At 43.2% G+C, this 57,671-nt stretch carries 32 protein-coding genes and 2 tRNA genes (1 of these 34 running past the window's edge); 17 read left to right on the top strand and 17 right to left on the bottom strand.

Annotated elements, in window-relative coordinates; translation table 11 throughout:
• From QVD32_RS04195 to QVD32_RS04170, 6 genes are all read left to right on the top strand, one after another.
• Window positions 1-852, top strand: partial view of a fimbrial protein gene (locus QVD32_RS04195; protein WP_021892123.1) — the 3' portion only. The gene continues 594 nt to the left of window position 1, outside the view; 852 of the gene's 1,446 nt are visible here — the last part of the coding sequence; its start codon lies off the left edge, out of view; the stop codon is at window positions 850-852.
• A gap of 29 nt (window positions 853-881) precedes the next feature.
• The gene (locus QVD32_RS04190) at window positions 882-4,034 is read left to right on the top strand and encodes a hypothetical protein (RefSeq protein WP_021892124.1); all 3,153 of its coding nucleotides are present in this window, start codon (window positions 882-884) and stop codon (window positions 4,032-4,034) included.
• Between the two features lie 269 nt (window positions 4,035-4,303).
• Complete coding sequence (serB, locus tag QVD32_RS04185; RefSeq protein ID WP_008860881.1) at window positions 4,304-5,530, top strand: phosphoserine phosphatase SerB; 1,227 nt, start codon at window positions 4,304-4,306, stop codon at window positions 5,528-5,530.
• Window positions 5,531-5,572: 42 nt separating this feature from the next.
• Complete coding sequence (locus QVD32_RS04180) at window positions 5,573-7,861, top strand: patatin-like phospholipase family protein (RefSeq protein ID WP_021892125.1); 2,289 nt, start codon at window positions 5,573-5,575, stop codon at window positions 7,859-7,861.
• 118 nt (window positions 7,862-7,979) lie between these two features.
• Window positions 7,980-8,053, top strand: a tRNA-Arg gene (locus QVD32_RS04175).
• Between the two features lie 56 nt (window positions 8,054-8,109).
• A tRNA-Arg gene (locus tag QVD32_RS04170) sits at window positions 8,110-8,183 on the top strand.
• Window positions 8,184-8,284: 101 nt separating this feature from the next.
• Here the strand turns inward: QVD32_RS04170 and tatC are convergent.
• Window positions 8,285-9,130, bottom strand: coding sequence for a twin-arginine translocase subunit TatC (gene tatC / locus QVD32_RS04165; protein WP_021892126.1), 846 nt, complete (start codon window positions 9,128-9,130; stop codon window positions 8,285-8,287).
• Window positions 9,131-9,233: 103 nt separating this feature from the next.
• Entirely contained in the window at window positions 9,234-9,464 is a 231-nt protein-coding gene (gene tatA / locus QVD32_RS04160) for a twin-arginine translocase TatA/TatE family subunit (RefSeq protein ID WP_008860878.1), read from the bottom strand.
• A gap of 146 nt (window positions 9,465-9,610) precedes the next feature.
• Between tatA and fabD the strand changes: the two genes are divergently transcribed.
• From fabD to guaA, 4 genes are all read left to right on the top strand, one after another.
• Complete coding sequence (fabD, locus tag QVD32_RS04155) at window positions 9,611-10,492, top strand: ACP S-malonyltransferase (RefSeq protein ID WP_021892127.1); 882 nt, start codon at window positions 9,611-9,613, stop codon at window positions 10,490-10,492.
• A gap of 273 nt (window positions 10,493-10,765) precedes the next feature.
• A complete protein-coding gene (locus QVD32_RS04150; protein ID WP_021892128.1) occupies window positions 10,766-11,482 on the top strand; it encodes an MgtC/SapB family protein in 717 nt (238 codons plus the stop codon).
• 2 nt (window positions 11,483-11,484) lie between these two features.
• On the top strand, window positions 11,485-13,725 hold the full coding sequence (locus QVD32_RS04145) for a monovalent cation:proton antiporter family protein (protein WP_021892129.1): 2,241 nt from the start codon (window positions 11,485-11,487) through the stop codon (window positions 13,723-13,725).
• A gap of 12 nt (window positions 13,726-13,737) precedes the next feature.
• Window positions 13,738-15,261 (top strand): glutamine-hydrolyzing GMP synthase, encoded by a 1,524-nt coding sequence (guaA, locus tag QVD32_RS04140; protein WP_021892130.1) that lies wholly within the window; start codon window positions 13,738-13,740, stop codon window positions 15,259-15,261.
• A 90-nt stretch (window positions 15,262-15,351) separates the two neighbouring features.
• Here guaA and QVD32_RS04135 read toward each other — a convergent pair whose 3' ends face one another.
• The 14 genes from QVD32_RS04135 to QVD32_RS04070 form a co-directional block, all read right to left on the bottom strand.
• Complete coding sequence (locus tag QVD32_RS04135; protein WP_229033600.1) at window positions 15,352-17,571, bottom strand: GH92 family glycosyl hydrolase; 2,220 nt, start codon at window positions 17,569-17,571, stop codon at window positions 15,352-15,354.
• A 43-nt stretch (window positions 17,572-17,614) separates the two neighbouring features.
• Window positions 17,615-18,586 carry a glycoside hydrolase family 130 protein gene (locus QVD32_RS04130; protein WP_021892132.1) on the bottom strand — a complete coding sequence of 324 codons (972 nt, stop codon included), beginning with the start codon at window positions 18,584-18,586 and terminating at the stop codon, window positions 17,615-17,617.
• 69 nt (window positions 18,587-18,655) lie between these two features.
• Window positions 18,656-19,984, bottom strand: a complete 1,329-nt coding sequence (locus QVD32_RS04125) for an MFS transporter (RefSeq protein ID WP_021892133.1) — start codon at window positions 19,982-19,984, stop codon at window positions 18,656-18,658.
• A 44-nt stretch (window positions 19,985-20,028) separates the two neighbouring features.
• Window positions 20,029-22,095: a glycoside hydrolase family 20 protein gene (locus QVD32_RS04120; protein WP_021892134.1), complete on the bottom strand. Its 2,067-nt coding sequence runs from the start codon at window positions 22,093-22,095 to the stop codon at window positions 20,029-20,031.
• Between the two features lie 18 nt (window positions 22,096-22,113).
• Window positions 22,114-24,462, bottom strand: a complete 2,349-nt coding sequence (locus QVD32_RS04115) for a beta-N-acetylhexosaminidase (protein WP_021892135.1) — start codon at window positions 24,460-24,462, stop codon at window positions 22,114-22,116.
• 38 nt (window positions 24,463-24,500) lie between these two features.
• Window positions 24,501-26,771: a GH92 family glycosyl hydrolase gene (locus QVD32_RS04110; RefSeq protein ID WP_021892136.1), complete on the bottom strand. Its 2,271-nt coding sequence runs from the start codon at window positions 26,769-26,771 to the stop codon at window positions 24,501-24,503.
• 46 nt (window positions 26,772-26,817) lie between these two features.
• Entirely contained in the window at window positions 26,818-30,165 is a 3,348-nt protein-coding gene (locus QVD32_RS04105) for a glycoside hydrolase family 84 protein (RefSeq protein WP_021892137.1), read from the bottom strand.
• Between the two features lie 218 nt (window positions 30,166-30,383).
• A complete protein-coding gene (locus tag QVD32_RS04100; RefSeq protein ID WP_021892138.1) occupies window positions 30,384-32,435 on the bottom strand; it encodes a LamG-like jellyroll fold domain-containing protein in 2,052 nt (683 codons plus the stop codon).
• A gap of 81 nt (window positions 32,436-32,516) precedes the next feature.
• Window positions 32,517-36,359 (bottom strand): endo-beta-N-acetylglucosaminidase, encoded by a 3,843-nt coding sequence (locus QVD32_RS04095; protein ID WP_118687450.1) that lies wholly within the window; start codon window positions 36,357-36,359, stop codon window positions 32,517-32,519.
• 98 nt (window positions 36,360-36,457) lie between these two features.
• On the bottom strand, window positions 36,458-38,155 hold the full coding sequence (locus QVD32_RS04090; RefSeq protein WP_118687451.1) for a SusD/RagB family nutrient-binding outer membrane lipoprotein: 1,698 nt from the start codon (window positions 38,153-38,155) through the stop codon (window positions 36,458-36,460).
• Between the two features lie 14 nt (window positions 38,156-38,169).
• Complete coding sequence (locus QVD32_RS04085; protein ID WP_118687452.1) at window positions 38,170-41,748, bottom strand: SusC/RagA family TonB-linked outer membrane protein; 3,579 nt, start codon at window positions 41,746-41,748, stop codon at window positions 38,170-38,172.
• 111 nt (window positions 41,749-41,859) lie between these two features.
• The gene (locus QVD32_RS04080) at window positions 41,860-42,792 is read right to left on the bottom strand and encodes a FecR family protein (protein ID WP_046410246.1); all 933 of its coding nucleotides are present in this window, start codon (window positions 42,790-42,792) and stop codon (window positions 41,860-41,862) included.
• Between the two features lie 150 nt (window positions 42,793-42,942).
• Window positions 42,943-43,485 (bottom strand): RNA polymerase sigma-70 factor, encoded by a 543-nt coding sequence (locus QVD32_RS04075; protein WP_021892142.1) that lies wholly within the window; start codon window positions 43,483-43,485, stop codon window positions 42,943-42,945.
• Between the two features lie 557 nt (window positions 43,486-44,042).
• Window positions 44,043-44,633: an RNA polymerase sigma factor gene (locus tag QVD32_RS04070; protein WP_008860859.1), complete on the bottom strand. Its 591-nt coding sequence runs from the start codon at window positions 44,631-44,633 to the stop codon at window positions 44,043-44,045.
• A gap of 328 nt (window positions 44,634-44,961) precedes the next feature.
• Between QVD32_RS04070 and QVD32_RS04065 the strand changes: the two genes are divergently transcribed.
• From QVD32_RS04065 to QVD32_RS04040, 6 genes are all read left to right on the top strand, one after another.
• Window positions 44,962-45,861 (top strand): glycosyltransferase family protein, encoded by a 900-nt coding sequence (locus tag QVD32_RS04065; protein WP_046410248.1) that lies wholly within the window; start codon window positions 44,962-44,964, stop codon window positions 45,859-45,861.
• Window positions 45,862-46,156: 295 nt separating this feature from the next.
• The gene (locus QVD32_RS04060) at window positions 46,157-47,533 is read left to right on the top strand and encodes a tetratricopeptide repeat protein (protein ID WP_118687453.1); all 1,377 of its coding nucleotides are present in this window, start codon (window positions 46,157-46,159) and stop codon (window positions 47,531-47,533) included.
• 226 nt (window positions 47,534-47,759) lie between these two features.
• On the top strand, window positions 47,760-49,649 hold the full coding sequence (locus tag QVD32_RS04055; RefSeq protein ID WP_008860856.1) for a fibronectin type III domain-containing protein: 1,890 nt from the start codon (window positions 47,760-47,762) through the stop codon (window positions 49,647-49,649).
• Between the two features lie 280 nt (window positions 49,650-49,929).
• Window positions 49,930-51,282: an MATE family efflux transporter gene (locus QVD32_RS04050; protein ID WP_021892145.1), complete on the top strand. Its 1,353-nt coding sequence runs from the start codon at window positions 49,930-49,932 to the stop codon at window positions 51,280-51,282.
• Window positions 51,283-51,290: 8 nt separating this feature from the next.
• Window positions 51,291-51,941, top strand: coding sequence for an AlbA family DNA-binding domain-containing protein (locus QVD32_RS04045; protein ID WP_021892146.1), 651 nt, complete (start codon window positions 51,291-51,293; stop codon window positions 51,939-51,941).
• Between the two features lie 97 nt (window positions 51,942-52,038).
• Window positions 52,039-53,442 carry a sulfatase family protein gene (locus QVD32_RS04040; RefSeq protein WP_021892147.1) on the top strand — a complete coding sequence of 468 codons (1,404 nt, stop codon included), beginning with the start codon at window positions 52,039-52,041 and terminating at the stop codon, window positions 53,440-53,442.
• A 167-nt stretch (window positions 53,443-53,609) separates the two neighbouring features.
• On the opposite strand, the gene QVD32_RS04035 is transcribed toward QVD32_RS04040, so the two are convergent.
• On the bottom strand, window positions 53,610-56,069 hold the full coding sequence (locus tag QVD32_RS04035; RefSeq protein WP_021892148.1) for a phosphodiester glycosidase family protein: 2,460 nt from the start codon (window positions 56,067-56,069) through the stop codon (window positions 53,610-53,612).
• Between the two features lie 487 nt (window positions 56,070-56,556).
• Here QVD32_RS04035 and QVD32_RS04030 point away from each other — a divergent pair.
• Window positions 56,557-57,671 (top strand): hypothetical protein (locus QVD32_RS04030; protein WP_287710151.1); only part of this gene is annotated, 1,115 nt, incomplete at its 3' end.

Genomic DNA, 57,671 nt, shown 5'->3' with positions numbered 1-57,671 from the left:
CTGAAAGATGCTACTTTGTACAATGTTCCGGATAAAGGTTTTTTGGGTAACAGTTCGAATAATATCGTCGATGATAAAGTGCAAGTGGCGTATTCCCCAGTAGATATGGGAACTGCTCTTATTTTGGAATCAAGCGATTATAATATCTCCGACCAATCTATTGCCAATAAGCTGTATTTATATGATAATGATACCCAGACCGAAACAGAAAATCGGAGACACACTCGTCTTGTAGTTGGAGCTGAGTATAAGGGGTCGAAATATTATTATCCGATTGATTTCGAGGACTCTGAGGCTGATAAGCTTATTGAGATTGTACGAAATAAAAAGTATGTCTTTAATATTAATTCAGTTAGTGGTCCCGGATATACCGATAAAGAAACGGCTGCGGGACAACCATCTGTTCATCTGAATGTCAATATTGTTGAATGGGACATGACTGCCGGACAAATGGGGACAAGTGGTAATTACTATTTGTGGACAGAGAAGCGAGAGGCTGTGTTATATCGAGATACGAATTCGATGACTTCTATCGGAGTGGAAAGTAACATTTTATCGCAGGCTATTCTTTTGGCATTTAAAACCGATATCAATGGTTCTGTTACTACACTGCCTAACGGAATTCAGAACAATCGTTTTAAAGTTGAGCTTATCGATGATACCGATGGTTATCCTATAAGTCTCAGAGTAACTGCTTTAAGAGATTTTGATAAGACAACGTCTACCGCCAATACAGATACGATCGTATTGCTTTCTGGAAGAATTAGGTTAGAAATACAAATATTTCGCTATGACAAAGGAATGAACGATTGGGAACTAGATGACGATATTGACATTGATTTGGAGAAATAATTACATATATAATCATAAAAATAGATAGTATGAAAAAAGTAATATGGTCGTTTTCTCTTTTGGTAATGGCCCTTTTTCTGTCTTGTAGAGAAGATGATGCCGATCGATTTTTCTCTGGGCAAAATGATAAATTAATCATAAATTTTAGTGTTCAGGATCCTACTAGCGGATTAGCTACACGTTCGGCAATAGCTCCCGAAGCTGGGGAAGAAAATGTGAAGACGCTTGATTTGTTTTTTTTCGAATCGAATAGTACTGGAACAGGAACTTTTAAGGGGCTGAAAGAATTAATTGCAACCCCGGAGAATCCGCTGGTAATGAATACCGATATGGTATTTGATTTTTCGGATATTGGATTGAGCATGACAGAACCGTATGATATTCTGATCGTTGCTAATATGGGAGATAATTATTTACCGACAGATGGCTCTCAAACATTAGCCGACTGGAAATCTGTAATTCAAAGAAAAAATTATAAAGAGGCAAAAGCGGAAATTCAAGTGTTTATGTCGGGTACAGATACAAATGTACCGGAATATACTACGAAACCACTGGAAAGCGACGCTTTGTTGATGAGTGCCTCATTAAAAAAAGGTAAGCAAGATACTAAACTTAAAGCTGTATTACAACGTGCTGTTTCTCGTTTTGATATATACAATTTGGCGGCGGGATATACTATTGAGACTGTATCGGTTTGGAATGCATACCCGTCTCTTTTTGTATGGAACGGAGAACCGAATGCTTTTGATAAAGATGCAGAGCGTATTGCGAGACTTTATGGATTTGAGAACAAGACCGGAGGCAATGAGCTGGTTGGAAAATTATACGCTTTTGAAAATTATGTAGCATCACCCAAACAGAATGATGAGTTTACGACTTGTTTAATTATCGGTGTGAGAAACAGTAGTTCCGGTACTGTATCCTATCATCGGGCAAATATTCACCCACTTGGCTCTGGGCAATCTCTTAAACGTAATAATGTATATAAATTGACTATTAACTCAGTTAAAAAAGAAGGGTATACGACAGAATTGGAGGCATATAAGGGTGAAATAGCTTCGCTGGGTTATTCCATTAACTATTGGGATATGGATAGTCATGGTACTGTGCAGTTCGATGGAGATAATATATTAGCGATACCCACAAAAAAAGTGATGTTTACACCTAATGGTGGAAGTTACAGTTTGGGTATATTTACTTTTGGCGAAGGGACTTTATCTCTCAGCAAAAAAGTATTGGACGATGGTATATCGGTCGGTTTGAGTGGTAAAACTTTGACCGTTTCTGCCACAATATTGAGTAATGTAAAAGACCAGCGTAGTGGTATTATAGAACTTTCTTTTGGTAATTTGAAAGCTACGATTGATATAGTCCAATTAGAGGGAGGAGATCTCTATTTGAAATTAAATCCCAAGAGCATACCTTACTTTGCTAATACTGCTGGGGTTGCGGCTCCACCCATTGCTGTGGAAGGATCGGGAGATTGGGAAGCGACTATTTATCCACCGGGCGCAGGGGCCTTCTTTTCTTTTGCACAAACTGGGACTTCGGCTGTGACCGACTACGATAGCGGTAAGGCAACCAATAATATTATTCCGATTTATACTCATACAGCCAATGCGACTACCAGCCCACGTTACGGTTTTTTGGTAGTTAGTCTAAAAGAGGATCCTTCGGTGCAGAGTACCATGTTATTGATTCAGAGTGGAGAACCTGGATTTGAATTGACACCTTCGGTTACTGCGATTGATTTTGAATATGATGGAGAGTTGACTATAACGGGAAATAATACAAATACGTTTCTTGTCAATCCGGGACTGTCTACCGATGGAACGACTGTAAATCAGTGGAAATATGTCCTTGAAGGAGATAACGCCGAGGCATTTGAAATAAAAGATATTCACGATGATAAAGATTTGAAGCTTAATCGATTGACCGTAACGGCAAAGCAAGAGAACGCAAGTAGCAATACTTTAAATGCCCGTCTTTATTTGGCATTGGTGGACGATCCCAATGTAAAATCTCATGTGATTACTATCAGTCAGAAACCTATGTCCTTTAATACAGGTATTGTAGGGAATACCCTTTATGTTTCTGAGAATGCAGATGAGACGCAGGTCGTTAGTTTGCAAGGTAGTAGTAGAATGAAATGGATTGCGGAGTTGGAACAGCCGGAACCGGCATTAGTACATACTTATGCCGTAAAATTAGTGGGTGAAAAAGGCGATGCCATGTCATGGGGATCGGAATATTCGATGGGTACGAAATTTAAAATACAATTGCCTAAGATTTTGTATAAAGATGCGAATCGAGATATAACGTATCATGTAAAATTGACTTTGGCGGGGACAGATGTTTCTTCTCGTATTGCAATCGTTAGGAAAGTGCTTAAACCCATTTCGATCAGTGTCGCAAACCTTTATGGAGGATATGGTGCTCTTGGAAATGGTATTCTTAGTACCTTTCGGGACTATGGGATTTATTCTACTTTCTTTGGTTCGCAAGGGATAGTTTATATGCCTGTAACGCCGACTTTGCCGAATAACGAAAGTAATAGTGCAGGGGTAGGAGCTAATATCCCGGATAATGTCAATGTTCTTTTCTCGGGAAGGTATGCGACGACGGTTTCCAATTATTACGATAATTTGATTACGTGGTTGGAAAATAGCCCTAATAAAAATAGGTTTGCTATTGTTTCTTTGGATAATAGTAACTCGGAAAATCAAGCACTATTTGCTAAATTTACCTCATGGGGATATAAATATAGAGGTAATACCGGTTCGTATGCCTCTTGGGTAACTTCTCATACGAATGACCCTGTGTGGGATTATATAGTTAAGAATGGGCCATTCAGTAATTTTCGGCCTTCTCAACAAATTAATTTTAACGCGATGTTTTATAGAGATGGAATAAGTGGAACTTTTGATGTTCCGACAGGCGTGACTAGCGTGTTGGAGGTTGCAGGCAATGGCTGTTCATTATCCATTGATTTGCAACGACGAATAATATTTTTGGGGGATTCCCAGCATACCAACACTTGGACCCCTGCTTGTAATGCATTGGCTACTGTCACCGATAATGAGTATTATGGTCGTGGTGTATTGTGGGCGACTTTGTGGGCTATTATTTATAATACGGCTCAGTATGGGGATCATTTTACAGATGTATTTAATACCCGTTAAAAATTATATCGGGTAACTTGTATTTGTAGGTGTGAAAGAACTGATTAATTTTATTTATTGGTCGGTTCTTTCTTTTGAGAACTCAGTGAGAATAGACGGCTTTGAGAATATCTGTATTTGGACGTCGTTATTGTATGGATTTATGCTGAAAATTCATCAGTTCTCTTTATCTTTGCAAGAAGTAATTGTAAGAGTGAAAACGGAATAAGATTTGTTCCTGCTTTCGTTTGTGCTATTTTTGTTGGAATAAATAGGAAGAGATTTTTTTAATGAAACCAAAAACCGAAATTATACTTATTAATATATCGGGTGACGATAAACCGGGAGTAACGACCGCTTTGGCAGAAGTGTTAGCCCGGTACGATGCTTTTATTTTGGACATCGGGCAGGCCGATATTCACCATACGCTTTCGTTGGGAATATTATTTAAAACTGACGAAACCAAATCGGGCGATATACTTAAAGATCTCCTGTTCAAAGCCTATGAGCTTGATGTGAACATTCGTTTCTCTCCTATTAGTGAAGAGGAATATACGCGTTGGGTGGGGTTACAGGGAAAGAACCGCTATATCATTACGATATTGGGGCGTTGTATTACAGCCCGTCAGATAGGTGAGGTCACCCGTATTGTGGCAGAGCAAGGATTAAATATCGATGCCATTCAACGGCTTACGGGACGTATTCCGCTCGATGAAACGGTTCGGCCTCCCAAATCATGTATTGAGTTATCTGTGAGGGGTACGCCGAGAGATAAAGTGGCTATGCAGTCCGAGTTCATGCAACTTTCTGCACATTTGGGCATGGATATATCTTTGCAGGAAGATAGTATATATCGCCGTTGCCGTCGGTTGATCTGTTTCGATATGGATTCTACACTAATAGAAACCGAGGTTATCGACGAGTTGGCAGTGAGAGCCGGGGTAGGTGACGAAGTGAAAGCGATTACCGAGTCGGCTATGCGAGGGGAGATCGATTTTTGCGAGAGTTTCGCACGACGTGTCGGTCTGTTGAAAGGACTCGACGAATCGGTCTTGAAAGAAGTAGCTGAATCGCTTCCCGTCACCGAGGGCGTGGATCGTCTGATGCAAGTGTTGAAACGGGCCGGATTCAAAATTGCTATTCTTTCGGGTGGATTTACCTACTTCGGAAACTATTTGAAACAACGTTATGGAATCGATTATGTGTATGCCAATGAGTTGGAGATAATCGATGGGAAATTGACGGGACGTTATGTCGGCGATATTGTCGATGGGCGTCGAAAGGCTGAGTTGTTGAAATTGATAGCACAGGTAGAAAACGTGGATATAGCTCAGACGATAGCTGTCGGAGATGGAGCGAATGACTTGCCTATGTTGAGTACGGCAGGTTTAGGTATCGCTTATCATGCTAAACCGAAAGTGAAGGAAAACGCTAGCCAGTCTATATCGACGATAGGCCTCGATGGTGTTCTCTATTTTATCGGATTTAAAGATTCGTTTATTTCCGAAGCCAATTGATGAGTATATTTTGCCGGGTTGTTGCAAATGATAATATGAATTATGAAACGAATTTTGTCGATTCTCTTTACAGTGGTTTGTGGATTGGCTTGTTTACAGGCCCAGACCGTGGGCTTGGTTTTGAGCGGAGGCGGAGCTAAGGGAATAGCGCATATAGGTATTATCAAAGCCCTCGAAGAAAATAATGTGCCCATCGATTATGTAGCCGGTACGTCGATGGGGGCTATTGTGGGGGCATGGTATGCTATGGGATATACCCCCGACGAAATGCTGGATTTGATTCTTTCCGAAGATTTCAACTTGTGGTCTCGTGGAATTTTTGACAAAAGATACGTCTATTATTTTAAGAAACCCGATCCTACTCCCGAGATCGTTACATTTAATGTCGCTTTACAAGACTCGACTAAATTCGAACCGCATTTCTTGCCTAATAGCCTCATCAATCCGTTCCCTATGAATTATGCGTTCATGAGTATATTTGCACCTTATTCGGCACAGTGCGAAGGGAATTTCGATAATTTATTCGTTCCGTTTCGAGCGGTTGCCTCCGATGTATATCACAAGCGAGAAGTCATATTGAGGAATGGTGATTTGGGTGATGCCGTGAGAGCTTCCATGAGTTTCCCTTTCGTATTCAAACCGATTGAAATCGACAGCGTATTGGTCTATGACGGCGGTATTTATAATAATTTCCCTGTCGATGTGATGAAGTCCGATTTTAATCCCGATATCATCATCGGGAGTATTGTTGCCGCTAAACTGGATAAACCCAAAGAAGATGATTTGATGAATCAAATCGAGAATATGGTCATGCAAAAAAGCGATTATACTCTCGATCCCGAAGATGGGATTTTGATGCGTTTCAATTTGAGTGATGTAGGACTTCTCGACTTTCCCAAAGCACGGCAAATTGCCAAGATAGGATATGACCGTACGATAGCTATGATGGATTCTATCAAAAGTCGTATTCCCAGAGAACTATCTCAGGACACCCGCCAATTGCAGCGAATGGTTTTCAAAAGTAAAACCCCCGACCTTGTATTTGATAAAGTTTCGGTAGAGGGAGGGAATCATCAACAACGGGAGTATATTCGTCGGCAATTCGATTCAGATGAACCTTTTTCCGATGAGCAGGCTAAGGCTGCTTACTATAAAACCATATCCGATGGAAAAATATCCGATTTGATACCTCATGCCCGATACGACAAGGAAAGTGGCATGTTCAATCTCGATATTAAAGCAAAAGTGCACGATCAACTGGCGATAGGAATGGGAGGATTTATTTCGTCGACTAGTTCCAATCAAATATATATAGGTGCACACTATCGCACGGTAAGCCTCAATTCTCTCGATCTCGATTTAGGTGGGCAAATAGGACAGTCTTATACTTCTGGCATGTTATCGGCTCGTTTCGATTTGAAGACCGTTATACCTATGTATCTGAAACTGCAAGCTGTGGCTTCTAAACAAAAGTTTTATCAAAATGAAACGTTGTTTTATTCCGACCGTATGCCCTCTTTTATCACACAATCCGAGCAATATGTGAAGTTACGGTTGGGGTTGCCGTTTTTGACCGGTTCAAAAGCTGTCGTTTCTGTTGGATATGGTTCGATGAACGATAAGTATTACCAATCCAATACGGTAGATTTTTCCAAGAATGAACAGGATCGCAGTCGTTATAACTTGCTTGTAGCATCGATGAAATTCGATCAAAATAATTTGAATAATTACATGTACCCCACCTCTGGTACAGATTGTTCCGTATTAGGGCTATTGGCGTATGGAAAAGAACGATTCAAACCATATAACTCGAATTTGCAACCACATAGCAAACAGACACTTTCGTGGTTACAGATAGAAGGAAATATTCATACCTATTTCCCTTTGGGAAATAAATTCGTGTTGGGTGTTCGGGGAAAAGCCGTGGTATCGAGTAAAGGACTGTTGAGTAATTATACTTCCACACTAATCCAAGCACCGGCATTTACTCCTACTCCGCATAGTAAAACTATCTTCAATCCAGCTTTTCGTTCCACACAATATTTGGCTGCGGGAGTGATACCCATTTGGAAAATCCTGAATAATTTGCAATTTCGCAATGAGTTCTATGTTTTTGCTCCATTTCGGCAGATTTACGAAGGTGAAAATATGGTTCCCTATTATGGAAAAGCCTTTACGAAGTATCATTTTATGGGCGAGAGTTCCTTAGTGCTCGATCTCTCTTTCGCTTCGATTAGTCTTTATGCCAATTACTATGATTATCCAGCACGTAACTGGAACTTCGGTATAAATATCGGTCTGTTGGTATTCAGTCCTAAATTCTTGGAATAAGAAAAAATCTATTTATCTGAAAATGGGTACGATAGAAAAAAATCATATATTAGAGGTAAAAAAATAAGATAAAAAGATACGTCGGAATAAAATTATTCCTATCTTTGCAACCGCAAACGGCTCCGTAGCTTAACTGAATAGAGCATCTGACTACGGATCAGAAGGTTACAGGTTTGAATCCTGTCGGAGTCACTCAATGCAAGGTTGTTCAAGCGAGAACAACTATATGAAAAAACAGATTTGGAAATGGCTCCGTAGCTTAACTGAATAGAGCATCTGACTACGGATCAGAAGGTTACAGGTTTGAATCCTGTCGGAGTCACAAAAAGGGTCCCATATAATCTATATGAGACCCTTTCTTTTTGGAATTCTGTCCTTATTTTTAGCTCTCTTATTTCCGATTTCGTCGGAATAAGAGGGGATTTAATGTTCGTCTAAAATCTCGTTACTATCTTCTTCGCTATTTCCGTCGTCTTTTTGAGAAGCCGGTTTAACCACCCATGCGCTCAATTCATATAATGCATATAAGGGAACGAATACGACAGACAAAGTAAATGGGTCGCTCGATGGTGTGATAAACGCAGCTAATATAAGTAGTATGACGATAGCATGTCGGCGATAAGTTTTGAAAAAACGTCTTGTGATAAGCCCCATGTTCGACAACAACCAGCACAGCAGGGGTAATTCGAATACGAGTCCCATAATAAAATTAAGTGTGAGGAAGTTGCTCATGTATGAGTCCAGTGAGATTTGGTTAGGAACCATTTCGCTCACTTGGTACTCTGCCAAAAAACGCAACGTTAACGGAAATACAAGAAAATATCCCACTCCGATACCGATAAAGAACATGATATTTCCTGCGAGAAATGCCCCTCTGGCATGTCGTTTTTCGCCGGCGTATAATCCCGGACTGACGAAAGTCCACAGTTGATAGATGACATATGGAAACGCAAACAACAAGGCAATCCACATGGACGTGCTCATGTGGATAAAAAACTGGGAAGCTAATTGTATATTGATAAGTTTTACCTCGAAATGGTCGTTGCAAAAATCCGGTAAGATGGACGTGTGTTGGCTCAGGTCACAAAGTAGCCGATATAATATGAAATCAGAATGACAGGGCGCAAGGATAATGCTGTCGAATATTCGAGGCATGAGAGTAAAAAACACGACCGATAAGAGGATAATTGCACCGACCGAGCGTAGTATGACTCTGCGCAGGTCATCGACATGATCCCAAAAACTCATCTCTTTCAGCTCGTTATCCATGAATGTGTCGTGGCTCTACAAGTGTGGTAAAACCGTAAAATATCATTTATACATGAGAATGCAGAAATGATAATGATTATAATTATAGTGAACGATCGAGTAATTATTTCCCTTCTTCCTTTTTCTGTTCCTCGTTTTTGGAGACCGGAGCATTTATTTCCTCTTCGATTTCGTTCATTCCCTTTTTGAAACTACGTACACCCTTCCCGATACCGTGCATCAATTCCGGTATTTTTCTACCTCCAAAAAGAAGTAAAACCACTACCAATATAACAATAAGCTCTGTCGTACCGAGGTTCCCGAAGAGTAAAAGTATCGCAGAAAATGTGTTCATTTATTTTATCGTTTAAGTATTATTTCGTTCAATGGGAACAAAATAAGAAAGAATATTTGTATAATACAACAAATCTATATCAAAATTGATTAACTTTGCAGCGATTTTTGAATAAGGAAAATTTTCCGTAATTAAAAAAGAAGAAAATGAAAGCATTTGTATTTCCCGGACAAGGGGCGCAATTTGTAGGTATGGGAAAAGACCTCTACGAAAATAACCCCGTAGCCAAAGAGATGTTCGATAAGGCCAACGAGATATTGGGCTTCAATATCACCGACCTGATGTTTAACGGAACAGACGAAGATTTGCGTCAAACCAAAGTTACCCAGCCTGCTATATTCTTGCACTCGGTAATTTTGGCAAAAACGATGGGTGACGATTTTAATCCCGATATGGTAGCCGGTCACTCGTTGGGTGAATTTTCGGCATTGGTAGCCGCCGGAGCACTTTCTTTCGAGGACGGTTTGCGTCTTGTCTCGGCACGTGCGCAGGCTATGCAGAAAGCTTGTGAAAAAACACCGTCGACAATGGCGGCTGTGTTGGCTTTACCCGATGCGAGAGTCGAGGAATTGTGCGCTTCGGTAACCGAAGGTGTCGTGGTTCCTGCCAATTATAATTGCCCGGGACAAATTGTTATATCGGGTTCTATCGAAGGTGTAGATGCTGCCTGTGCAAAGATGTTGGAGGCCGGTGCAAAACGGGCTTTGAAACTCAAAGTGGGTGGTGCTTTCCATTCTCCTCTGATGGAGCCGGCTCGTGCTGAATTGGCAGATGCCATCGCTCATACCGATTTCCATGCTCCGAAATGTCCTGTTTATCAGAATGTGAATGCAGAACCTCAAACCGATCCTGAAACGATCAAGAAGAACCTTATCGCTCAATTGACCGCTCCGGTACGTTGGACACAAACTATCCAAAACATGATCGCCGCCGGAGCCGATACGTTTGTCGAGGTAGGACCGGGAGCTGTGCTGCAAGGTTTGGTAAAGAAAATTTCGTCGGAAGTAGCGACTTCGGGAATCCAGTAAGTCGTACTACAATATTAGTAAAAGAGCGGTAACTTTCGTTATCGCTCTTTTTTTGTTTCCGGTTTATCGGGAAAATCGCTTTCTGATAAATTTGTTTTGTTCATTAAGCTGTGAGGGAGTTTGGCGAGAAAAGTAAACATGTTTGCTTTGTCTTTCTCTCACCTTGTACTATCTTTGCAAAGTTGCGAAGACGGGCTGTGGTTCGGCATAATCAAATAAATTTGCTTCTGCGCTCACCTTGCACTATCTTTGCATAATCAAAAGAATTGTGATATGAACCTCTTCAATGATTTTCTGAATACTATTTCGGATACAGAGGTTACGACGACCTCGGCTATATTCAAGTTGATGCTGAGTTTGTTGTTGGGGGGTATCGTGGGCTTTGAGCGAAAGCGGAAAGGCCAAGTAGCCGGTGCTCGTACATTTGCGCTCATCTCTATGGGTGCAACGTTGGCGATGATTATCTCTATCTATATTCCACAGGTTTATTTGGGATTGAAAAACGGAGACCCGGGACGAGTTGCCGCACAAGTGATTACAGGTGTCGGTTTCTTGGGTGCGGGAGCCATCATTCAAACAAAAGGTTCGATACGAGGTCTGACCACAGCTGCCGGTATTTGGATGGTGGCGGCTTTGGGTTTGGCGGTAGGTGTAGGTCTTTATGTTATTGCGATTATTTCGACCATATTGATATTGTTCACGTTGGTGAGTTTGGAACAATATGAACGTCGGACGAATTTAGACCGGGAAGGAAAAATTATACATTTGAAAGCGACCGAGATTGTCGAGGATTTGACCCGGTATGAAAAATTATTGGGTGAGTATAAGGTTTCGTTACACAATGTGTTGGTAGAATATAATTATTCGGAACAGAAGACCGATTTGAAATTTATCGTTTTGTCTCGGTCTACGACCGATTTTGTTTCTCTTTTTTCCCATATGCGTAATATTTACCGAACGGAATATATTTCACTTCAAAACGAGATTTGATTATGGAATTGGATGCCCTCATTACCGATTTGGCTCTTATTTTGATTGTGGCTGGGGTAGTGACATTGCTTTTCAAGAAATTGAAACAGCCCGTTGTATTGGGTTATATTGTCGCCGGTTTTTTAGTGGGTCCCAATTTCGTTTTTTTCCCTACCATAGTAGATGAGGGTGATATAAATTTATGGGCAGAACTAGGTATCATTGTACTTCTGTTTTCTTTGGGATTGGAATTCAGCTTTAAAAAACTTTTTCAAGTAGGGGCATCGGCCGTTCTTACAGCGCTAGTCATTGTATTGGGTATGATGCTGGCAGGTTACGGAGCCGGTCGGTTATTACATTTCACGTATCTCGACAGTATCTTTTTGGGAGCGATGTTATCTATGTCGTCGACGACGATTATCATCAAGGCCTTTACCGATTTGAATTTACGCAAGAAGGCTTTTACGAATTTAGTTTTTGGTGTGTTGATCGTGGAAGATTTGTTTGCCGTGGTGATGATGGTGATACTTTCTTCTATTGCCGTGAAGAACTCGTTCGAAGGGGCGGAACTGTTGGAGAGTATCGCTAAATTGGTCTTTTTCCTGATTATTTGGTTTGTTGTGGGAATCTCCATATTACCTCTGATTCTGAAAAAAACACGTAAGTTTTTAAATGACGAGACTTTGTTGGTCGTTTCTATGGGGCTCTGTCTGGGTATGGTCGTTTTGGCTACTTATGCCGGATTTTCTTCGGCTTTGGGCGCTTTTGTCATGGGATCTATATTAGCCGGTACGAACGAAGCCGAACGGATAGAGAAAGTCGTTCAACCGGTAAAGGACCTGTTTGGAGCCATATTTTTCGTATCGGTAGGTATGTTGGTCAGCCCGGCGTCTCTCAGTCAATATGCATTGCCTATCTGTTTGCTCTCTATTGTTGTTATTGTAGGACAGATATTCTTCGGTACGGTGGGTATGTTGGCTTCGGGACAGACTTTGAAAATATCGATACAATCGGGGTTTAGTTTATCTCAAATCGGTGAGTTCGCTTTTATTATAGCCTCGTTGGGAATGTCGTTGAATGTGATCGACAAATTTCTGTATCCGATAGTTGTGGCAGTATCGGTGATAACTACTTTTTTGACTCCTTATTGTATTCGGTTGGCCGACCCTGCTTATAGTTGGATTGAGCGACGTTTGCCGGAGAGGTGGCTTGCAGCTATCGACCGTTATAGTCAGAGCCGAACCGAAATAAAGCCTCATAAGGCAGTATGGAAAGAGGCTATTGCACAATATTTGTGGAGAGTACTGCTTTATTCGTCGCTGATCGTAGCGATAATTATGGTCTCTAAAATGTGGTTTATACCGTTGATGGTGGAAATTTTGCCTGAGTGGGGGCGTATGATCGCCGCTATCGTAACTTTGGTAGTGATGTCGCCGTTCTTGTGGGCTTTGATGGTTAAGGAGGTAAGCATGTCCTTGATAAGGAAATTGGGAGAGGGGAGTGTAAACCGGGTTCCATTGACTTTGATGATAGTTTTCCGCATATTGCTAGCTTTGTTTTTCGTTATATATTATCTTTCTATCGTCCACTCTCAACGTACCGGCGTGTTGTTGGGACTGGGTATATTCATTGTTGTTCTCATTTTATTGTCTAAGCGCATACAGAAGCAGTTCATGCGTATCGAAAATATATTTATGGATAACTTGAACGAAAGGGAATTGCGAAAGACAGGACGGAATACGAGCTTGGTGAGCGATATGCATTTGGCCTATATGGATGTAAATGCAGACTGTCCGTTTGCCGGACGTCGCTTAATGGATTCCGATTTACGCAAAGAATATGGAATCAATGTCGTAAGTATTCAGAGGGGAACTCGGCGAATCAATATCCCGAAGGGGGAAACCCGAATTTTTCCGGGAGATACGATCGGTGTTATTGGAACAGATGATCAGATTCAATCTTTGCTTACCGTAGTGGAAGGTAGTGAATCGCCCGAAGAGGAAACCGATAACAGGGAAGTCACATTTACGCATGTTGTTGTTCCCGGGAATTCGCCGTTGATCGGGCAAACGAGCTCGTCGTTGAGCATTCGTAATAAGAATAATTGCCTCGTTGTGGGAATAGAACGTGCAGACGGAACATTTCATCAGCCCGACGGACAAACTTGTTTTGAGGCGCACGATGTGATTTGGCTTGTCGGGGAGCCGGATAATATCAAACAGTTGATTCAGGATAAAATAGAAAATCATATACAACATACATAAAGACCTACGATTATGCAGGAAAAAATTATTATTCTCGATTTCGGTTCTCAATACACGCAGTTGATTGCCCGTCGGTTGCGGGAGCTGAACACGTATTGCGAAATCTTGCCGTACAATAAATTCCCTTACGGAGAAGAGGGAATTAAAGGAGTGATTCTCTCGGGGAGTCCCTATTCGGTGAACGATCCTAATGCCCTTTTTGTCGATTTGAGTCGTATCCGTGGTGTTTATCCGGTACTTGGCGTTTGTTACGGGGCGCAATTTTTGGCTCATACGTCGGGGGGAAAGGTCGAGTCTGCCGATACCCGGGAATATGGTCGTGCCAATTTGGCTTGGCATGATGAGAACGATCCCCTCATGCGCGGTGTGCGGGAGAATTCCACCGTATGGATGTCGCATGGCGATTCTATTACGGTAATTCCCTCTACCTTCACCCTTGTGGCCAGTACCCATGAAGTAAAGACAGCGGCTTTTCATATCGAGGGAGAACTGACATGGGGTGTACAGTTCCACCCAGAGGTATATCATAGCGAAGACGGCACGCTTCTGCTGACGAATTTCGTACGTGATATCTGCCACTGTGATATGGACTGGACACCGGCATCGTTTATCGAACATACAGTAGCGGAATTAAGTACGAAGTTGGGAGACGATAAAGTGGTATTGGCTTTGTCGGGAGGTGTCGATTCTACTGTGGCTGCCGTGTTGCTTAACAAGGCGATCGGTAATCACCTTACCTGTATCTTCGTCGATAACGGTTTGTTGCGGAAAAACGAGTTTGAGAGCGTCCTTGCCAACTACAAGGATATGGGGCTCAATGTCTTGGGCATAGATGCTAAGGATTATTTTTACGAACAGTTGAAGGGGGTGACCGAGCCGGAAAAGAAACGGAAAATTATCGGCAAAGGTTTTATCGATATTTTCGATCGTGAGGCTCGTAAGCTGACCGATATAAAATGGCTGGCGCAAGGGACTATTTATCCCGACGTGATCGAATCGCTTTCGATTACGGGTATGACTATCAAATCGCACCATAATGTAGGTGGATTGCCCGAGAAAATGAATTTGAAACTGGTGGAGCCGTTGCGTCTGCTGTTTAAAGACGAGGTGCGCCGGGTCGGTCGGGAACTGGGTATCAGCGAGAAACTCATCGGACGTCACCCTTTCCCCGGTCCCGGATTGGCTGTCCGTATACTTGGAGATATCACACCCGAGAAGGTACATATCTTGCAGGAGGCAGATCATATTTTCATACAGGGACTTATCGACAACGACCTGTATAATAAAGTGTGGCAGGCGGGAGTCGTTTTGTTGCCGGTACAGTCGGTAGGGGTGATGGGCGACGAACGGACATACGAGCGGGCTGTCGCCCTCCGAGCCGTTCTTTCGACCGACGGCATGACTGCCGATTGGGCTCATTTGCCTTATGAGTTCCTTGCCAAAGTATCTAACGACATTATTAACAAGGTGCGTGGCGTGAATCGGGTGGTTTACGACATCAGTTCTAAACCGCCTTCGACTATCGAGTGGGAATAGTCAATAGATTTCGGAATTTATAAAACGAGCGGAGTCAATTTCCTCAAATGGAAATTGGCTCCGCTTCTGCGTTATGGAGAAAGATCGGATTTATTTTTTCTCGGTAAGAGTGAACCGGATTGTACCGGCATTGACTAAATCTTCGTGGGAAATGAATCGTCCTTTATGTTTTTTCCCGTTTACCGTGATACGGTCGGTGTAGATAGCCTTCGGAGATGGCCGTTCGCACTCGATGACCAGGGTGTCTTGGGTATAATAACGAGGATCGAGATGGAGTATAATCTTGTCGAAGATAGGAGCTACGAGGGTATAACGGGGTATTCCCGGACAATCGGGATAAAGACCCATCATACTGAATACGGCCCATGCGGACATCGTTCCTGTGTCGTCATTGCCGGGTATGCCATCGGGTTGATTCTTGAAGTATTTTTTCAAGAGCGAGTTGACTAGCGAGTCAGTTCTCCATTCTTCACCTTTGACTTGGGCAAAAAGGTAGGGGTAAGTGATGTCTGGCTCATTTGCCGGATCGTAGAAGTTTTCATCGAATACATTTCGCAACTTGGCGGCGAATTTCTTTTCTCCTCCCATCAATCGTTTTAGCCCGTCGATGTCGTGGGGGACATAGAAGGTGTAATTCCATGCGTTGCCTTCATGGAATCCGGGAGCCGGTTCGAAGTTGAGTCCTTGCAGGGGATCGAACGGCGTGTAGAACGAGCCGTCTGGCAGTATGGGACGCAGTGTCCCGAATTCTTTGCAATAGTAGTGTTTGTAGCCCAACGAACGTTTGGCGAAGGTTTGGGCATCTTCTTTGTGCCCTAAATTTTCGGCGAAGCGGGAGAGTGCGAAATCTGCCAGATAGTATTCGAGGGCGTGGGATACGGAGTTATCGAATTGTTCACGTAAGGGTACATATCCCAGTTTCATGTAGTCGTCGTTATCGGTGCGTAAAATATTTTCGCTACTGGGAGCAGTCGCCGATTTTACCATCGCCTCATAGGCTGTTTCTGCATCGAAGTTTTTAAGTCCTCGCAACCATGTGTCCGCCAACATAATGATAGCCGGATCTCCCGACATGGTGAGCGTTTCGTTTCCATAAAGTTCCCAGCGAGGTAACCAACCCCATTCTTTGTACATGTCGATGAGGGTCTGTACCATGTCGAGTTGCTTTTGGGGATAAGCGAGGGTAAAGAATGGGTGTACGTTGCGGAATGTATCCCATAGCGAGAAGACGGTGTAGCGATCGTGCCGGGTGGTGAGTATCTTGTCGCTCTCCATAGCGGGATATTGCCCATTGACATCTTGGAGAATGTTGGGGTGAATAAACATGTGGTATAGTGCCGTATAGAAGATGGTTTTTTGTTCATCGGAACCTCCTTCTACTTCTATTCGGGAGAGTATATCGTTCCATTGATTCCGGGCATCGAGGCACACTTTGTCGAATTGGAATCCTTGCTGCTCACTGTCGAGGTTTTGGCGGGCATTCTCGATGCTGACGAACGATACGCCCATTTGTACTTGAATCTGTTCTCCGGGTTTGGTATCGTAGGAGAAGAATACTCCTATGTCATCGCCCGACATTTCTTTGGTGTACCGGGTGTAGATTTTGTACTTCCCGTTATCGGGATCCCATTCGGCCTCTACACCGGTCATAGGTCTTTGTTTTTTCCAGTATCCCGATTGTAGGGGCTTTTTGTTGACCCGTATCACGAAGTAGATAGGGAATACTCCCTGCCGGTTGTAGTAACAAAATCCACCGAGGAGCTTGCTACCTTCGTATTCGGTATCGCTTACTTTACGGATGGTCGCTCCACTCTCGTTGGTGAGTCCTTCTCCTAAATTGAGCAATATGTGGCTTTCACCGCCCGGGTAGGTGAATCGGGCGATGGAGGTGCGGGGTGTAGCACTCACTTCTGTATCGATACCGTAGCGAGTGAGCCGGTTGGCATAGTAGCCCGGGTGAGCTTCTTCCAAAGCGTATTCACTACCGTATTGCTTGTAATCGACATTGAGTTCTCCGCTTGTCGGCATTAATAGGAGGGAGCCTAATTCGGGGCAGCCCACGCCGCTAAGGTTTACATGAGAAAATCCGGTAAAAAATGTGTTGTGGTATTCGTAGGGGGTGGACCACCAGCGCGCATCTTTGTCATATACGTTTTTGTCGGAACCCATTACATTGAATGGTGTGACCGACATAAGGCCGTTAGGACAGATTGCACCCGGATTCGTCGTTCCGAAGTTCGTTGTTCCGATGAAAGGGTTTACATAAGCGACAGGCTCGTCTGCCGATAGTGTGGCGGACGAGACTGTCATTATGATTCCCGCAACGATGAGATTGCGAATGTTCATAAAAAAATCAGATTGTTGAGTTCTTTTTGGTAAATTCGATGATTTCCGAAATATATCCGAATGCCATTCCCACGACTGTGTCGGCCGCGCCGTAATAGACCGCTACTCGATCTTCGTTGTGAAGGGCTGCACAAGGGAATATAACGTTGGGTACGTCGCCTTGCATCTCATAGGGCATTGCCGGGGCAAGGAGATAGGGTTGTGTACGATAAAGCACTTTGGAGGGGTCTTCACGGTCGAGAATTGCCGCTCCCATAGAGTAACGGAATCCGTTACAAGTGGTAATGACACCGTGGTAGAACATGAGCCAGCCTTCGTCGGTGAGGATAGGGATAGGGCCAGCACCTACTTTGGTACATTGCCAAGCGCTCACGGGGAAAGGTGTGGGAGAGAGTACGTGCCGATGTTCGCCCCAAAACTTCATGTCGGGGCTGTAACTGATATAAATATCGCCGAACGGAGTGTGTCCGCTGTCACTCGGGCGGCTCAACAAGGCGTATTTCCCGTTGATCTTTTGCGGAAACAGTACTCCATTGCGATTAAAAGGCAGAAGGGCGTTTTCACATTGGAAAAACTCTTTGAAATCGAATGTGTAGCCTACACCGATGGTCGGACCGTAGTAGCCGTTACACCATGTGATCCAGTAACGGTCTTCGATCCAAGTGACACGGGGATCATACTTGTATTCAGATTCTATCATATCGGTATTTCCTGCTTTGAATTTAATGGGATCATGTTCGATGTCCCAATGAATACCGTCTTTGCTGAATCCTGCAAAGATATTCATTTGCACGGCTTTGTTATCGCAACGGAACACTCCGGCGAACCCGTCTTCAAAAGGTACTACGGCACTGTTGAAGATGCTGTTGGAAGAGGGGATATGGTAGCGGTCGATTACTGGATTTTTCGAATAACGCCACATGACGTCCGCACATCCTGCCGGACGGTCTTCCCAGGGCATAACCATTTTTTTTGTCATATCGTTTTTTCTTTTTTAATGTATATGTGTTTAATGTTTAATCGCGATTGAACGTAGATCTATTTTTTGTCATCGATTACTTTCTTTCTTCGAATCATCGTAGGTGAATGGAATGAAGTAGGTGATTAGTAACGATGGTATTGTAGCCAACAATACATAGATAAAGAATCTTTCATAGCCTAGCCAATCACTGAAAAATCCACTCATCATACCTGGAAGCATGACACCGAGGTTCATAATACCCGAAGCGAAAGCGTAGTGTGACATTTGGTGTTTGCCCGGCGCTATCTGTTGCATCATGAAGAGTGTGAGACCCACGAATCCGAATCCATAACCAAAATATTCGATAACGATACCGGTTCCTATCAGATAGAGATTTTCGGGCTGGAATATGGCTAATAATGTGTAGGCTACGAATGGAAAGTTGAATACGCAACAGAGGGTGAAAAGCGTTTTCTTCAATCCTCGACGCGAAACGTAAACTCCTGCTAACAATGATCCTAAAACAAACGCAGCTGAACCGAACACTCCATTCAATGTGCCGATTTCGGTAAGAGAAAGTCCCAATCCGCCGATATCGCGTGAAGAACGCAGAAATAGCGGAGCGATTTTCATGATAAATCCTTCGGCAAAGCGGTAGAGTATGATGAAACAGATATAGTAAAAGATGTGTTTCTTGGTAAAGAAGTTTTTAATGACCTCCCATAGCTCTTTCGCCACATCGGAACTTGAACGTTTTTCTTGGTTTGGTACTTGTGTGGAAGGAAGTACTTTTGAGTGGTATAGCCCCAATAGCAACAACAGTGCCGAAATGATGATAAAAATAATCATCCACGCTTCTTTATAGGCGGGCATATTCGCTTGAATAGAGGCTCCTTCGGATGCGCCGAAATGTTCAGCTAGCATTCCCGCTGCTGCTACCAATCCACCGTTGGCTACTAATTTCGCGATGTTGTAGAAAGCTCCTTGTACACCGATGTATTTTGCCTGATCTTCGGGCGATAGTTCGGCCATATAGACGCCGTCACAAGCTATGTCGTGCGTGGCTCCACTCAAAGCGATGACGGCCATCGTGGAGATACTGATAGCGAAAAAATAGTCGAAGTTCAATGAGAGAGCTACTATACCGAATAATAATCCACTCAGTAACTGGGTGACGATAACGAAAAATTTTTTCGTACGATACATTTCTAAAAAAGGACTCCAAAGGAACTTTAATGTCCACGGTAGCATGATGACAGATGTCCAAAAGGCAATTTGGGTATCGGATATTCCTAAGTCCTTGAACATGAATGTGGAAACGAGATTTACCGCTATAAAAGGAAGCCCCATGGCAAAATATGCCGAGGGGACCCATGCAATAGGATTTATCGATTTTTCTTTACTAACCTTCTTCATTTTCCCGAATTGTGTCTTTTTCTGTTCTATAAATGGGATATCGATTATTTGATTCTGATTTCATCGGTGAATAGCCACCCTCCGGCAATGCCGTTCGATAATGCCTTGTAGCGGATATAGCGGGCTTTTGCATTACCTTCCCAACCGAATTCTTTGAATTGAAGCGTTTCGATGTCGGGTGAAATGTCATTGTCGACAGTCGCGAGGGTATCGTAATGTTCTCCATCGACGGAGCTCGATATGATAACTTGTTTGGGTAACCATACATAGGGACCTTTAAGCTGTATGAATTCGGCACGGACTTGTTTGATGTCGGTTTCTTTACCGAGATCAATCGTTACATCAAAATCGCAATCGATAAAGCCTTGCCAACGGTCGTCGTTGTACATCCAACCACCCCGGACACCATCGACCAATGTTTTCTCTCCCTGAGCTGCGTAATGATTGCTATAAGGATTGGCATAGGTTACTTTTTTCCCGATAGCCAGATGGTTTACCTTTTGGTATGATTCGGGTTTATCGCCTATTTCTTTTTCGAGTGGGAAAGGATTATAACCCTGTTCTCGAAGTATATTTACCGCTTGAAGGGCTCGGGTGTGGAAATTATCCCACTTTTTGACCTCGGAAGGTGACCACCCGATTTCGGCAAGTGCCAATATCCGAGGATATATCATGTATTCGTAGTGCTCAGGTGTGGGTATGTGCTCGGTCCATACATTTCCTTGTACACCTAGAATCAGCTCGGCTTCTTTCGTGGAAAGCGAATCGGGGACCGGTTCGAAAGAGTAGACTTTTTCCAAAGTAAGATACCCGCCAATGGCCATCGGTTGAGTGTTGGGGGCATCTTGAAATGCATCGAGGTAGCAGTATTTACCGGGTGTCATGATGGCTTGGTTTCCGGCTTTTACAGCTTTGATGCCACCTTCTTCTCCTCTCCATGACATGACTGTGGCCGTAGGAGATAGCCCGCCTTCTATGATTTCGTCCCACCCGATGATTTTACGACCGTGATCGTTTAAGAACTTTTCAATGCGGTGTATCATGTAACTTTGCAATTCGTCTACCGAATTTAAGTGCTCGTCGGCCATGCGCTTCTGACAACGGGGGCATGTCTTCCAACTACTTTTGCTTGCTTCGTCACCTCCGATGTGAATGTATTCAGAGGGGAAAAGGTCGATTACTTCGAGTAAGACGTTTTCGAGGAATTCGAAAGTTTTTTCGGTTCCTATGCAAAAGTCGGCATTGACATAGGGTTTACCGGAACAAGATAACTCTGGGTAAGTAGCCAATACTTCTTCGGAGTGTCCCGGCATTTCGATTTCGGGAATGATGGTGATATGACGTTCGGCAGCGTAAGCGACAACTTCCCGAATGTCGTCTTGTGTGTAATATCCGCCGACGGCACGAGGATCGTCTTGCTCACAGAAAGTGCGACCTTCTACCCACCAGTCGTTTAATTTATCGAATGGCCTCCACGCTGCGAAAGAGGTGAGGCGGGGATATTTCTTTATTTCGATTCTCCAACCAGCACCATCGGTCAAATGCCAATGCAACCGATTCATTTTGAAATAGGCCATCGCATTCAATTGTTTTTTGACAAACTCTTTATCAAAGAAGTGGCGCGAAACATCGAGGTGCAATCCCCGGTATGGGAAACGAGGGGAATCGTTGATCGTCAGAGCGGGAAGAGTTTTGTTATCGCCGTTATTCAACAGTTGCAGAAGTGTTTGGAGTCCGTAGAATATCCCAGTCTCGGTATTTGCCGACAGGCGAACACCTTTTTTAACGATTTCGATCCGATAGGCTTCATTTCCTGTCACGATGGAACTATCGCAGAGGTTCAATTCTATTCCGTTATTTCCGGTAGCTGATTCGGCAAAGGGAACGGAACTGAGCGATGTCCCTTCGAGATAGTCGGTCAGAGCTTGACGACTTTCTGCGGAGAGGTTTGTATAGAACTTGGTCTCGGGTGAAATTGTAAAATTTCCGCTGTGATACTCTACCGATCGAGGCATAGGTATAACATCTATTTCTTTTCGCTCAGAACAGCTGTTTCCGATAAGTAACAGTGTAGAGAAGAGAACGGATTTGAATATATTATGTGTATTCATACGTTTCGGTAATAATCATTAGTTAACAGAAATTTCATCGACAAAAAGCCAACCTTTTTCACCTTTGGCTCCGTGCCATGCCGGTATTTTATCAGTGGTATCGATAACCACCCGGATTTTCGAGGCGGGGACGGCAGGAAATTCGCAGGTATATTTCCGTACTCCGTCTTGGTCTTGTTTTTGTGTTACCGGAATTTCGAGTTTCCCGATTTCGGTCATCGGGTTGTCTCCATTAGTCGCATAGACTTTTATTTGGGTGGGCGGGAAAATGTACTCGGAATATTGTACGAGCGACCCTATTTTGACCTGACTTATCGTTTGCGTTTTTCCTAAATCGATTGTTGCATCTAACGGCGTATCGATGAATCCGAGCCAACAACCGTTGCTGTAATTGAAATCTCCATGTATGCCATCGGTGAGTACACCGGCTCCTCCGAAAGTATATTTTTCACTGGGTGCATCTTTCAGTTGGGGCATGTGTCCTGTGGCTTTATTGAATTTGAAGGGGCGCACGAGTGTGCGGGTTTCGATGCCTTCGCGTACGACGATAGCTTTCAATGTGCAAGAATCATTTTCGGTACGGATTTCTATCGGCTCGGTATATCGGGTGCTGTTTGTCGTTGGTTCGGATCCATCGAGGGTATAGTAGATGGGTGCATTGCCTTGTGTACGGAGTGTCGCTTCTATACAGCCTTTGGTTTCATTTACCGAGTATTCGCCTTTAACTTCGAGTATATGTTTGGCATAGTTGAGTCCCATTACATCGTAGATGGCAAGGATATGGCCTATATTATCGAGGAACCGGTCATAACTTTTGTTTTCGACTTGATCCCATTGTACTTCGCTCAGTGCTGCTAATCTGGGAAGTATCATGTATTCGAGGTGTTCGGGAGTAGTGATATATTCTGTCCAGATGTTAGCTTGTGTACCTAATATGAATTTGGCTTGTTCTTCTGTAAGACTTTCGGGTATGGGATTGAAATTGTAGACCATATCGACTGGATTATAACCGCCGATAGCCAAAGGTTCGTTTTGTGTATCTCGTGATTGGTAATAGTCGAGATAAAGAGGGGCAGTCGGTGTCATGATGGCATAATGCCCTTGTTTCGCCGCTTCGACACCTCCCGCAACACCTCGCCATGACATAACAGTCGCATTGGTGGTGAGTCCGCCTTCGAGCATTTCGTCCCATCCGATAATTTCGCGTCCGTGTTCATTGAGGAATTTCTCTATCCGTTCGGTCGTATAGCTTTGCAGATAGTGTTCGGCTTTACCATGTTCGTCGTCTTTGAGTCCTAATTTTTGGATACGGGCTTGGCAAGCAGGACATTTTTCCCATCGAATTTTGGGACATTCGTCACCTCCAATATGTATGTATTTCGAGGGAAATATATCTATGATTTCGAGCAAAACGTTTTCAATGAATTCGAATGTTTTTTCTTTTCCTACGCAGAGCACATCGTCACGGATACCCCACTGTCCGGAAACTTCGTACGGGCCACCCGTACAACCTAATTCGGGATAAGAGGCCAATGCCGCCATCATGTGTCCGGGAAGGTCTATTTCGGGAATAATAGTAATACCCAAATCGGCGGCGTATTTTACCATATCACGTAATTCGTCCTGTGTATAGAATCCACCATAAGGGGTAGTGTCGTAGTTATCCCATTCTTTACGAATCATGGTTTTGTTGCGAATACTGCCCACTTCGGTCAATCGTGGATATTTTTTTATTTCTACGCGCCAGCCTTGATCGTCGGTGAGATGCCAATGCAATGTATTTAGTTTGTGAACAGCCATTACGTTGAGAATCCGTTTTACTTCGTCTAATGTGAAGAAATGACGGGCAACGTCGAGGTGCATTCCCCGATATCCGAAACGGGGAGCATCGTTTATCGTGGCGCAAGGAACCGACCAATTTTCATCTGCGGAGAGGCTTTCTCCATAGATCGCTACCGGAAGGAGTTGTTTAACGGTTTGTAGTGCATAGCGTACGCCGTTGGGCGTAGCTGCGGTTATTTCGATTTTCTTTTTGCTGATGTTTAGCCGATAAGCCTCTTGGCTCATAGTCGTGTCGATTTTTACGATCATCATATTTTTGCCTCCTTTTTCGGCTATTTTTAGGTCCTTGCCGGCTGTTTTACCGAATTGTTCTGCAAACCGAGCCAAGATTTCATTTACTTCGTCTCCACATTCCGGTGAAATAAAAATCTGTGTGTCGTCATCGAAAGAAAAGCGTCCCGACATCTGTTCCATGTCATTGGGATAGGGTATTAATTCATAACGGTTTGGGTTGTCTTCACTTTGGCAGGAGATTAAGGAGATTATCAAGGCCACAAGTGCGAGATAACGATTCATATTTTTCATAACTGTTTGGATTATGTGATGTTAATATCTGATTTCGTTTATTGTTTGACCGGGGTGTTCCCCATTTCCATTACAATTTTTCCGCCTTTCATAATGTCGCTATGCATGAAGAAAGGAGATTCGAGCAAGATATTATCGAGGCGAATGCTCTGTATATATTTATTGGTTAGGGAATTGTTGTTGGCGATAATTTCGAATACTTTCCCATTGGGTAGATTTATGGTTACCTTATCGAAGATAGGACGACCGACAGAATATATGGGCGATCCGGGACATACTTGATAGAATCCCATCGCATTGAGCACATACCAAGCCGACATTTGACCGCAATCTTCGTTGCCCGACAATCCATTGGGGTTGTTGAAGTATTGGGTATGGAGAATCGTATCGATCAACTGTTGAGTTTTCCACGATTGATTCACGTAGTTGTAAAGGTGAACGATGTGATGGCTTGGCTCGTTTCCATGAGCGTATTGTCCGATGAGTCCCGATATATCCGAAGATACGAGAGGTCCTTCTATCTTAGATTCGGCGATAAAGAGAGAATCGAGTCGACCAATGAATTTTTCCTGACCTCCCATCAAGGCGATAAGTCCTTCTATATCGTGAGGAACGAACCAAGCCCATTGCCAAGCTGTTCCTTCGCAATAATCGTCATTGCGGTGGTCGGAGTAACGGGGATTAAATGGAACGTGCCAATTCCCTTTCAAGTCTTTACCACGCATGAATCTGGTTTGCGGGTCGTAGTAATTGATGTATGATTTAGAGAGTGCCTTGTATTTTTCGTAAGTGGCCGTATCGCCAATTTCTTCTGCCAATCGAGCGATGCACCAATCGTTATAGGCGTATTCCAAACCTTTGGCTACCGACTCGTTTTCTTTTTCGTAGGGAATATAACCTATTTTATTTTTGTAGTATTTAGAAATGGGAACCAACCCGTTGACCATTCTGCTCGATGCGATAATACCGGTCGTATCATATACTGAGCTGCGGATACAGGCTTCGAGCAATTCTTTTCCATCGATTTTGTCGAATCCCTTCATATATGCGTCGACAATTACGGGTATAGCATGATAACCAATCATCGTAGCTGTGTAATTTCCTGCTAATTCCCACATGGGCAGAATACCCCCTTCGTGGTATTTTTGCATAAGAGACATCACCAATTTTTCATTTAAATCGGGTTTGATGATGGTCAATAGTGGATGCAATGCACGAAAAGTATCCCATAGTGAATAAACCGTGTATATTTCTTTGCCGGGTTTGGTTTGATGTATCATTTGGTCGAGCCCACGATAGCGCCCGTCCGCATCGGAAAAAAGGCTGGGGTGTATAGCCGTGTGGTATAGTGCTGTGTAGAATATCTGTTTTTGGGTTTCGTTATTACCTTCGACTTGAATGGTTTCCAAGTAGTCGTTCCACTTATTTTGTGTAGCGGTCATTATACTGTCGAAGTCCCAAGATGGAATTTCGGTTTCGACATTCCGCTGTGCTCCTTTTATATCTACGGCCGATATACCTACTTTTACAAGCACTTCTTCGTTTTGTGCCGTCGGGAATTGGAGCAGTGCTTTTTTCTGTTCCAATTTACAGGATTTTCCATCGCGCACGATATCGATGACCGTGTCGACGATATGGCAAGTGAATGGTTTGGAAAATTTCATGTAAAAGCCTATACATTGATTTTCCGCCCAGCCTTTGGTCTTTTTCCACCCGACTATTTCGGTATCGCTGAGCGAGGCGAGCTTCATATCGATGTTTTCTTGTCCTTGTAGACTGTAATCCAAATCGACGATAAATCCTGCCTCTTTACTTTCGGGGAAACGATAACGGTGCAGGGCCGCCCGAGGTGTCGCCGTTAGTTCGGCTGTCACGTTGTAACGATCGAGTTCTACCGAATAGTATCCCGGTTTTGCCACTTCTTTGTAGTGCGAGAACGGTGAGGCATAGGCGGTTTGTTGGCAACCGTCTCCCAAGTAACGATAGTTTTGTTTTCCTACGGTGGGCATTAACAGAACGTCTCCGTAGTCTCCACAGCCCGTACCGCTCAGATGGGTATGAGAGAATCCGTTTATCGTGCTGTCGGAATAGTGATATCCCGAGCAGGCATCCCACCCGTATATACGGGTATCGGGACTGGGCTGTATCATTCCGTGGGGGGCGACGGGGCCGGGGAATGTGTGTCCGTGACCTCCCGTACCCACGAACGGGTTTACATAGTCGATGTATTGTAACTGCGTTTCTGTGAGGTTAGAACAGCTTGAAAAAAGCAGTAATCCCAAACCTATCCATAGCGTTGTTCGTTTCATGTCCTTTGTTTATATGTGATGATCTTTTTGTTCTATCTTTTTGCTTTTATCGTATTATTTTACAGGTCGATAAATCCCCGTTTGTATGCATAACTTGCACGATTAATATTTGTGGAATATTCGAGCCGAATGTTGTTTCAAAGATACATTTATTCACGTTAAAATGGTTTATTGTTTTTCCGTTTAAGTCGAATAAAATTATATTTTGTATCATATCGTCCGATTGTACGATCAGCCGATTATTGTTTGTATATATGGTTAGACCGTCTTTTTTTATGTTATTTATGGCGGTGGGTTTCCCCGGTTTTTCTACATAAGGAGTCCCAACGGGAAGTATTTCGTAAAGATTGGGAATATTCTCTTTGTTCCACTCTATTTTCACGGCTGTTACCGTATCTATTTCATGGGTGTCTATGACTGTGCACAACGGTTCCAAAGACCCTTTTTCGATCCATTCGGAGCCATTGTTGACATATATTGACGGGAGTTTGCGAGTGGAATCGAAGATGGTATTGTGGAAAATTTCAATCGACTCTATCGTTATATTTTCGATAAAACGGTGTTCGATATATCCTGCTTCGCCAGCTTGGTAGTTGGTCGAAAGGTCTTTGTCGGCGAGGGTGGCTATTTGCACTCCGCTTTGGTCGGTCGTTTGGGTGTATTTTTCAGACATATCCGCTTTAAATTCGGCTACTTGTAACCAATAGCTACCTACGGTATTACGAATGATAAAGCGAACATATCGTGCCATGAGTCCGTTGGCATTGCAAGTAAACGAACGGGTAGAGTCGAGATAGCCGTTTGTAAATTCGGTTACCGTTTGCCATTGGTTGTTATCGGCGGAGACTTCTATCGCTGCGGTTCCTGAGAGCTGGTCGGTCTCTGTAAATGTGATGCTTATCTCGTAAATGGGCTGAGCCGAAGGGTAGGTGAGAAGAATATAATCGCCTGCGGCTTGTGCTTCGCTGCTCCAAAAGAATGTCGAGGAATTTCCATCGACGACGTTGTTTATGGAGTAAGATTGATATTGTGACATATTGGTGGATGCCTCGGCTTTGACTTCTACGGAGGTGAGGATACGGGAAACCGATAGTTGGTTAAAATCTACGGCGACTTCTTCTTCCGAAATATTCTTAATTCGGATATATGCGGTTTTTTGTTCTCTGATGGGTAATTGTATCGGAGTCCACTGTTTTCCATTTTCCGAAATCTCTACTCGAAGCGTTTTGTCGGCCGTGATTTCTTCCACATTTATTTTTTCGATGTTTCCGAAATAAATACCTACGTATTCGTCTTTATCGAGATCGAGTCCGTTCAATCCGGTTAATCGGACCGTTTCGTTCTGAGCCGTCAATTCTACACCTTGCAAATTCTCGATGTTGGTAATTATTTGCAAACTGTCTTTTGCCGGCCATAATCCGGGGATACTGTTTCCTATTTTTTCTACCAAAAAGTCTGTGAACGGGCGCAAATGGCTATCTCCCGGTTTCACTTCATAGAATTTTTCGGTGGTCGAAGTTCCATATCCTTCGAGAGCGCTTACGAGATAGGTAGAGTCGGAACTCATACCGGTGTATAGTTTTTTCAATCGTAGGTATTTTTCCCAACCTTCGGAGCGGGACATGGAGTTTCCATATTCGAGCATATCCAATGCGTCGAGCGCTATCGTACTTATGTTTTTCAACTTGGCGTTCCAACAGCGAATGTCCTCATACATCAATCGGTAATCTCTGTGCGGACTGTCTTTTAGGGTTTCGATGTACGTGCAAGCCTGTTTAAGATTTTCCAGTTCGTTTCGCAGCTTGTCGGATTCCGGCGGGAAACTTTCGCCGCCGAATTTCTCCATGAAATTGTCATAGAGCGTTATCATTTCTTCGTCCTCGACCAACGTGTTCGAGAAGCGGGCGAAGCATTTGATCGCTTCGGCAGTCTGCGTATCGCCGGGATCGGCTATTCGGTGAAATACTTCTTCCCAGTTTTTATGAACGTCGAAAGCGTTGGGATTCCAACTGTAATCGGCCGCTCCGAACAAGGCGATTTTCGAAGCCTGTGCTTGGTTCATCGGGTTCAGAATAAGCCCGTTGAGCGTATTGATTGCACCGGGTTTTTCAATTGTCCAGTGAGTTGTTAACTCCCGCATGTAGATGCGGTCGTCATGATCGTCGTTTACCGGATTGTTCCACCACATGACAGGATTTCTTCCCACGCGTCCGGCCATATCGTCGATGGCCGAGGGGCGGATATTGGAGAAGCAGTCGTATCCGGTAAAGGCGATGACTACTTCGCTATCGACTTTTTTCAGGTTGTTTAGAGTGTAGGATGCTCCGTAGTTGAGAGCGTAAGCCGTGGGGACGAAAAAAAGAGGTGCTACTTGGTCGTCGGTGTTGTCGGTAGTGTATCGTTCGCGTATTTTTACTTGTACTTCGTTGGCTAGATGAGCTTGCATGTCCCCACTGGGAGTGTAGGTCATGTCGTCGATGAAAACACCAAATCCCCGTACACCGAGGCTATAAAGGTGATCGAATTTTTTCATGAGGGCGTCGATACCGGGAGCCATAGCCGATTCGTTCGAAAAACTGATCCCTTGTTGTAATCCGGGGTGTGCTGCCCAGATGAAATCGACGTTGCATGCTTTTGCTGCTTGCACCATTGTTTTCAAATCATCTTGGGTAATCATACCGAAAAACCGTTGCTGTTCGGTGAGCGAGGTAGGATAATCGTCCCTCCAATTACCGAGGTGGTAGGGATCCGATTTCGGTCCATACACGAATACGTTCATTTTGAATCGTTTACAAAATTCAAAAAGACTGATACGGTTTTCCACCGAGTAGGGGTGTCCGTAGAATCCTTCTACGATTCCCCGATATTGAGTGTGTGAATAATCTTCGAAAGTAATTTGACGGATCGAGTTGCCGTCGGTTTGCTCCAAAATTTGTTCGAGTGTGGCAAAGGCATAAAATTCGGAACCTTTATCATTACCCAGAATGACGATGTCGCCGTGAGGGTGCAGGTCGTTTATTTGCAGGAGATAGGGGTCGAATTTATTATCTCCCGTTTCAAAAACGGCAAGGGGCAAATTGTTTTCTACGGCATAGCGGTCTGCTGCGCCGTCCGAGCCGTTGATTCCTATGTAGAGGTTCGTATTCGTCTGCGACGGATTTGTGGAGAATGCGATGGTATATCCTGCTTCTTCGAGTACTTCTTTCATGCGGTTGCGGGTCACTTCACCGATTCCACTTTCGCAAATGACATTTATTTGTTGCGTCAATTTGATAGCCTCTCCGGTTTCGATGACTTTTTGCGGAGTGGGATATATGGAGTATGTTTGAGCATGGTTTTTACTCAGTATCGTACCGAATACTAACAAAGCAAGCAGGGTGAATATGTTTCTCATCGCTAAATGTGTTTAAGCAAAAAGCTTTTGTTTTTGATATAAAAAAGATACAGACTATATTTTGTGTTTCATGGTTTTTCCGAGTTGCGATATAAACCGGTAGGGGTGTATTAAAGCCCGACGAAATCGGGGTGAACCGTGCGAACCATGGTATTTTTTGAAAACACCCCGCACTCACACGAGGCAGGCGGGTACGGGGTGTGGCCATGAAAACCTAATTATTTTTTGAAGCGAATGATTGTTGTGTTTTCGCCCATCGAAACCTTAGCCAAATAAATGCCGGCAGGAAGATTTTCGAGATTGGTTGTCATTTCGGTAGCTTCGGCAACTGCCGTTCCCAATAAATTATAGATAACAGCCGTTGCGCCTTGCGACATATAGAGCACCTTGTCGTTGTAGTAAGCAATAGCCTCGGCCGTTACGCTTTCGATGGCGGTTGCTTTCTTTTGTTCGACAAGAATATTTACTCCTGTTTCAGCGACAGGAATAGGATCGCTGACGTTTTCAAGCGGAGTTCCGTCCACAGTAACAGAAGCAATATCGAGTATTTCACTACGATCTACGACATAAAGATTACTGTATTGTTTTACATAAGCGGAAGATGCCAAATGGGGATCGATATTGACATTGAAACGGTGAAGTTCGAAGAGGTCTTCTTCTCCCCACGGTGCATTGTATTTTACTAATGTAAGGGAGCGCCCATTGGTTTTTTGCAAAGCATCTGCCATTGGGAAGTTACCACTGGTAACGGTTCCATTTTTACGATAATAAGCGTCGATGTCACCAGCGAGATTTTCAACTGTCGTGGCATCGGCGGACTCGGGTAGGTAGTGGGCTACCAATCCTTCGGCATCGGCTTTGGGCCCGAACATCGAGGCTTCTATTTCCTCGGGGGTGAGGGTTTTGTTCCATAATTGTACTTCCTCTACTTTACAAGGCATTTGGTTGTATTTGGAGTCCCCGATGGCGAAGTCGCAGGCGTCGTAAAGCAACGCCAAACCTCCGTCTTCTACTTCTTGCGAGATAGCCTCTTTCCCATTTTTATATACTTTGAACGTTCTTCCGTCATTGCTGGTTACCAGCGAAATAAATGCAAATTCACCCGGATAGAGTGTTGTGTTCTCAGATACGGCCGGGGCATTTACTCCGGGGCATGCGGTCGTGCTACCGTCCCATTTGCGATACCAAACGGCGAGTTTACTGTCTTTTACTCCCACGCCATAAGAACCTTCGACAGCCCAAGTGATACTGTTTTGAACATGTCCCATGAGGACTCCGTTGTAGCCCATAGGAGAAATCCAAGCCGAGAAGGTATAATTACGAGACCGTTGGTCGCTCGATACTTGATTTTGAGTTGTATTGTGTTCTCCTAATACCGTGTCATTGAAACGTAGTTGGCAATCTTCTCCGTTGCCATAACCGGGAGCCGACATCAGCATGGCATCGCCTTCGGTGGGTAGAGCTTTGAAGGTGGCTGCAAAATTAGCCGATGCGTTCACTGTATAGGTTTCGCTTGGAAATACTTCGTCGTTGTTGGTTACCGATACCAATTCATAGCCGGTCGAAGGGGTAGCCGTAACCGTCAAAATGGTTCCTTCGGATATTTCATCACCCGATGTAATGGGATTTACACCATTTTTTACGGTCAAAGTTCCGTTTTCGGGTGTGGAAAAGTTTATGGCGTATTTTTGTATTTGAGATTGTACTGTGACTTTTACATCGTAGTATGTCCCTTCGGAATATGTTCCGTTGTAGGTGGGATTGCTGGTGTCGTTAGCCCCGAAAAACATCATGCGGAGCAGATAAGTGGTTCCCTCTTCGGCGCTTTCCGGGATTGTAATACTGGGTAAAGTTCCTGTGTTGACTTTCGACGTATTGTCTTCCACGTATACTGTTACACCGTTTGTTGCGTCTTCAAATCCTCCTTGTCCAGAGTTTCCGCAATATATCAAACGGGTCATTTCTTTGGTTTCATTGGCATCGGAGAAGGTAGCGAATGCTCCCCACCAAGTGTTTATTTTTATCGTAAATTCTACTTTGGCCCCCGGAGCGACCAAAAGTTCTTGTGCTATTTTTCCGTTTGGCGTTTTGGGTATTGAGATGTTTTCGAGGTCTTCCAATGCCCCAGATGTACTGAACGAAACGATGTTTCCTACATTTCCATCTTTCGGGAACGTAGGCTCCTCATACCCGTCGAGAGGCTTTTGAGCGTTTGCTATGGTACTCCCTAACAAGAGAGCCGCTAATGTAAAAAGATAATTTTTTTTCATAAGATGATACTAAATAATATTCTGATTGATTTAATAACCCTCCGCACAAGGACTTGTGCGGAGGGTTTGAATGGCCTTGTATTATTCGGCTACCACTTTGAAAGATTTCACGCGTTTGCCGTCTTTCGACACGACTACATAGTACATGCCTTTGGCAGCATTTACCGTGAGCGTGCAGATTTCGCCGGCCATAGCTTGGTGCTTTTTGGTAGTTACCTGACGACCTTGTGCGTCGAAGATGTCGATAACGTAGTTACCGTCGGCTGCGAATTGCAGGTTGACATTTTCGATGAAGGGGTTGGGGTATACCGTGAGGTTATCTACCAAGTTGCCATCGATACCCGAAGAGGGGAGAACTACGATATACTCTTCTTTCGTCTTCGTATCCGAGCCCCATCCGTTGGCAAGCGTCAAGGTGACGTTATATTTACCGTCTTTGTTGAATGTAACCGATGCGTTGTCACCGGTGTTTTGAACTTCGGCGTCGGCAACGGCGAATGTCGATGTCGTAGTGATGGGCAATGTACCCGACATGGCCGGGTTACCTTGAATAGCGATATTGGCCGGTAATATGTGTTCTTCGTTTGCAGAGGTGTTTTCACCGCCTGCACCTTTCACTTCGATATAGGCAGCCTTGTTGTCGGTAACCAAAGTACCTTTGTTTTCAAACACTTTTTCGCCTTCGTTGTAGTTGTCCGATTCGAACGTCCAGTAACCTTTCAGGTCAGAGGGGATTTCTTTACCGTCGTAACCTTTCATGGCTTCTATTACTTCGGTATCGCTCAATGCCTTGTGCCAAACTTGTACATCGTCGATGACACCGGAAAATCCGGCATAGTAAACGCGAGAACCACCGATGTAGATGTTTGCAGCTTTAACGTTTCCAGTTCCACCGTTATTATCGTTGTAATTGTATTTTGAAGCATTACCTTCTCCTACTTTCTTACCATTGAAATAGATTCTTTGTTTGCTGCCGTCGAATGAAATGAGGACGTGTGCCCATTGACCTTCGGATAAACTATAAGATTCGGTTCCGGTACGGTTACCGTCTGTACAACAAGCCAAGTTGGGAATTTCGTGTTTGTTGTTGTTTCCGTTGAAATAGTATTGCGATTCATTTCCCCACATAGTATAAGAAATGATATTGTTATCCAAAATGCGTTGTCCTCCGTTGTTGAATGTCTCAGGCCATACGTCTACCCAAAGGGCTCCCCAATTATTATCGGGCCAGTGGATATCCATATTGCGTTGCTCGATCAATCCCATACCGAATTTAGCGAACGTGAATTTTTCGGGTTTTATCCAAAGACAGATTGAATATTGATTTTGATTCATCGGCAAGAAATCCGATGGAATACGGAACATATAGGGGTCGTCTACCTGCAAACCACGAGAAACCGTACCTTCGTTCTTTTTGCCGGTGTAGCTGAGTGTTACTTCGGCAGTACCGTCTTCGAGGGTTACGTTGGTGTCGGATGCTGTGAAATCGGTAATCGAAGGAATTGCACCTGTGCTTTCGGGAGAAATTTGTACATAGCCGCGATAAGAGAGTACACTCAAATCTACTTTGGTGAGTTTTACATCGTAATAACCTTCTTCTGACAGTGAAGTGGTTATCGAACGACCGCCATCTTGGGTGAATACGGCATTACCGCCGGTGGTTGCGTTAAAGATTTCCCAAGAGAAAGGTTCTTCTTGGTTGGGGTCGATCAACGAGAGGGTAAATTCCTCGCCGGCTTTGATTACCGCTTTGTTACATTCGATACCGTCGACGAGTGTGAGGTCGGTAGTCAGATAACTGGTCCATGTCGTTTCGCTCTTCGTTTTTCCGTCGGGAGCTACGGCACAAACACCGATTCGGTAATCCGAGATTTCATTGTTGGCCGATACCGGAGCGCCTACTACGTAGTGTGCCCAAGAAGAAGTCGTTCCGCAAAGAACGGGCTCTCCGTCTTTTGCTTGTACGTAAACTTCGAAGTACCAAGTATCTACATCTTCGTTATAAACGGGTATGGAGGGATCGGAATCGTTTTTGGAGGATTCGCAATCCCAGCTAAATTTGAAATCGATCGAGTTATAAGTACGTTTTTTCAAGATTTTGCTTTCTTCGGTAGTGATGACTGGTTTGATCGGTGCAAAAGTCTTTGCTGGAACAATAGCCATTTCGCCGATGAATACATCGTAGTTTGTCGGGGTATTTTCGAATTTGAGACCGATGAGGGCTACATTTCCGTTCATACCGATTTCAGAGGCTTTCTTGGAGAAGGTTGTCCATTGTCCTTCTTTGGCTCCGGTAATGTCGCAAGAGTGCAATGTAGATTCCGACCCTACGAACGACCAGAAGAGTTTCATGTGCGTATCTTCGCCGCTATTTAATTTGAAAGTCATCGATACGTCGTCGGTTTCAGAAACGTCGAAGTTGGTCTTGAAGAGACGAACGTTGGATACTTTCGTAGCTCCGCTCATGTGTAGGGCCGAACCGGCATACCAAGCATCTTCGTAAGTGAATCCGCATTCGATACCGTCTTCGGGTACGTTATTGCTGTCGTCTGTAATCCACCAGCGCCATGTGGGCAGGTAGTCCTGTACACCTACGTTGAACCATTTGTTCCCGAAGGTTACTTTTCCTTCGTTACGGAAGGTTTTTCCGTTACCGAGTCCGAAACGGGTTACGAAAGGCAACTCTTGCAGTACGCTTCGGGCGGGCAGGTATTCTGCTATACCGTGAAAGTTGTTCATAGCCGCTTCGCTGGAACTGGAAATTCCGTCTTTAATAGCCGGGCGTTTTGCCGGGTTTCGGTTACCGCCGGAGAATACTTGCTCTTGCTTTTCGAGGTAACAGGCTTGTACAGCTTCGTCACCCGAACCGAATTCGGAAGAGTTCTGGTAAATCATATTGGTGGTGTGGTTTCCCCAAAATGCGATAGACATTTTGGTGTTTTTCAACGTAGACCACGGACCTCTTGCCAACCAGTTTCCTTGAATGTCGTAACCGGCATAAAGGGTGTAGGGATTGGCTCCGATTTGTTCGGCGTAGCTAGCCGAACTGCTTGCAGAATATCCCCAATCGTAGTTGAGCATATACATGTCGACTACTTGTTTGTTGTTTTTCCACAACCAATCTTGTTTGCTACTACCGAAAGAGGAACCTAAATCCATAGATCCTCCGTTAGAACCTACTCCATACCAATATACGTGGAATTGCCAACCGATCGATTCTGCATATTCCCGACATTGGGAGAAGAAGTCTTGCAAAGCAGAGGCTTGGGGAACCGGACCTTCGGGGTTGATACCGACACCATCGAGACCATAATAGCGAAGGAATTTTACGAATTTTTCTACGTATTTGAATTTTCCGCCTTCTTTTTTCACCAGCATATTTACATTAGCTGTTGGGCTGGTGTTATCGCCTCCCCAAGAGTCGAAGAAGATGAGACCGCCGCTATTGGCTACACCGTTACGGTGAGTAACGTCGCTGTATGCACCCGGTACACGTACCCACGGGAGAGACCAGCCGCCTTGCGAATCCACGTAGGACCACATACTGAAATTATCGCCGTCGAATACATATCGCGGTAGCGATTGCCAGTAAGTGTCGGATATACCCATCGGCGTCCACATACTGAATTTGCGGTCTTGCGTCATGGTGGGATCTACCTGTGTTGCCGTGTTCACGAAACGTTTTTTCATGGGGACACGGGCGATGTAGAAGTTCTCGTCTTCGGAAAGGGGGACTCCCGGTTCCCAAGATTCAAAATAGTCATAAAAATCGAGATAGACTGTTTTTTTATCACCTCCGGCGATAGAAATTTCTTTGGTCGGTAAGAGTTCTACATAGGGAGCGTGGGTAGGAATGTTTTGTGCATAGTTTCCCACAACTACCGAACAAGCCAATACCGATAATACTAATTTCGGTGTTTTCATGTTTTTTGTTTTTAAGTTAATAATAGGATCTCAAAAAAGTTGTTTTTTATTTTAGGGGAGAGAGTGTACGTTTCTATACGCTCTCTCCGATTAAATTTTTAGTTAGAAACTTCGGTTTCCCAACGACGATTGTCGCCCAATCCGGCAGGGTCTTCTACGTCCCACCAAAGGGTAGTACGCATCAGGTTACTTCCTCCGAGGGCTTGGATCCCCGACGTATTGACATCTTGGGCGGCTGCCGCATCGGTCATGTTCCACGGAATACGGCGAATCATACGACCTTTTCCCAACGAGCCGTCTCCGATATCGTTGACGGGGAATATGCGAGGATAACCGGTACGGCGCAAGTCGTTCCATGCTTCAAGTCCCATAGGGAACTGAGCGAGCCATTTTTGGGTGATGATTTTTTCGAGCTTTACTTTATTGTCGTCGCTGTTGTTGATTTTTACTCCTACGGTAACCAGACCTTTGGTGTTGTTGCGTGAGTTGTGCGGATCCACGTAGTCGATAGAAGTATCTGCCGATTCTTGATTCCAATAGGTTTGGAAGTCGGGTTCGGTTTGTGCGATGTCGTAATCGTCGAACATGGCAGCAACACCTCTCAGATAGTTTGTATTGACCGATCCGCCGATATTCCATCGAAGGGCTGCCTCGGCTTGCAGAAAGTAACGCTCGGAGAGTTTGAAAATGGCGAGCGGGAAATTTGCGAAAGCACTTGTGACACCTGAAAATTTGGTGTATTGGTTATTATCGTCCCGAGGTGTGAGTTGGATTCCCGTGCGGACTCCCACAATGTCTTGTTGTGCTTGCCACGTCGTTTCTCCGTTTTCGTCGCGTATGGCATCGCTATTTTTTTCAAAAATTTTATCCATGAAAGGTACTTTGAGTCGCTTCATGATGTTTTCGAGCGAAGCGTTTATACGTGTGTCGTTCCAAAGAATGGAGATAAATGCCAACGGGTGATTGGTTCCGTTATTAACCATCGTGTTGTACTCGATGCTTTTTTCGATAAGTCCGTCGTCGATAGCCGATTGCGCTTCGGTTTTAGCTCTATCGGGATTGACGTTGGACATACGCATGGCCATGCGCAGACGAATGGAATTGGAGAATTGTTCCCATGTTTTTACATCGCCGCAGATTTTGTCGTATTGAGCCAGAATCTGATTAATGGTATCTTGATGTTCTTCGGAAGTAGAGGTAAACTCTTTCAATATTTTCCCCGCATCTTTAAGATTGACGAACAGGGAGTCGTAGATTTGATCCATCGGTTCGTAGGTTACGGGAGGTTCCTGCACATCGTTTTTATAATCGGTCCACGGGAAAGGTCCGTACACATCGGAAAGTTCCAATGCAGAGAAACAATACATGATGTTGCACATGGCTCCGATTTCTCGCAGATTGAGGTCGGCAGCCGAGCGCATTACAGGTAAGGCTGCTTGTGCTACGTTGAAAAAACTGGCTTTGGGACCATCGCAGTATTGCGCAAAATACCGGTAGGTAGAGGGCAGGTTCCCGCTAAAATTTTGTGTTCCGGCCATGTATCCCGAATAATTGTCGATGTGAATGTTGAATTGTACTTGATAGACGTGTGCACCGTTCGATGCTCCGACATCGTGCATTTTTTGCTGTGCCGTCAGGAACATACCGGCTGCCTGTTCATAGTTCTCGGCAATAGAGAGGTCGCCCGAACCGACTTCGATGTTGGAGTTCAGATCGTCGAGCAGAGGGTCGCCGCAACCGATTAAGGAGATTGCCGCGGCAAAAACGAATGCTGATAAATATACTGTTGTTTTCATGATGTTATGTTTCGTTAGAATGATGCTTTAAGTGAAATACCGAAAGAACGGGTAGTAGGCATACTGAAAATATCTACGTTACCCAGAGCATTTTGCGTACTCAACGAAGTATCGGGGTCAATGGGTGCATCGATGTACAAGAAGAACAAGTTACGGGCATTGGCCGATACCGTGAGGTTCTTGCTTTGTCCGAAGAGATTGCGGAACGTATATGCCAATGAAATCTCACGAAGACGGAAGTTCGTAGCATCATATACGTAGTTGCGTCCTACGGGTGATCCACCGCCGATGGTCTGATAATATTGGTCGACCGGAACGACTTGGTTTGTTCCCGGGATATACATGCCGGGCTTGGTGACAACACCGTCCTCGGAGGTCCAATAGAGGTTGTTGGCAACGGCGTAGTCCCGTGCATCGGCCGTACGTTGCGATGTGCCGAAATAGTCGAGGTATGCCTCGGTGAAGGAGATGACTTTACCGCCAATTTTTCCATCGATAAGGAAATAGAAGGAGAAGTCTTTGTAATTGAAGGTGTTGGACCAACCGAGGGTGTGCTTGGCATTCATGTTGCCGAGGTATTCGTTGGCTTGTCCATTGAGTTTGAATGGAGCTCCGGTTTGAGGGTCGACAACGATTTCTCCGGTTATTTCGTCTCTCATAAAGTCGACGGCATAGAGGTCGCCATAAGAACCGCCTTCTTCGAATTTGATTTTCAGACCGCTGAGGTTACCCATATCGATTTCGTGGGTATATTTTTGTCCATTTTGCTTACGGGCCACCGTGAGGATTTTGTTGTCGTTGTAGGCGTAATTGAAGTTGGTAATCCAACTGAAATTGTTGTTGGGAGCGAAGATATAGGATGCGGTTAACTCGATACCTTGATTACGTACCTTACCACCGTTGATATATATTTCCTTGCCGGCAGCACCTTCGTATTTCATGAATTGGTTTTTCATGATGGCGTTGTAGTAGGTGGCTTGCAACGAGATGGAGCGATCGAGCAAACTGATGTCGAAACCAGCTTCGAACGATTGTGTGGTTTCGGGTTTGGGATTTTTGAAGTTAATGATCGCACTGCTGATGTAGGCTCCTGTCGCCGGATTACGTTTTGCCGATGCGAGGAATAGGTTATTAGGAATAGAGTTACCCACCTCAGAGTACGAAGCCCGTAGTTTCAATTCGTTGATTTGTTCGGGCAAAACAAGTATCTTGTTCATTTGAGCGGATGCACCTGCCGAATAGTAGGCAAAGTGGGGATCCATATCTTTGAACTGTGTAAAGGCACGATACCAGTCGTCTCGGTAACTACCCTCGACCGTTACTTTGTCTTGCCAAGTAACTTGTGCCGTAGCGAAAATGGCTCGTTCCCAGTTTTTGGTAGTAAGTCCTCCGTAGTTTTCGCTACTGTTGAGATAAATATCGGAGAGAACGAATTGGTTGCACGAGAGGTCCTCGGTATAGGGTGCTCCTGATTTGGCAATAGGAGTAATCATCCATTGATCGTAGGAAGAGTTCATCATGCTACCGCCGGCATTGACCCCGATGGTGAAATCTTTGAATGTTTTGTTGTAGCTTAACATGAAATCGCCGTAGAAGTCTTGCGACTTGGTATGGTCGAGAATAAGACGACCCCGGTCGATCATTTCGGCATTACCCCATGTGGTGGCGTATTGTCGGTTTTCGTCGTTGCGTTCGTTGTAATCGTATTTGATACGAGCTTGCAAATTGAGGCCGTCGATGATTTGCCAGTTGGCAGCAATACTACCGAATGTGCGGTTAATCACTTCTTCGCTGGTCATACGGTTGAGCAACCACCACGGGTTATTGAGGTTGATGGCATCGGTAAACCAAACTTGTTTGCCATAGTTGGCATCGGAAAGGGTAGATGTCTTGCCCGATTGTATCACCGATATGGGTAACCCGTCTGCTCCGATTTCGGAAGCGATGTAGCTATATGGATTGGACTGCCATGTTGCACTGGTGTCGTAATAGTTTTTGCGATACCAATTCATATCGATGTTACGCGGTGATGTATATACTTGATAGATGGGGTTGAAGAACGTACCACCGGTGGGACGGTTTTTTGTTTTTTGATTGATGTAATTCGCCGAAATATCGATTTTTAGTTTGTCCTTGAAGAAGGAGAAGTTTTGCCTCAACGAGATGTTGTGCCGTTCGAATTTATTGGTTTCGACGATACCATTGGCTGTGGTATTTCCATAAGAGAAATAGGTTTGTGCCACTTTCGTACCTCCGCTCAATGCGATGGAGTTGTTGAAGTTGGTTCCTACCCGGTAGAAGTCGCTGATGTCGTAAGCATTGCGGGTGAGGTGATAGGGGGAGTTTGCGGTGTCGTAATATTCGTCACCGAGAGTGTTCATGCGTTGTCCCCAGCTATTAGAGTTCATGGTGAATCCGTTTTCGACTGACCCGGACATTTGTGCTCCATATCTGTTTTGTAACTTGGGGAGTTTCAGAGGAGTCTCGAATGTCGTACTGCTCGATACATCGATACGGATTTGTCCTTCCTTACCTTTTTTGGTGGTAATCATAAGTACACCGTTAGAGGCGGCACTACCGTAAAGGGCTGCGGAGTTGGCTCCTTTCAGCACGGTAATCGATTCGATGTCGTCGGGGTTGAGTTGGGAAAGGGCATCGCTACTTTCTTTCGAACCGTCGACCATCATTGTAGCACCGCCGCCGTCCATGTCCATTTGTCCGGCCACGCTGTTTTGCATGGGCACACCGTCGATTACGATGAGCGGCGAGTTGTTACCCAGCATAGACGCATTACCCCGTAGAAGGATTTTGGAGGCTCCACCGGCTCCGCCGGAGTTAGGCGTGATGACCAGACCCGCACTTTTCCCTTGCAACGAGTTGATGAGGTTGGCTTCTTTTGCACGAGTGAGCTCGTCGCCTCCGACGGTTTGCGTCGAGTAGGAAAGGGTTTCTTCTTTACGAGCGATACCCATAGCCGTGACTACGACTTCGTCGAGCAACTTCGTGTTGTCTTGCATCACTACATTGATTTTATTTTGTCCGTTGATGGGGCGTTTGATAGTTTGGTAACCGATGTAGGAAAATTCCAATTCGTTGCTTCCTGCCGGCACTTTGATAGAATAGTTACCATCGATATCGGTTGCCGTCGCTACACTGGTTCCCGCAACCTTTACGGTGAGGCCGATGAGTGTTTCGCCGGAGGCATCGGTAACGTTACCGGTTATAATTTTCGTATTGGCACTTTGAGCCGTTGCACTTGCGCTGGCGACATTTCCTTGCGCAGATGCGGCTTTTTTCGACAACATGATGTTGGGGTTCTGTATCGAGTAAGAAACGTCGGTCCCTTTGAACATGATATCGAGTATTTCGCTGACCGTCTTATTTTGAACGTTAAGGTTTACTTTGCGTTTCGTGTCCACTTGGGTGTTGATAACAAACAGACACTGAGCTTCTTTCTCGATCTTTTTCAAAACTTCGTCTATCGGAGTATTTGCCTCGGATAGGGATATGCGTGAATACGCATCGGCACTTGCTTCGAATGCGTAAGCCAGTGCTAAAACTGCAATAATTGCTTTTAAACTTTTTCTATACATACGTGTGTTTTGTGGTATTCAAAAGTTTTGTAACTGAAATAAATAAATTGTTGATTTTAAAATGATAGATAAGAGATGGTGTGCTTTTATGTATTCATAGGCTTTTGGATATTATTTGTGTTTAGAAGTGATTTGTATTGTATTGAGTTCTTTATCCCATTTGAAATCGAAGTTGAAATCGTGTTGAAGAGCCTGCAACGCATGTTGAATGCCATTGTAGCGATAGAACTTACCGGTGTAGTGCTCGGTGCTTTTGATGTCTTTGTCGATACTGATTTTTACACCGAAACATTTTTCGAATCCTTCCATCAATTCGTCGAACGATTTGTCCTTAAAGTAGTAGATACCGTCTTTCCACAGCTCGGTTTCGAAGGTGCGGATTACCGATTGCTTGAACTCGCCGTCTTTGAATTGTGCCCGGTATCCGGGTTTGAGCATCGCGCTTTTTTCGCCCGACGATATTTTTACAGAACCCTCGATGAGCGAGACCATGAAGTCTTTTTCTTTGAGTGTGGAAGTCACGTAGAATTTGGTTCCCAACACTTTAACTTTTCCGTTAGGCGTATTTACGATAAATGGTTTCCAACGGTTGTGGGTGACTTCGAGATAGGCTTCGCCTTCTATTTCTATATTGCGTTGCATTCCCAAGAACGACGAGGGGTATTTTATCGTAGAACCTGCATTGAGCCATACTTTTGTACCATCGGGCAGGAGCAGGGTATTGCTGTTACCGGCCGGTACGGTCAATGAATAGAGGGGAACGATGCGATCGCCCATCGTGAGATAGAAACTGCCGAATGCTACCGACAACAATAGTATGACAACGGCGGCGATACGTAGAAGTTGTGCACGGTAGTGGCGGCGGAAGTCGTATTTGGTACGCTGTATATTGTCGGTCGATAATAAAATGGCATTGTATATGTTGCGTTCACGACAGAACTCTTTGAGGTTTTCGGGCGAGGCTTTTGTCCACTCCAAAACTTGAATGCGCTCCTCTTCGGTTGCGCAATTTCCGAAATATCTATATAATGTTTTCTTTTCCATACATTATATAAACCGAAAAACAGGGTATATCCCTAGTAATAAAATAAAATTTTTTTGAGAAAAATGAAGTGTGGATTTGTGTTTTTATAGTTTGTTGGTTGGTTTTCGTGGTATTTTAGTCGGATTTCGTTACAGCGTGGCTCGGAATTTTTATAAATAGTCTTTTAATTTTTTTCTTAGGACATTCAGGCTTTTTGTGACATGGAATTCTACGCCTTTTACCGAAATCCCGAAGTTTTCGGCAATGGTTTTGTAGGATTTTTGTTCGAGGTATCTTTCGTAAAAAATTTCACGGGTGCGATTAGGGAGTGTTTTGATAGTATCGTTTACTATATTTTCTATTTCGCTGGTGAATAGTTCGGAGGGATCGCATCCTTTCAATGAGGATATATTGAGTTCTATTTCACCTATTATGTGTTTATAGAGCTCGTCGTTTTTTTGTAATAAATATTTTCTCTCTTCCAGAATATCGATACATCGGTTTCTTATAATTGTAAAGATGTATCCTTTTATATTGGAAGTTTGGAACGTCGCTTTGTCCTTGTTCTCCCAATATTGGATATAGGACTCCATGACTACGTCTTCTGCGTCTTGCATGTTCCCAAGATAGGAATATGCAAACTGGATAAATCCATTTTTAGAACTTCTAAAAATGTTTGTGAAATCACTATCTTCTTGAGTAACTAATGTCATTCAACTTTAAATTAAAATAAAATGTATAGCTTGTCTGAAAAATAGTATGGAGACAATAATCGTGTTAAATATGGTTTTTGTTACATGATATTCAGTTGTTTAGGGCTTTATGAGTAATGAGAAATAAAGAAAATCGCAGTGCTAATATACTAATATTATAAGATAAAAAAGAAAACTTACATTCTTTTTTTTATAAAAAATTATAGTATTATATAAAGAAAGAAAAGAGGAGAAAAAAGGAGTGGTTACGGGAAAGTTTTCTTACTGAGGTTAATAGAGTAGAAAAGAAAAGGGGAGCAGATTATCTGCTCCCCTTTTCTTTTTAGTTATTTACCAATCCTCCTAACGAGGCCGGCAATCGGGAATCGAATGAATATACTCTGGCAAATTGCCTAATAAAATCGATTGTCGAGGCCGTTGGTTGTAATACTTTTGCGTTTTGTACTCTCGTTGTGTTTTTAGAGGTAGAGATTTTTTTCATAGGCTAATAAAAATTGATGTTTATGTATTATAAACGTCGGTAGCCTTGTAATTATTATCTGTACCTGCTTGTTTTTTTATAATGTCAGTACGATGTTGTTTTCCTCGGCCATTTTTCTCAGGTTGAGAATGGCATAGCGCATCCGCCCTAAGGCTGTGTTAATACTGACTTTGGTATGGTCTGCAATTTCTTTGAAGCTCATGTTTTTGTAATAACGCATGACAAGTACTTCCCTCTGGCTGTGTGGAAGGGCCTTGATAAGTTTGCGAACATCGGCTTCGATCTGGTTTTGTACAATTGTATCTTCGACGGTTCCTTCGCTCAATTCTTTGCGATTAAAGATATCCATGTTTTCATTATCGGTGATAACATAATTATCGGCTTTTTCCTGTCGGAAAAAATCGATAATGAGATTATGGGCGATTCGGGAAATCCATGCAGGGAACTTACCGTTTTCGGTATAGCGTCCTTGCTTGATAGTCATGATAGCCTTGACAAAAGTTTCCTGAAAGATGTCATTCGCCAATTCTTTGTCTTTTACAATATAATAAATGTAGTTGAAAGTACGGACCTGATGTCGTTTAAGCAAAACATCAAAAGCTCCATTATTACCTTCGGCATACAACGCAACCAGTTCTTCGTCGGTGCGATCGAATAAATCGTTCATTACTACCTCTCTTTTTTTTGATTCAAGCGTAATGTTTTGTCGATAGGCAATCTTTATTTAGAGTGATTCGATAATTATTATTCGTTGCAAATAAAGATGTTTTTTTTCAAATCAGAAAGTAAAAAGGAATTTTTTTCGACCTATCGTTCCATTTTTAACATTATTCTCGTGAACAAAATGGATTCTCTTTATTGAGCGTTGGGGTTTAACAGGTAGATAATATTTGTTTTAGGAACACTTGGGTGAAAGTTGAAGGTGTATTGCTGATTTTTATCATAAAAAATAATTACTTTTGCAATTCATGGAAAACTAAAAATAAGTAACTGCTATGAAACCAACTCTTTTTGTATTGGCTGCCGGTATGGGTAGTCGTTATGGAGGACTGAAACAGCTCGACGGTCTTGGTCCTAACGGTGAAACGATTATGGACTATTCGATTTTCGATGCTTTACGCGGAGGATTCGGTAAAGTCGTTTTCGTAATTCGTAAGGATTTCGAGCAAGATTTCAAGGATAAGATTCTTTCTAAATATGAAGGTCATATTCCTTGTGAATTGGTATTCCAATCTATCGACGATTTGCCGGAGGGCTTCACGTGTCCCGAGGGACGTACTAAACCGTGGGGAACTAATCATGCCGTGTTGATGGGTAAAGATGTAATTAAAGAGCCATTTGCCGTTATTAATGCCGATGATTTCTACGGTCGCGAAAGTTTTGCTATTTTGGCCGATTATTTGAAAGGTCTGGAAGGAAAGAAAAACGAGTATTGTATGGTGGGTTATCGTGTGGGAAATACGCTGTCTGAGAGCGGTTCTGTTGCTCGTGGCGTGTGCGAGACCAATGCCGAGAAACATCTTACATCGGTTGTAGAACGTACTCAGATAGAACGTCGCGACGGCAAGGTGATGTTTAAAGAAGGGGATATTTGGACTGCTATCGATGACAATGCACCTGTTTCGATGAATATGTGGGGATTCACACCCGATTATTTCAAATATTCCGAAGAGTATTTCGTTAAGTTCTTGAAAGAGAATGCAGATAATATTAAAGCTGAGTATTTTATACCTTTATTGGTAAATGATTTGATTCAAACTGGTAAGGCCTCTGTAACGGTTCTCGATACTCCGTCGAAATGGTTCGGGGTAACTTATGCTGCCGACAGGCAGTCGGTTGTCGACAAAATTCATGCGTTGATTGCTGCCGGTGAATACCCAGAGAAATTGTTCTGAAAGAATTGATGAAATAGAAATTGAAGGAGAGAGCTTATCGTGTAAAAATCGGGCTCTCTCTTTTTTTGTTATTTTATCCGGCTGGATAGATGGTGGTTTTCGTTTGTCGAGGAGAGTTCGGGCATAGTCGATTTGTACCTTAGGTTTGCTGGGGTATTTATTGTCACCTTTTTACCTATTTGTATAAATTGTACTTTTTTGCTGTTTTTAATTCACATTTTATAATTTTCCCGGCCGATAAAATTATCTTTGCTAAGATTTTCGTTGTTGTTACTTATACCAAGCAGTTGCACTCATGAATTCCCGTATATGTTATATTGTCATTTTGTTTTGTTTTTTTGCTTGCCACAGTGATCGATATCAAGAAAAGGCAATACGCTTATATGACTATGGGATTGAAATAGAATCTTTTCAACCCGATTCGGCTGCATATTTATATCGTCGGGCATTGAGCCTTACTAGCCCGAATTCGGATCTATCGGTTGCGTTGCATTTGCGTCTCGGAAACTTACTGCGTACGCATCATCTGTACAATAGAGCATTAGAAGAGCATACTATCGCCTTAAAAGAATGTATGGCGAACGATTCGACGAAATATACGGCTCGAGCTTTACGGGAAGTAGGGAAAGATTATCTGTATAAGAACAGTCCCGACAGTGCACTCGGATACATTAAAGAAGCTTTGTCGTTATCGGAAGCTGCTTCGGATACTTTGGAAATGACAGCCGCTCATAACAATCTGTCGGTCGTTTACGGAGAACTCAAAGATCTTGAACAGGCTACAAAGCACGCGTATAGAGCTATTTCTCTGTCTAAGGATAGTACTTTGATATATCGAACGTATTCTGCCATAGGTAAGATGTTTTTATTATCTGGACAGTATGATTCTGCATATCATTATAGCCGGCAAGGAAGTTTAAGCCCCAATATTTATACAAGGGCCAATAGCTATAAGCAGCTTTGCGAAGTTGCTCTCGAAACAAAAAACGGTGCGCTCTATGAAGAATGTGTAAATTTATTGAATCTTGCTAATGATTCTATTGAAAAAATTAATCGTACCGAGTCAATGGGAGAGACAGAATATCAATATGATTTGGAGCAGATTCTTTATACCGAGAAAACTCGATATTATCGTTGGATTGCCGTAGTTATTATTGGAGCTTTGCTTATCTTATTTCTGTATATTCAAAAAAGAAGGTCAAGAGATAAAGCGTGGAAAGCTCAGGTGGAGGCGTTGCGTCAAAAGATAGAAACAGCTCACGAGTGCGATGAGGGTAATATAAAGGGGAATATGGGCGAATCGAATGTCGTCGCCCGGCAGGTCGATAACGAGCGAAAAGAACTACAATCACTCATCGATAAAAAGGGTGATGTATGTGCTTTATCTTTCATGCGAACCAAAGCATACAAAAATATGAAATCGATGATCGAGGCGAAATCGGAATCGGTATTGAGTATTGATGAACGACAGATGGTCTCGCAGTCTATACACAAAGCTTTTAATGAATATATCGATGCTTTGAAAAAACATACTAAATTAACGCAAGATGAGGCGGTTTTATGTTGTTTGGTCAAGTGCGGACTTAATACCAAAGAATGTGCTGTTTGCAAAGGAGTAAGTCTAAATGCTATCCGTACTCAGAAAAGTCGGATTAAAAGTAAATTAATGTAAAAATATCGGTAGGAACTATTTGATGTGTAAATTGTTGATAGTTAGTGTTTAACAAATATTGTTTGTAATATTCTATTTGAAAATGTCTGATTATCAATACAATATAATGGCTTAATTGTAACGTCGATTATTTTTAATAAAGAATTATCGGCGTTACTTTTGTTTAAAACTTATTTCTTCATTATTATAGAGAACACTTCCTAATTATAAAATCATATTATTGCTTATGAAAAAAATTACATCAATCTGTTTGACTATCTTCTTAGGTGTCAACATTGTTTCGGCTTATGCTGCTCGTGGCGAGCAACTCGCTATTTTATCGGAAGATTTTTCGGCTTTTACCGAAGGAACCGAATCCACGCCTGCCGAGAGTGAACTTTCGACAGGAAATGCAATGATTCCTATGGAGTTCACGCACGGCATACAGTGGAAAGGACGAGGTATTCATCAAGCCGGAGGAGTTTGCGCTGTACTCTCTTATGATGACTATACATATGGGGAGACACAGGGGTGGATTCAAACGCCGTATACCGATGTGCGTTTGGACGATGGTAACTTCATACTGCGATTCCGAGCACGTTCGATTGCCCAAACGAAGGACTCGCTTATCCTTTATTTGCAAGATCAATACAGTAACAACTACTATACGAGTGAGAAATGCACCATCACCGACCAATGGCAAACGATCGAAGTCCCTTTTCAGCACAATTTCGGTATGGGGAGTCGCTTGGCCTATGTACAAATCGGGGCATACAACGATTCGTGGCTGATAGACGATATTGAAATCATACAAGACGTGTACGATATTTGCTCACCCCACGCGATCTCACCCAAAGATGTAACATTCGAGCATTTTACCGCTCGATGGGATGCCGTGTGGTCGGCAACCTCTTATCTTACGTCTGCTTATTATTATGCCGATGAAGAGAAAACACACCGTGTATATATTGCAGAGAATATCGAAACGACGGAATGTGAATGTCAAGTTACCGGTATGGAAAAAGGAAAAACTTATTTCTTCACGGTAAAAGCCAAGAATGACAAATACACTTCTGTTGAATCGAACGAGGTACAAGTGTATGTCCCCATTCGTACTATGCCAGTGCCCGAATTAGCCGATCCGACCGATATAACCGATACAGGATATACTGCTCGATGGTATCCTGTTGAGCGTGCAATGGGATATGCCGTGCGCCACTTTTTGAAACATACAGCCCGATCCGATGAAGAATACACGCTGGTGCACGAGGATTTAGAAACGATCACGGAGGGAACATTTGAATGGCCCGGTTACTTTTATGATTATGACCTTAATAAATATAGCAAAGTGCCCGGTTGGGGTGTCAATATGGGTTGTACGGTTAAAGGAATGATAGGTATCGATAATTACTACCGTGATTTTGAGGAAGGAAAAATCACGTCTCCCGAATTTGATTTGTCTCGTAACGATGGCAAATACACGGTGCAACTGAATGTGTATGCGATTCATGCTGGCGATACTGTCTATGTGGATAGTTATTGTGAAGGTGAAAAAGAACATCGCGAGTATCTGATGAAAACCGTGGGAGAGCATTCTTTTTCCGTAGATTTTACTAATGGGTCGGCTCAAACTCATTTTACCGTTACTTTCTCGGGAACGGATAAAATGTTTATCGATGATATTTTCGTAAAGCAAATTCTAAGAGCCGGAGAGAGTTATACTTCTGCATTGGCATCGTTCGAAGTGGAAGGTATCGATAACACCTCGTACACCTTTACCGACCTTACGGGTTCTGAAAGCGATGAATATCTTTATTCTGTAGCTTCTTGGTCCTATTCGTTAGATGAAGAAGGAATTTGGGGACCCAACGTATATTCGGAGTATTCAGAACCTCAAATCGTACGACTCTCTTCCTCCATCGAAAATGTTGATGGTATAGACTCTGATAAAGTTTATGCTCATAACGGAATCTTATATGTAGGGGTTGCCCGAGATGCTCTTGTCCGAATATATACTATCGAGGGTAAGTTGATACTTAGTAGACAAATTACAATAGGCAAACATGAACTGGATTTACCGATACACGGATTTTACCTTGTATATATAAATGATCATTGTTATAAAGTGAGTTTGTAGGGGACTTTGAACCGGAAAGTCGGTATTCAAGTCAGTTAAGCATAATCCAGTTATGACAACTTTCTATCAATCGGTATCTATCTATTTGTCGGATAGATACCGATTTTCATTCTGAGAAATGAATAGAAGTTGTTTCTGTATTCGATTTACATGAGCGATTGACAAAAGTCCAAGATTGGCAATGCAAGGCAAGAGAAAGAAAAGTAAACAAGTTCACTTTGTCTTTCTCTTGCCTTGCATTATCTTTGCACTTCATTTAATTTTTGTAAGATTGTATGATATGAGCTCAATGCAATTACTCCCTTATAAACAGCAGGTTAGTTCTTTGCTAAGACTAGGTTTACCGATTGTCGTAGGACAGTTGGGTATGATTATATTGGGTTTGGCCGATACGATAATGATCGGGCATCATAGTACGGAGGAGTTGGCTGCGGCTGCGTTCGTGAATAATGTATTCAATCTGGCAATCATCTTTGCGACCGGTTTTTCTTATGGATTGACTCCTCTAATCGGTATGTTGCAGGGTGGGGGAAACACACAAGGGATAGGACGAGTATTTCGTAATGCTTTGGCTGCTAATGCATCGGTTGCAGTATTGTTGACTGCTGTAATGTATACGGTCTATTGCTTTGTCGATAAGTTGGGACAGCCAGAGGAATTGTTGCCTCACATACGTCCGTATTTTGTTTTGCAACTGATTTCTTTATTGTTTATCATGCTGTTTAACGGCTTCCGGCAGTTTGCGGAAGGGTTGACCGATACTCGTACACCGATGTGGATTTTATTGGGTGGAAACGCATTGAATATTTTCGGGAATTATTTGTTGATTTACGGAAGTTTCGGATTCCCCGAATGGGGCTTGTTCGGGGCGGGTGTGAGTACATTGGTCTCGCGTATTGTTATGCTGTTGGGCTTTATCGGGGTCGTTGCTGTTGCGCGACGGTATAAAGTATATAGGGAGGCGATTTTACGCTCTCGATTCAATCGTAATGATTTTATACAACTCAATGCTTTGGGGTGGCCTATCGCTTTGCAAATGGGTATGGAAACTGCGGCCTTTTCGTTGAGTGCTATTATGGTAGGGTGGCTGGGCAGCATTCCGTTGGCGGCCCATCAAATAATGATTTCGGTCAGTACTATCGGGTTTATGGTATATTATGGTATGGGTGCTGCTTTGGCTGTGCGGGTCAGCCATTTTATGGGGCAGAAGGATTTCCCCAATTTGCGTAGAGCTGTAAATTCGGGAATGGGAATTATTTTATCGCTTGCCATTGTTGCCAGTCTATTCTTCTATTTGGTGAGGACTCCCATTATATATAGCTTTACAGAAGACCATGAAGTTATGATAGTTGTTTCTTCGTTGATATTTTCGCTGATTGTTTATCAGTTCGGAGATGCTTTGCAGATTACTTTTGCCAATGCTTTGCGAGGAACGACCGATGTCAAGCCCATGATGTGGATTGCCTTTTTCTCGTATTTTATAGTTGCTTTACCTGTGGGCTATTTGTGTGGGTTTACATGGGGCGGAGGTGTCGTAGGCGTGTGGGTCGCATTTCCTGCGGGGCTGTTTACGGCCGGATTTCTATTTTGGCTACGATTTCGTTATCGGTTGCAACAGTTAATGAAAAAATAGAGTAAACCATGAGACCGAATTCCGACAAGGTGTATTTACAACAACTTATCGCAGAAGGAGAACACCAGCAGCAGGATTTTAAATTCGAGATTTCCGATGCTCGAAAAATAGCCCGTTCCTTGTCTGCTTTTTCCAATACGGACGGAGGACGTTTATTGATAGGTGTGAAGGACAACGGTCGAATAGCCGGGGTGCGTTCGGAAGAAGAGATTTATATGATAGAGGCTGCTGCCAAACTTTATTGCCGGCCTAATGTGGAGATAAGTGTGCAGACTTATGAAGTGGACGGTAAAACGGTGCTTGTTGCAGAGATTCCGAAAGCCGAACAAAAGCCCGTGCAAGTGCAGGACGAAACCGGAAAGTATTTAGCTTATGTGCGTATTGCCGACGAGAATATATTGGCAACACCTGTGCATTTGGCTGTGTGGCGACAGAAAAACAGCGCTCAGGGAACTCTTGTGAAATATACCGAACGAGAACAATTGTTACTTGATTATTTGGCGGAACATCAAGAAATAACAGTTAGTAAATATAGCCGGTTGGCTCATATTTCTTATCGGTTGGCGATAGAGTATATTGCTCGGTTTGTACGATTTGGAATTCTCGATATTTGTTTCGAGCATCACCGGTTTTGTTATCGATTATCTCGGGAGGGATAAATAGATGTGTATGAGGATAAGATATTTTTAGTGTAAACGATGAAGTGTAAAAAAAACTTTATCTTTGTGGAAATCTTAATCTTATATCAAAACTATTATGATCAATTCAAGAAAACTTCAAATCACAGGGCTTTCGATGCTTTCACTTGTCGGTAGTGGTTGTACTGACAAAAATGGTTCGATTGAAAATGGGGTACGTCCCAATATCGTTTTGTTTTTAGCAGATGATATCGGGGCCGAGTGTTTCGGCTGTATGGGTGGTGTGTCGTATGATACACACATTATCGATTCTTTGGCTGAAAAGTCGTTGTTTTTCCCGAATATGCATGCCCAACCTCTTAGTTCTCCTTCTCGTGTACAGCTTATGACTGGATTGTATAACGATAAAAATTATGTTTGTTTTGGCTATATGAACGACGATGAGCCTACTTTCTCGCAGTTGGCACAGCAGGCTGGTTATACGACTGGTATGTTTGGTAAATGGCAGTTGGGGAGTTCACGTGAGATGCCGACCCGGTTGGGGTGGGACGAGTGGTGTTTGTTTCAACTTGAAGTATATAAAGAATTCAATGGTCCGACTGGTACAGATCGTTATGCCAATTGTATGATGGATAATCACGGTCATTATGAGTATTCGATTTATGGCCCTGATGGTTTCGAATCGGCCGCTTTTGAATTTTTGGATAAACAGAAAGATTCAGATAAACCATTTTTGCTTTATTACTCTACTCCCTTAGTACATACGCCGCACACGCCTACCCCCGATTCAGAGAGTTGGGATTTGGATTTTGCAGGTCGTTTTCAGAAAGATACGGCTAATTTCAAAGATATGGTAGCTTATCTTGATAAGAAAGTGGGGCGCATGATCGATCGGTTGAAACGTAATGGACAATGGGAAAATACGATATTTATCTTTACGTCCGATAATGGGACTTCTACGCGTATTGTTTCACAAATGGCCGATGGTACTTTGCGTCGAGGCGGTAAAGGAGACCCTCGGGGTATAGGTACTTCTGTCCCGTTGATTATATGCTGGGGAGATAAATTAGAGCCGAGGGAAAGCCAGCGATTGGTCGATTTTACTGATTTTTTCCTGACTTTTGCCGATGCCATGCGTATAGCAGTACCAGAAGAATATGGTTTAGATGGGGTGAGTCTTTTCCCGGAAATCGTTGGAGAAAAACCTCTTGAAAAGGAAATTTCTTTGATGCACTATAATCCATTATGGCCTGTGGCTGCGGCTCCTTATGCGTCTCGTGCTGCACGCACCACTGAGTGGAAATATTATTGGGATGGCCGGTTCTATAATACAAAAACAGATTTTATGGAAGAGCATCCTATTGATATAGATACGTGTAGTAACGAAATTAAGACCATTTATGCTAAATTGAAGGCTAAGGTGGAGGAATGTCCTAATTTTTATCCGGATATGCCGGGGGCTCCTCGTCGTGGTAATTATGGAACATTTTACGATTTTGCCGAGCCCAATAACCCGTTCTAAATTTGCTGTTGTGGTTTATTGTTTAAAGGGGAAAGTTTCTTTATTATTGATTTTGAGCCTGTTTCTCGTTTGTGAGTAGATTTGTTATGAGTTAAAATTTTATTTCATTGAGATAAATGATAAGGGATATTTCCAATGGAAATATCCCTTATCGATAAAAAACAATCTTATTTTACCCTGAATTTTAGACTTTGGTTTTTTCCGTTTGCTCGGATTGTCAATATATATATTCCGGGAGAAAGGAATCGGTCTGGGATATTATAGGTATAAGTTCCCGGAAGTTCTCGGTTGGAGATATATTCGGAAATTTGCTGTCCTGCGGTGGTCCAAATAGAAATATCGGCACTACCGGTTTGTTGCAAATTATAGTGGAGGCGAAGTTCTCCTTCGGCAGTGATCCATGCAAAATTATTCTCAATATGTACATTATTTATCGCGGAACTTGCTTTGACTGGATAGTAGGCTTTGAGTTCCCGCAGGGGAATCGTGATTTCAGAACGGCTGCCCGGATTTAGCACGAACCGTATTCTATCTAATGTGAGAGGAAAATCCTCAGTGGGAAAAGCTATGCCGTTTTTGGAGAAAGCCCATGCGATGGTTTGATCGCCCGTGTCCGATGGAATATATTCGGGTTGCCAGTAGCTCTTTCCGTTTTTATGCGTGAAATCAAAACGGATATGTTTGATGGCTGCCAGTGCTTCTTTCGACAAATTCAGTTGTAGGGAGATTGAGTCGGGTAAACTATATAGACGATAACTTTTACCCATTTCTACATAAGGGTTTCTTCCTGTTTTTTGATCGAACTGCAATACGGCTCCATTTGGCCAGCCGGTCGGTAATTCTTCGTGAGAAATTGAGAGCGTGTTAGATACGGTCGAGAATAGAGGAAAGTCTGATAGATCGGAGAAATTTTCGTGTACAAGAGTCTCCGGAGTTACTTCGACGATAACCTTTAAGCCGACGGTAATTGTGTCGAGTGTCCCGACGAGCGACGTTTCTCCGTTTTCTATTCCTTTTAAGATACCGTTTTCTATACGGCAGCAAGATGGATTGGACGAGGTCCATGCGAAAGCGGCCGGGTCGAGCGTATATACTTGACCGTTGATGTTTCCTTCTAAATTGATTCGGTAGGGACGTACACTGTCTATGAGAATTTCATCGGCTGCTATATGTATGTCTTGTACCGGACGGGTCGAAACGGGAAGTTCGGCCGTGATTCCGTTTTTCTCGGCTATAATTTTGCCAGACATGACCGTTTCTCCGGCGTGGAAAACAGCTCCTTTGTCCACCCAACCCAATTCGGCCGGTTCACATCGGAATGCGAAACCTTCTACTTCTACGTTGCGTTCGATCACATCTTTGTATTTATTTTGAGAAATTAAGGTGAGGGGTGCAAGGGAAATTATCGGTACATTTAATTGTGTTTTTGAGAATGAATAATGGGCCACGCCATTGTCTTCGGGAGCAGTTGAAACAAGGAGAACTCCGTCCATAACCGGGCGTAAAGATCCTCTTCCCGGAAGGTTCAGCATGGTGTGGTCGACGACAATGGCGGTGGAGCCACCGCTATCGAAATTGACTACATTCCAAGCTCCATGAGCCAGCATCCAATTAGCGATGTCGATACAGTTGATACCGGTACTATTTTCCGATAATTCCGTAGCTACGAAATAGACGGTTTTTCCATCTTGTGACATGCCTGCCATTGTGCGACAAGAAGTTTCATATTCCCGTCCGTTTTCAAAGTCATTATATTCTCCGTCGTGGAGTTTTCCTTCATAGGCTATGCTGGGGTATCCGTGGAATGCTTGTAAGATATTGTCTGGTGGTGTTCCGAATTTTCCGGCAACTAATTTTTGCGAGATGGTTATTCCTTCGCCCACTTTTATATCGGGGAGTGAATTCAGTTTTGTATTACGGAGGTATAGAACAAAATCGGTGTCGGAAGTTTGTAGGGGTAAATCCGAGACTTCGAGTACATCGCATACCGTGGGAGTCCCATTCACGATCCAATTGGATCGGGGGCGTATTTTTATGTATCTTCCCTCGGCATCCAGATTGAGCGAGTTCATATTTGTGAACAGGACGCAATCTCCGTTGCGGATTGTTTCTGCGCCCCAGTTGAAATGGTCGATTGTCACTTCGTCACCCGATGCCGAAATTGCTTTGCACTCTGGAACGGGAAAAAAGACCGATGCCGTTTTATCTTGGGTAATAGCAAATGTCGATCTTCCGCTACCTGCTGGCATAGAGATGACGCCGTTGCTAATGTTTAGTCCGATACAGACGCCTTCGTCATAACTGAAAAAGTCATGATTGAAGGCCGCGCATACTTTATGCCCCGGGGTGGTTAGCCGCTTTGACATGTCTTGTACCAATTCCCGTTTTAAATCAGGAACGGAGTTGTTCGATTGTACTTGTTCAATTACATTGTAAGGATTGGTCATGTCGATAGTGGTCGCCCACAGTGTGAGGGGAACCGATTCGTATCTGATTTTGATATACTCTATACCGGGACCTATTTCGTAGTGTTCCAATGTGTCGGCTACGCCCCAATTGGGAGCCGCGGCCGTGACGGAGAAAATTCCTATCACTATAAAAACGAAGAGCGTAAGGTTCTTTTTCATGTGTTTTAATATTAGTAAGATCTTGTGATAAAACTAAATTAGTTTTAATAACAACAAAGATATACTACTTTTTTGAATTTTAGATACTGTTTATTCTAAAATATTGTATTTAAATATTATTTATTGTGTCGATTTTCTGGTGGGTGATCGTTTTATCGTTCCTTTGAAAAGTTTGTGTTAGGATAAGATATTGTTTAATAGTGCTTTGTCGCTTCATTTTTTCTTGTAGTAGCCGTGGTGGTAAAAAAATTGACACTATTTAATTTCCATTATTATAACGAGATTCATATATTTGTTTAATATTATAGAATAGGGCTATAATTATTAAATTTATAGTATAGTTATGTCGGTTTATAGTAATTGGAAATATTTCTTCGATTCTTTTTGGAAATTTGTGTCCCGTAATAGTTATCCTATTGTTTTAGTATTGTTTTTTATATGGATATGTATAGGTATTTTCCCGTTGACATGTTATGAATCAGATAGTATGCATGTTATTGCGGGGTGTAATATCATGTATAATCAGGGACTTACATTCCCGCCAGTATATTCTTATTTATATGAAATGCAACCGTTGGTAACCTATACGGTGGTAGGATTCAAATATATATTTCCGTTTTTGACATGTGAACAAATCTATTGTTTGCTGTCTGCCATATGCGGGGCTCTATTTATCGTGGAAAGTGTGAATTTCGTTTATCGGATTACATCTTTTAGAAAAATATTTATTTTGCTTTCTCTGTTTCTTATTCCAGAGTCTTTTGCCATTTCGATGTATCCCAATTCGGCGATTTTTGCGGCTGTGTTTTTTGTTTGCGCTCTAAACAGGTTATTAGATGGAAAGTTTTATGTGGCAATGGTGTTGATGGTAATCGCTCCTTTATATAGGATAGATATCTTGATAGTTTATCCAGTGGTATTTTTTATTTTTTTATTTCAAAGGAAGAGTGTAAAAGAGAGTATAACGAGATCGGTATTTTTAGCTGTTCTCATACTTCTATTTGTGACGATTGGATATTGGGGGCTGCGGGCAAACCCTTTAACCGCATTGACCGGTTATAACGGTATGAATGAAACACACAGTTTCGCTTCGCAAGTAAAGTTTGCGGTATTTACGTTTTATACGATTCTCAATTTTGTTTTTGTCCCTATGGGTTTGGTTGTCCTTTTCCGGGAAAAGAAGTTTGGAATTATAGGGATAGCGTTGATTCCTATTATTCTCATTCATTTTATGTTTCGTTATACAGGGTGTGCGCCTAAACATTATTTATATTTGATTCCTTTTGTTTCTCTCATAAGCGTCTATGCTATGAGGTGGATATATGAGAGGGTCAAAGGGAAACCGGTTTTAAAGTACGGTATAGTTTCTATCGTAGTTTTGTTTTTATGCCTCGGTATAAGAATAGACTTTCCCGACTCGCCGTGGAGAAATGTTCCTGATTCGGATGCGAAATTAGGTCCTTATGTCCAACTTTGTAGGGAAAATTATACGAAATATCATGTCACGATAGGAGTGGGTGTAGGTCAACTGATACCGACATTAGACGAGTATATGTTACTTAGCGGGAATTTATTTTACCCGTTTTATATTCATGAATATAA

It is taken from the genome of Barnesiella sp. (genome assembly GCF_022723415.1).
GTDB lineage: Bacteria > Bacteroidota > Bacteroidia > Bacteroidales > Barnesiellaceae > Barnesiella > Barnesiella intestinihominis.
The sequence above is the reverse complement of the archived record's forward strand: the minus strand, read 5'-3'. Positions and strand labels throughout refer to the sequence as shown.

Coding starts and splice junctions, on each gene's coding strand:
- QVD32_RS04190 (WP_021892124.1), top strand. CDS start 882: ATGAAAAAAGTAATATGGTCGTTTTCTCTTTTGGTAATGGCCCTTTTT.
- serB (WP_008860881.1), top strand. CDS start 4,304: ATGAAACCAAAAACCGAAATTATACTTATTAATATATCGGGTGACGAT.
- QVD32_RS04180 (WP_021892125.1), top strand. CDS start 5,573: ATGAAACGAATTTTGTCGATTCTCTTTACAGTGGTTTGTGGATTGGCT.
- tatC (WP_021892126.1), bottom strand. CDS start 9,130: ATGGATAACGAGCTGAAAGAGATGAGTTTTTGGGATCATGTCGATGAC.
- tatA (WP_008860878.1), bottom strand. CDS start 9,464: ATGAACACATTTTCTGCGATACTTTTACTCTTCGGGAACCTCGGTACG.
- fabD (WP_021892127.1), top strand. CDS start 9,611: ATGAAAGCATTTGTATTTCCCGGACAAGGGGCGCAATTTGTAGGTATG.
- QVD32_RS04150 (WP_021892128.1), top strand. CDS start 10,766: ATGAACCTCTTCAATGATTTTCTGAATACTATTTCGGATACAGAGGTT.
- QVD32_RS04145 (WP_021892129.1), top strand. CDS start 11,485: ATGGAATTGGATGCCCTCATTACCGATTTGGCTCTTATTTTGATTGTG.
- guaA (WP_021892130.1), top strand. CDS start 13,738: ATGCAGGAAAAAATTATTATTCTCGATTTCGGTTCTCAATACACGCAG.
- QVD32_RS04135 (WP_229033600.1), bottom strand. CDS start 17,571: ATGACAGTCTCGTCCGCCACACTATCGGCAGACGAGCCTGTCGCTTAT.
- QVD32_RS04130 (WP_021892132.1), bottom strand. CDS start 18,586: ATGACAAAAAAAATGGTTATGCCCTGGGAAGACCGTCCGGCAGGATGT.
- QVD32_RS04125 (WP_021892133.1), bottom strand. CDS start 19,984: ATGAAGAAGGTTAGTAAAGAAAAATCGATAAATCCTATTGCATGGGTC.
- QVD32_RS04120 (WP_021892134.1), bottom strand. CDS start 22,095: ATGAATACACATAATATATTCAAATCCGTTCTCTTCTCTACACTGTTA.
- QVD32_RS04115 (WP_021892135.1), bottom strand. CDS start 24,462: ATGAAAAATATGAATCGTTATCTCGCACTTGTGGCCTTGATAATCTCC.
- QVD32_RS04110 (WP_021892136.1), bottom strand. CDS start 26,771: ATGAAACGAACAACGCTATGGATAGGTTTGGGATTACTGCTTTTTTCA.
- QVD32_RS04105 (WP_021892137.1), bottom strand. CDS start 30,165: ATGAGAAACATATTCACCCTGCTTGCTTTGTTAGTATTCGGTACGATA.
- QVD32_RS04100 (WP_021892138.1), bottom strand. CDS start 32,435: ATGAAAAAAAATTATCTTTTTACATTAGCGGCTCTCTTGTTAGGGAGT.
- QVD32_RS04095 (WP_118687450.1), bottom strand. CDS start 36,359: ATGAAAACACCGAAATTAGTATTATCGGTATTGGCTTGTTCGGTAGTT.
- QVD32_RS04090 (WP_118687451.1), bottom strand. CDS start 38,155: ATGAAAACAACAGTATATTTATCAGCATTCGTTTTTGCCGCGGCAATC.
- QVD32_RS04085 (WP_118687452.1), bottom strand. CDS start 41,748: ATGTATAGAAAAAGTTTAAAAGCAATTATTGCAGTTTTAGCACTGGCT.
- QVD32_RS04080 (WP_046410246.1), bottom strand. CDS start 42,792: ATGGAAAAGAAAACATTATATAGATATTTCGGAAATTGCGCAACCGAA.
- QVD32_RS04075 (WP_021892142.1), bottom strand. CDS start 43,485: ATGACATTAGTTACTCAAGAAGATAGTGATTTCACAAACATTTTTAGA.
- QVD32_RS04070 (WP_008860859.1), bottom strand. CDS start 44,633: ATGAACGATTTATTCGATCGCACCGACGAAGAACTGGTTGCGTTGTAT.
- QVD32_RS04065 (WP_046410248.1), top strand. CDS start 44,962: ATGAAACCAACTCTTTTTGTATTGGCTGCCGGTATGGGTAGTCGTTAT.
- QVD32_RS04060 (WP_118687453.1), top strand. CDS start 46,157: ATGAATTCCCGTATATGTTATATTGTCATTTTGTTTTGTTTTTTTGCT.
- QVD32_RS04055 (WP_008860856.1), top strand. CDS start 47,760: ATGAAAAAAATTACATCAATCTGTTTGACTATCTTCTTAGGTGTCAAC.
- QVD32_RS04050 (WP_021892145.1), top strand. CDS start 49,930: ATGAGCTCAATGCAATTACTCCCTTATAAACAGCAGGTTAGTTCTTTG.
- QVD32_RS04045 (WP_021892146.1), top strand. CDS start 51,291: ATGAGACCGAATTCCGACAAGGTGTATTTACAACAACTTATCGCAGAA.
- QVD32_RS04040 (WP_021892147.1), top strand. CDS start 52,039: ATGATCAATTCAAGAAAACTTCAAATCACAGGGCTTTCGATGCTTTCA.
- QVD32_RS04035 (WP_021892148.1), bottom strand. CDS start 56,069: ATGAAAAAGAACCTTACGCTCTTCGTTTTTATAGTGATAGGAATTTTC.